This is a genomic window from Acinetobacter sp. TYF_19 (assembly GCF_043105125.1).
In the GTDB taxonomy this organism is placed as follows: domain Bacteria; phylum Pseudomonadota; class Gammaproteobacteria; order Pseudomonadales; family Moraxellaceae; genus Acinetobacter; species Acinetobacter johnsonii.
In genome coordinates, this window is record NZ_JBICLH010000013.1 from 1 (window position 1) to 55,894 (window position 55,894).

Genomic DNA, 55,894 nt, shown 5'->3' on the forward strand with positions numbered 1-55,894 from the left:
ACACAACCCCCTTTATTCAATTATTTATAAAAAAACTTCCACTTGTTTATTTATTCAGCAAAATGACGCTTTTTTCTTATTTTTTGAGTGAAAAGGGAACAATTTCTCCAATTTCATTTCGATTTTTTTCTTGCGATTTTTTTTCTTGCCACTTTAATGCACGACAATCCACATATTCACAATAACCACTTTCGCCCTGTTCCTCATAATTATCCATTTTGAGTTGATATTTAAAGCTACCTACATAACCCGCAGCCAAACCAAATTTAAAATCACCACGACTTTGAGCGTAAAGATGGATGTGATGTCCCTGCTCATCTTGATAATGCCATTCAAATTCTCGCGGCAAATACATTTTTTGCCCATTGGGGGTTTTCACAGCAGGGTAAACGCGATGAACTTGAAAGTGCACCATCCGATCAAACATATGGGTTTGTTGTTTGTGCAAATCACGTATATAGATACGTGACTGTACAATTCGATTAAACGAATCTCGAATTTGTTCTAACAATAACTGACGCTGATCTACTAGATTAATGACTTGATATGTGAAAAACGCTAAGGGTAAATAACTAAAGTCGATACTGCGCGCGTATTCAAAAGCACCCAACTGATCAATGTCATAGCGCTGTTCTTTATATTTAACTTCTCCCTGACATCGACACAATACAGACCAATGCTCAGCAAGACCAAAACGCAATTTGGTGAAATGTGAGATCAGTGGTGTTGTTGTTATTTCAATTTCAAAACTCAATTCTGTGTCTTTTCTTTGAATTTGAAATTTTGGGAATGCCCCCATGAGCTGTTCTTTATTGGCAAATTTAAATGTTTTTTCTTGAAATGAACATTCCGCAGAAATTGAATAGCGGTTCAGTTGCCCTGCCATATGTGGACTACTACTGGCCAATACGGTCGCGGTATCTAAGGGTGTAGTTCTGATTGCACTGTTATTCCGAAACATGGGCGTATTGGGCTGACCAATCATGCTCAAAAAATTTAAATAATGTAATGGTGCTGGAAGATTGGGAATGGTTAAAGCTTGATGAATAATTTTATATTTTTTATTGGGTGGGTGATAAGCAGGAAGTGACCGTGAAGGAGCCTGATTAAGTTGTTTAGACTGATCGAGAAAATCTTGAAACAACCACATATCATACTCCTTCTACATATCATTAACTCATGATGGGCTGTGCTGACGTCGTGCTAAAAACGTAGTAACAAAGCCAGATAGTGCATAAATCAAAGAAATAACTAAAATACCCACAGGAATATTGTAAGTCATTGCAGCAAAAATAAAGACCGCAATAGGAAGGACAAAAAATGGTACTCGCTTACGATCTACCGTTTTAAATGAATAATATTTAATATTCGAAATCATGAGGAGTCCGACAGACACAATCACTGCTGCGCTGATGACTTGAATCCCCCGCTCACGAATATCAAAAATTTCTGGGAAGTCGAGTCCAACCCAAACCAATGAAATAATAATAATGGCAGCAAGAGGACTAGCTACACCAATAAAGTAACGCTTATCGACCACACCGATTTGCACATTAAAACGTGCTAAACGGAACGCAGCACAGGCGGTGTAGACAAAACAACATGCCAAACCTATGCGCCCGAGCGAATCCAAACTCCAACTATACATCAAAATAGCGGGTGCAACACCGAATGCTAATAGATCCGATAAAGAATCATACTGCTCACCAAAAGCGCTCTGTGCACCAATTGCTCGTGCAACGCGACCGTCCAAGCCATCCAACAACGCTGCCAAGAAAATGGCATAAATCGCTTGCTGGAAGTTGCCATTCATACTGGCAATGATGGAATAAAAGCCTGACAACAACGCTGCAGTTGTAATCAGGTTCGGCCACAAATAAATACCTCGACGTTTTACCTTTTGACCTTCCTGTGTGTGCTCTTCTTCTTCTACCTCAAAAGTAATCCCATCAAAAGTAGGCGTACTGCGGGGTGAAGATTCGCTTTCAGGTTTATTTATATTTGTCATTCTCTGTCGATCCTAATGTAGCCTTTTCTCTTATAGTCTATCTTTATTCGCCAACTAACCAACGAACAGCAGCATGACCACCATTTTCACTCATACGCAAATGCGGGAATAACCATTGTAGCGCTTCATCTGCATCTTCAGAAAACTTCCAAGGTGGGTTAATCACCAACAGACCACAACCATTTAAGCCCACTGGGGTATCATCTGGCCAAACACATACTTCACAGATCAACTGACGGCGAATACCGGTTTTAATCATTTTCTTTTCAAAACGGTCAATCATGGCGCGGTCTTTGATTGGATACCAAATTGCAAACACACCCGTTGGCCATTTTTTATATGCAGTCGCTATGAGATCAACCAATTGAGGGAAATCTTTACGCTCCACTTCGTAAGGTGGATCAATCATCACCAAACCGCGTTTTTCTTTGGGTGGAATAACGCCAAATAGCCCTTCATACGCATCGCGCTCATGTAAGCCCGCGCGTTTGTCACGAACGTTGTAATACAACTGTTGGAATACATCACGTTGCATTTCAAAAATAGTGGCTTTATCGATTTCGCGCATGCCTTCCAATGCAAACCATGGCGAACCTGGATAAGCACCTTTGCCTGAACCTTCACGCATTTTTTCAACAATTTTTAAATACTGCTGAACACCTTCAGGCGCATTACGCTTAATCGAGTCATCAAGTTTTACTAAACGGTGAATACCATTTAAAAACTCACCCGACTTTTGTGCTTCTGAAGTCGATAAATCATATTTACCAGCACCGCCATGCGTATCAATATAACGATACGGTTTATCTTTTTGATTGAGGCGAGTCAAAATCTGAAGCAAAAGGACATGCTTCATGACATCTGCAAAGTTACCTGCATGGAAGTGGTGACGGTAATTCATGTTTCTATCATTCCTAAAATCAATGAGTATTTTAGCATGAAAAATAGTTTCGTTCAGATTGCTTTCATACACTAGAATAACCGTGGCTTTTCTTTGTCTTTTTTAGGTTAATGTAATGGAAGCAGTTCTTCTCCCAAAGTCTTGGAATGTTGATCAAATCCTAGATGATTTAGATCAACATGGTTTTGCCATCATTGATGACGCCTACTCTAATGACTATGTACATCAACTCATTGAAGAATGTACTTCGAACTTAAACCGCTTTCGTGAAGCTGCTATTCAAAACGGTGTCATCAGCAAGATCCGTAGTGATCACATTTTATGGCTCAATCCCGAGCTCGTTATTTCCAATCAACATGTTCAAGCCCTTTTTAGTTTGGGTCAGGAACTAAATCGTGCTTTTTATCTCGGTATTCGAGACGTCGAAGCGCATTTTGCTTGCTATAACGCTGGCGAGTTTTATGCCCTACACCGTGATAATCCTCAAGGTAAAAATGGCCGCATGATTTCTACGGTTTATTATTTACACGAAGACTGGCAAGACGATTGGGGCGGTGAACTTCATCTGCAAGATAAAAATGACATTTGGCATGTACTACAACCCAAACCGAATCGTATTGCATTGTTTCAAAGTGACTTACTGCATGAGGTCTTAGAAGCTAAACATCAGCGTTTATCGATTACTGGATGGTTACGGAGTGACAGTACAATCCTGTGATTCAAGCAAAAAGACTTTAAATTGTAAGAAGTATCCTCATATACTGAACATCAATTGATGAGGATGTAACCGATGCGTGCCAGCAGTCAACAAATTATTCAGCGTATTGGTGAAACAGATCAACTCTACCTACAAGGCAATAGCCCTGAATTAGCCCTTGAGCGTGCTGATTTGCGCTTACAGTTGGTCACACTGAGCCAACTGCGCCAAGAGCAAGTCCACTTTTTACAAGAAGCGGTGGTATTACTTGAGCAAGGTCGAATTGAGTTTGAGGAAATGCCTCTATCTTTGTACCTCAATTTGTCTTTGCACCTTGCAAAGGCTTATATGCTGTACTTTGAAATCACCAAAGAAGATCGCTTTGCACTGATTACACAGCAAATTTTAAAACCGCTGACCAGCTATGGTCAGGGCGATATTTACCTGTTTTTGGCCTATGCCTCGGTCAGTAGAAAAGAGTCGGCATTGGCACGACACTGGCTTGGTAAATATGCGAAAAGCACCGAGTTTGATTTCGTTTTACTGCGTGAACATGCCGCTTTTGTTGACCTTCATCAAGAAGATTGGTTTATCAAGCTGATGCAAAGTAAATTGCACTAAAATGCACAAATAAAAAAACGCCTGAAATCAGGCGTTTTTTTATGGGTCAATCCTACTATTCAAATGACAACAGCATAAAATCAATTTAAGCAGTTTGAAGTTTATAAGCATCAAGATGTAGCTGTTGATTAAGTTCATCAACCATAATCGCCCAATCATCATCTTGAACCAAATGACTGATTAATAGCGCACGTTGAGCGGAATTCCAAAACGGTGCATCGTGTAAAGACTGATGAGCAGGAAGTTGATGCGTACGAATATATAACTCGATGGCAGCCGCACTATTGGCGAGTCCCAGTTGCGAAAATAAAAGCTCTAAGGATGGTTTATGTTGACTGAGCATCTCGGCCTCCTTATCAATACAATTGTCAATTATTATTGAATTAACTTATATGTATTTTCTAAAAAAACCTAGTCATAAAACTAGGTTTGTTGTTTCAATTTGTGATTATAAATGACACGATCCTGAAAGCGTATGTTCTGTATGCAATTGTTCATTTAACAGGTCGACCACCATTGCCCATTCATCATCTTTTTTCCAATTACTGATAATGAAGTCATGCTGTGCTTTTGACCAAAAGGGTGCTTTATGCAATGGAACGTCTGAAGTAAGTTGGTGTGTTTCAATAAACTGATCGATTGCTTCCGCACTCGCATCAAGCCCCAATTGTTCAAATAAAAGTTCTAAAGTCGGTTGTTGGTCAAACATCATTGTTCTCCTCAAGCTCTGATCATGCCCTTTTAGAATAAACCTTTGGCCATCTATGCTCAGTTGTATCTACATCACAGCATGTTATTTTTTGTTCAATAAATACCCCATATAAAAAAGCACCCCAAATGGAGTGCTTTTTCAAAACAGATCTTGAACAGATCAGTTTTTAATTATTTAAGCATGTCAGCAATTGCTGCGCGCTCTTCTTCAAGTTCTTGAAGAGTTTTGTCCATACGCTCACGGCTGAACGCATCGATTTCTAGGCCTTCAACACGTGTGTATTCGCCATTTTCGCAAGTTACAGGAACACCATACATTACGCCTTCAGGAATACCATAAGAACCGTCAGAAGGAATACCCATCGTTACCCATTCGCCATTTGTGCCAAGCGCCCAATCGCGCATATGGTCGATAGCAGCGTTCGCAGCTGAAGCAGCTGAAGACAAACCACGCGCTTCGATAATCGCAGCACCACGTTTACCAACAGTTGGAAGGAATACATTCGCGTTCCAGTCAGCATCGTTGATTTTGTCTTTTAAGCTTTCGCCATTTGCAGTTGCAAAACGGTAGTCAGCATACATCGTTGGAGAGTGGTTACCCCAAACAGTCATGTTTTTGATGTCTGCTACAGCAACACCCGCTTTTTGAGCAATTTGAGTCAACGCACGGTTGTGGTCAAGACGTAGCATTGCTGTGAAGTTTTTCGCTGGAAGATCTGGAGCAGATTTCATTGCGATGTAAGCATTTGTATTTGCAGGGTTACCTACAACAAGTACTTTAACGTCACGGCTAGCAACTTCGTTTAGTGCTTGACCTTGACCGATGAAGATTTCACCGTTCACTTTCAATAAGTCAGCACGTTCCATACCAGGACCACGTGGACGTGAACCAACCAATAACGCGTAGTCAGCATCTTTAAATGCAACTTTTGGATCATCAGTACCGATCATGCCAGCCAATAATGGGAAAGCACAGTCGTCTAATTCCATCATTACGCCTTTAAGCGCAGCTTGAGCTTTCTCAAAAGGAACTTCTAACAATTGCAGAATAACTGGTTGGTCTTTACCTAACATTTCGCCACTAGCGATACGGAATAATAGGCTATAACCGATTTGACCAGCAGCGCCAGTAACGGCAACGCGAACAGGTTGCTTCATGTACTTATCTCCATTTGAGGAACGTTATATGATTAAATAGCTGTTCTATCTAATCTTAATAATCATAAACGGCAAAGATTGTACTCCAATACTTTGGCAGATGCATGTAAAAGAGAATGAATTCCAACAAAAGTATGATAGGAAATATAAATTAATTTAGGGAAAGAGATTAGTAAGAACCCTTGATCGCAAAAGAATTTGGGCAGTTTTCTTGTATATTCTCTGCACAGCCTTTGTACTGACCATTGGGTTTATAACAAACTTTGACTTCGGTCAAAATATTGGTTTGACGGTGAGTACGACAGCTAAAACGGAGCCCGCTGGCAGGCAGTCCGGGATTTAAACGCTGGAACTGTCCACGTAAACTGTGCAGTTGTGCGGTTTTATTTTCAGATGAAGTCAAATCTGCTGGAATTTTTAAACGTTCTGCATAATTAATCACGTTACGGAAATATTGACTGGCACTCATCGGCACACACCCCCCAATCTCAGCCCATAACTGGCGACGTGCATGCTCATCGGGCATCACCCTAGCCACCACTTTAGTTTGAAGCGGAGACAATACAGCTGAAGATTTGGTCTGACACTCTCGTGTTGTAGTTTCAGGATACAAGCCAGTGATATTGAGTGAATAGCCTTCCAAACATTTCCGTTTCTTTGAGCCTTGGCTATCAAACAAACACACGGCAGGTGTCATTTGAACTTCCATCACATAACCAAACACGGTCGGTGTTGCATGAGCTGATGTCGCAAAAAATCCCATAGCTATGCCGCTGCTGATCAACAGCAGAAGCTTTTGCGTTAAGACAGATTGGGATGACATCAAAACCATAAAATACCTAGGCCTTTATCATTGACTTCTAAAAGGGATATTTTGCATGCGCTGGGTGATCGACTGTGGTCCCTGTCCAAGCAGAACACCATAATGGGTCGCATTACTCATGACATGCTTGACGTAATCACGAGTTTCTGTCAGAGGAATACTTTCTGTATATTGATCCGCCGCAATCGGCTGATTTTCAGGCTGCCAACGGCGCGCACGATTTGGCCCTGCGTTATAACCTGCGGTGGCAAGTACAGGACTGTTACTTAATTGGCTTTGAATCATGGACAAGTAAAATGTGCCATAACGTACATTGGTATTCATATCACTCAGTGCAGCAGGATTATAGGTTTCACCCATTTGTCTAGCGACCAGTTTTGCCGTATCTGGCATGATTTGCATCAAACCACCTGCCCCGACATGCGAACGTGCATGGGTAACAAATCGGCTTTCTTGACGCATTAACCCATACGCCCATGCAGGATCTATGCCTGCATTGCGACTATGGCTGACCACATAGCTTTGATGCGGCATGGCATAACGATAACTGTAGTTATGCTGCTTGACGGTTCGATCGGCTGCATAGATCGCGCGGTCATACCATCCCATTTCTGTGGCACGTTTGGCAGCAGCCAAAATTAAGCCATCATCTTGTTTTAAATAAGCTTGTCGAACAGCCCAATTCCATTCACGGTTGACATAATTGTCTGGCGCATTGACGTTGCGCAGTGCAAAAGCGCGGCTAAAGTGAATATCTTGACTCAAACGCTGCGCATCCGCATTGCTCGGTTGGGTATTGGCTGGAATTGTTTGATAACGCTGACCAATACGATCTTTTGCCAATAAGTTATGATAATCGTCACCTACTGACAATTTTTTGAAGATCTCGCGTGCCAGTGTTTTTGACTTTGCATCACCACGTTGTTCTGAAGCACGGGCTAACCAATATTGCCAGCGATCTTCTTGTTTTTGCGTCACACTCATGCCATCAATGGCACGAATGACACTCTCCCATGCGCCGAAGCGAATGGCTTGGCGTGCATAGATTTCAGCTTCTTCTTCACTCAGTGCTAAACCGTAGCTTCGATCGAAGGCTTGCAACACTTCCACATTAAAATTATTTTTCATAACAGTTGTGCCACCGATATACCCCACAGCACGGTACAACGCTTTTTGCACCGACTCAGGTGTACCCTCTGCAGCACGCTTGACCGACGCCAGTGCAGTATTTAGATCACTGTCGGCTAAACGGCCAATGGCATAAATTAAATACGCTTGATCTGCCGCCGACGCTTTCGGTGCGGACCAGAGATAGTTCAGTGGATCGGCTTGAATGCTATTCAGCTGGGCCAAAGACAGATTCATGCCAATGGTTTGTGCGGTTGCAATCGCTTGACCTGACTGCCCTGCACGTAGCTGTGACCATAGACGTTGTTGTTTGTCTTGTTCCGTCATCAGTGGACTAGACAACATCATGCGCCCCAGCCCTGCACAAGACTCAGGCTGTGAATTGGTCGTGAGCCAAACATCTTTATATTCGGCAAAAACCAAAGGATCGCCTGACTTGGCCCGGACTTGCGCCATAGCACAGCTTTCTGCGCGATCTGCATTGGACACATAGGCCAATACTGGCTGCGCAGAAGTAAAGTCAGCCATTTTGACTTTTTCTTCAATGTAATCTGCTGCTAACTTCTCAGCCATAGCAGATTGCGGATAACGCTGTGCAAAATTGACAATATTCGCCGCAGGTTGCAACGCCAAATTACTGTTAAGTACCCAGTATTCAGGATAATAGCCCAGTACATCACCCTGCATACTGCTTTGATATTGTTGTAATAAACCAACATTGCCTGCATTTGCTGCACGCAAAGCATCATTAAACTGTTCATCTGCGGCATGTGTCGCTGCCGATAGACCCAAGGCAGCCACACCCAACGCAAACACTTGATAATATTTATTCTGTAATCGTTTTAACATGGGTTTGCCTTCAGTCATCTTTGGATTGCCTAGTCTCGTATCATCATTTTCATTAGTTTAATAACTCATAACAGACTCTATTGTTCTCTTATGTAACCTTATGATTAGACAATATTAATTTTCCTGCATTTTCACTTCACAAATCAATCTTTTTAGCTTCAGATTTAAAGCTATAAGTTTATTCAGATTTCCTGCTAAAATATGCGCCTTTCGTAGATTTCACATGGTGTTTGATCGACCTTTTTTGTCGCCAGCCAAGCTCTGCTTTCGCCGCCACAGATACCGATCAGACACAAAAACCTAGATTTATCCCCTTAGGAGCCTACATGACGGTTCAAACCTTCATTCCAAATGGTGCCCAAGCTGCCTCAGAAAACACTGTTACCCAGCCACAGCACACCCCAGCCATCGATGGATCAGTTAAAAAACTGTATATCGAAACGCAAGGGTGTCAGATGAATGAGTATGACAGTCACCGTATGGCAGACTTACTTGGCGACTCGCACGGTTATGTGCTGACCCAAGATCCGAAAGAAGCTGATATTCTACTCATGAATACCTGCTCGATTCGTGAAAAAGCCCAAGAAAAAGTGTTCTCTGAATTGGGTCGCTGGCGCAAGCTGAAAGACAAAAATCCAGACCTGATCATTGGTGTCGGTGGTTGTGTAGCTTCGCAAGAAGGCGACAACATTCAAAAACGTGCCAACTATGTCGACATGATTTTTGGCCCACAAACCTTGCACCGTTTGCCACAAATGCTGGATCAGCACTTCGATCAAATCGAAAAACCCAAGAAAGAAAAAATCAAATTGGTCGATATTTCTTTCCCAGACATTGAAAAATTCGACTTTTTACCTGAACCGCGTGTTGAAGGTTACAAGGCTTTTGTTTCAATTATGGAAGGTTGTTCAAAATATTGTTCATTCTGTGTGGTGCCCTACACCCGTGGTGAAGAAGTTTCTCGCCCATTGGATGATGTTTTAGCAGAAATTGCAACCTTAGCCGAAAAAGGTGTCCGTGAGATTTCTTTATTGGGTCAAAACGTCAATGGTTACCGCGGTGAAACATTCGAAGGCAATATCTGTACTTTTGCAGACTTGTTACGTCTGGTTGCAGAAATTCCGGGGATTGGGCGTTTGCGCTACACCACCTCACACCCGCTTGAATTTAATGATGACTTGATTGAATGTTACCGTGACCTCCCGCAAATGGTGTCGCATTTACATTTACCCGTACAAAGTGGTTCAAATGATGTATTGCAAGCCATGAAGCGTAACCACACGATTGATGTGTATATCGACAAAATTGCCAAATTACGCAAAGTCCGTCCAGATATGCATTTATCCAGTGACTTCATCATTGGCTTCCCGGGTGAAACCGATGCGCACTTTGAAGAAACCTATCAATTCATCAAAGATATGGACTTCGACCATTCCTACAGTTTTGTCTATTCAAAACGTCCGGGTACACCTGCGTCCGATCTTGAAGACACCACCTCTGAAGAGGTGAAAAAAGAGCGTCTCAGTAAAGTTCAAAAATGGATCAAACGCTCAAGTATTGACAAGACCGATGCCATGCTCGGCACGATTCAACGCGTTTTGGTCGAAAAGGTTTCTGACAAAGATCCAAACTTACTGATTGGCACGGCAGATAACACTCGTTATGTGAGTTTTATTGGTGATGCAGCATGGGTCGGACGTTTCGCCGAAATCGAAGTGACAGAGATTAAAACTTTGAATTTTGTTTATGGTGAACTCTTGAATCTTGAGCCTGACGTGGCGTAATGTAAGGGAATAGATTCTGACTACTTAAAGGAATTCTCTTGACTGCAGCGATTCGACGTACAGTAACTTTTCCTGGGGTTTCAATAGAACGTTTAAAGAGCATGCTCGGTGCTTATAACGGTCATTTGAAACAAATCGAACAGCGTTTAGATGTCACTATTTCCCATCGAGGTGATGCATTTTATGTCGATGGTGAAATGGATGCAGTTGAGAGAGCCGAAGGTCTGCTCCATCGCCTGCATGAAGAAGCAGAAAATACGGCACAAATCAGTGCCGACACCTTACACCTCATGATTCAAGGCAGTCAGACTGACCGTGAATTGCAAGAAGACCTCGACGGGCAAGAGCACACTGGTTTAGATGAAGTATGGCTCCAAACCCGTAAAGGTCGTATCAATCCACGTGGTGCCAACCAAAAGCGTTATGTGCAGCGTATTCTACAAAGTGATATTTCTTTTGGTATTGGACCCGCGGGTACAGGTAAAACCTATCTCGCAGTTGCAGCCGCAGTCGATATGCTAGAACGTAATGAAATTCAACGGATTTTATTGGTTCGTCCTGCCGTTGAAGCGGGTGAAAAACTTGGTTTCCTACCGGGTGATTTAAGCCAGAAAATTGATCCCTATTTGCGCCCACTCTACGACGCCTTGTATGAAATGCTAGGCTTTGAAAAAGTGGCCAAACTGATTGAACGTCAAGTGATTGAAGTGGCACCACTGGCTTATATGCGTGGTCGAACTTTAAACCACTCTTTCGTGATTTTAGATGAAGCGCAAAACACCACGCCTGAACAAATGAAAATGTTCCTCACACGCTTAGGCTTTGGTTCGCGCGCAGTGATTACAGGCGATATCACACAGGTCGACTTACCGCGTGGTCAGCAATCCGGTCTGGCGCATGCTTTACGCATCATCGACAAAATCAAAGAAATTCACATTACCCGCTTCCACTCTCGTGATGTAGTACGTCACCAATTAGTCCAAAAAATTGTTGAAGCTTATGAGGGATGGGATGCAGAACAACATCGCTTAACTGCTGAAGCGCGTGCTGAACGCAAAGCGCGTCAAGAGGCCTTAGTGGCTGAAAATGATGCCGCTGCCGATGCTCAGCATTAAGTTAAAGTCTGCGGGCATTTTAAAATGCCCGCAGATATCATTATTTAAGGATCTATTTTGAAACTGAGTCTTTCTCTACAACAGGACTTTCAAGCACCTGAGTTGGTCTTGAAACGTGGCTATATCAAAAAAGTTGTAGAAACTGTTTTACGTCATATTGGCACACAAAGTAACTGTGAAATTGGCATTGCTTGTGTCGACCATGACGAAAGTCATAAATTGAATTTGGAATATCGCGGCAAAGACAAATCAACCAATGTGTTGTCTTTCCCTAGTGACTTACCCGATGAAATGGCGCAAATTCTTGACTCATTTCCTATTGGCGATTTGGTCATTTGCATTCCTGTGGTGCTGTTGGAAGCGAAAGAACAAAACAAAACGCCACTGACGCATTTCACTCATATGTTGGTACATGGCACTTTGCACCTCATGGGCTATGACCATGAAACGTCAGAAGCAGATGCTGAAGAAATGGAAGGTATCGAAATTGAAATTTTGGCTAAACTCGGTTTTGAAAACCCTTATTTAGAACAATAATTATTAGATTTGAAACAGCTCACCCGATTCATCTCGATGTGTCGGGTTTATTTATGCTAAAAATAATACAAGATGAAAAATAGATGAAGATATTATAAAAATGCATACATCGATTTCAAAACTACTCTGCATTATCGCCCTATCCTTCACAATGCCACTTTATGCCAATAGCAATACTGAAAATCAAACATCCTGTCAGGAAGTGAAGTTTCAAGACGCAGATCAGGCGTGGGCTGGACATTATTATTTAAACGGCGTTATGGAGGTCGGTTCCGAGCTTTTACTAGAGCCCAACGGTAAATTTAAATGGTACTTAGCTGTCGGCTCTTTAGACCAATATGCCGAAGGAACATGGTGGAAAAACGGCAACTGCATTGGTTTAAAAGCATTACCGAAATATAGCAAGCACTTAGAAATTTTTCCTACCCGCCTAGATGTGGAAGAGTCTCATTTAACTGTGACTTGGATCGGTGGACGTCAAGACGGTGCCTATGTACGCGCAACCCAATAATCCGAAGTAAGCAAAATCATCAAAGTACACTTAAAAGTGCACAGCTCAGTGCACTTCAAACTCTGCCTCTGCTGGGTCAAAACGCCATGTACGCACAATGCGTAACTCAGAAATATCCTTCATTTTGGTATCAAATCCACCGAATGGTGCAGCCTTACGCACCGAGGCTTTTGCAGCCTCATCGAGCATCTCATGGCCTGAACTATCAATCAGGCGAATGGCACGGATACCTCCTGATGCATTTAGAATCACCATTAAACGCACTTCACCCGCCAGCCGCTGCTGTTTAGCTGCTTCTGGGTAGTAACGGTTGCCATAAAACTCCACTTTCTGACGGAACTTTTCAAGATAGGCTGCCGAAACATCTTGCTTGGCTTGAATACCATCGACTGTTTTAATTTTTTGCTGACGGCTAAAGTTTTGTTGGCGTTGCAAATATTGCGCTTCAAGGCTGGCCACCATTGCTGCTTTGGCTTGAAACTGGCTGTTCATCTCTTCCATGGCTTTTTTGCGCTGGTTATCCTCAGCTTGTTTTTGCCAACTCAAAGTCGTCATCAACAGTTTTTCTTCAAAATTCAGCTCACGTTTTTGTTGGATCTGTTCTAAAGTTTCAGGCTGCTCTTCGCCTGTACTTTGCTCAAGCATCGGTGCGGGCATGTCACTCGACATGCGATGTGACTCACGAAAAGTCCCTGAACCCTGTTGATCGGCTTGCGCTAAAAAATCTGCATTTTCAATTTTTTTATCTGAAGGACGCAAAGTCACCGCAATTTCTTTCACTGCCGCATCATTTTCTTGAGGCATCGCAAATTGCAAAGTCAAAATTACGAGATGCAAAAATACCGCCAGCACGACGGTCGCTGTAAAAATTGGGTCTTTCCACCAATCATGAGCCAAAGGCATTACATTTATTTTTCTAAGCATCACACCAAACCGACAATTTGTCTTGTTCCCCAAAGCGCATGCGCGCAGTATAAAATAGACACAGTCTTCATTTTATTGCGTAGAATGAGACCTTGTGCCCTTTAGATTCACTGTTTCGTAAAATCATGAAAATGGTGCAATTAATTTTGCTAAACTGCAAGGTTCATGAGCAGTATTTTTCAAACATTTCGACCAGAGATCTGATCGCTCAAACACGTTGATTAGCTAGGACGCCTCTTATGCAAACGCTTATTTCCAACATTTCAAATCGTTTACGCCAAGTTTATCAAAAGGCGGAAGGATTTATTGAGGATGAGCGCGAGTTTCCAATGTCTCAAGTCTTTTTAAATGCTACTTTTCAACGTTTTGTGACCGACAACGTAAGAATGTTGAAAGACCTACATGCCGACTTACATGATGATTGGTTACGCTTATATGCCACGCTCGACTATAACGGGCTCAAACTCACGCTTTCGGTAGATTTGAAACTGGCACAAATGGAGTTAAATAAAAAAACGCAGTTGATCGTATTTGAGCAAATCAGTGACACCAGTGTGCTGGATGCTGAATACCCAACGGTATTTCATAAAATGGGTGTGCGCTGTGCCCTATTCTTTTATCAAAAAGTCCTGAACCAAGACCCCTTAGGCATGATTTTAGAAAAACTAAATGTGATTAAAGTCAAAGATGATCTGCTGCATTTGGATTTGAATCGCTGGTTAGGGAAAAACCGTTCCATTATCGATACTTTAGGTAAAGTCCATGTCAATCATGCCGTGTTGCGTGAAGCAGAATTGGTAGTGATCGGTAATGTCAACTTAACGGCATTGTTCAATAAGTTTTCGCAAACCTCGATCGATGACTTGATTGAACCTAATCTAGACGAAAGCACGGTCTCGCCAATTCGACAAAAATAACTCGGGATGCTGCTACTAAAATGTGACTTAAGGTGGGTAAAAGAAACATAAAACTACAGTTTGCCCTATGTTTCGAATTTTTTCTTCATAATCAACGTGCATAATATTTCTATGCAAAAAATTTGTGCCTACAACTGAATAGGAAACTTTTTCTTATGGCTAAATCAATGTTGAAAACAGTCGCAATGGCAACAAGTGTCAGCACCTTGCTCTTTGTCGGTTTCTCCAGTCAAACCTTTGCCATGAGTCCATTCCAAGCCAGTTATCAATTTAACTATAATGGCAAAAACATGGGCTCAGCGACACGTACGTTATCGAAATCGGGCAACAACTGGAACTATGTCTTTGCAGCCAAAGCTGGTGGTATCGCCTCTGCAACCGAAAGTAGTCGCTTTAGTTTTAATGGTAAGCAAATTCAGTCCAGCAGTTTTAGTCGTAGTAGTAAAATTTTGGTGCATAACAACACCATGAGTATTAACTTCAATCCAGCGGCAAAAACCATCAATACCAAGAAAGACAAAGAAGCGCGTTCTTTCGCTTGGAAAGCCGGCGTACTGGATGAACTGAATGCTGAATTACAGCTTCGGGAAGACATCAAAAATGGCGGTTTAAAATCGACTTATTATTTGGCCGATGCCAAAGAAGTGGAAGCACGTAAATTTGTGAAACAAGGTTCTGAGTCAATCAAAACTGATTATGGCACCTTTGACACCATTAAAGTGGTCATGAAACATGACAAACCTGGCCGCGAAACCATTTTTTGGTTAGCACCTAAATTGGACTACCTTCCAGTCAAAGTCAGCCATGTGGATAAGAAAACATCCTATGGATTGCTATTAACGGGTTATAAAGGTGCAAGCAATTAGTCATTTTGACGAATTTTACTTGCATTTTTTCAGGTGCTTCCTAAAATACGCTTTTGCTTGAAAAAGCACCTGCCCCTAGAGGATTCTCCCGTGTACGCACTAGAACAGAAAATCTTAAGCGAAGGTATCGTTCTATCTGATGAAGTTCTGAAAGTTGATGCTTTCTTAAACCACCAAATCGATCCGGTTATGATGCAATTAATCGGTAAAGAATTTGCTGCTCGTTTTAAAGATGCAGGCATCACTAAAATCATCACGATTGAAGCATCAGGTATCGCACCTGCAATCATGGCAGGTTTAGAACTGGGCGTGCCCGTTATTTTTGCGCGTAAATACCAATCTTTAACCTTAAAAGATGACCTTTACCGCTCAAAAGTCTTTTCGTTTACCAAACAAACGGAAAGCACGATTGCAATTTCAAATAAGCACATCAGCTCAGCAGACAAAGCCCTCGTGATTGATGACTTCTTGGCTAACGGTCAAGCAGCATTGGGGCTGATTGACCTAATTCACCAAGCGAAAGCAGAAGTTGTTGGTGTGGGTATTGTGATTGAAAAATCATTCCAACCTGGCCGTGACATTTTGCTTGAAAAAGGCTACCGCGTTGAATCTTTGGCACGCGTAAAGTCATTGGCAAATGGCACTGTTGAATTTGTTCGTGACTAATCACGGCGTTTAACTTCAAAAAAAGAGCACTTCAGGTGCTCTTTTTTTTGTCACTCAGATGGCCTGCGGGTCATCCACATGTAAATGCCACATTTGCGCTGTAGGTTATTTTTAATTTAAAGTAAAAATATATCGTTTTTTTTCAATTTAATTACACATTGAAGTTGGAGAAATGCGATTTATATAGCATGATCAAATCTAAAAGGTAATGTCCACTTTCTAAGAGCAAAACAAACAAAGACTAAATTGGATACTATTTTATAGAGATACCGTATTGAATGATAAACAAGAATCAATTAACTGAACGATCATTTACCCCAAGCCAATTATCTGGCTTTGATGGCGCGCACTCCATCCAACTCCCTGTAGACTTCATTCACGACTTGAGTAAAGCAGACTCCTTGCAAGCTGTTTTAGATACCATTGCTTACTGGATTTCTCACGTGTTTGATGCGGATCGGGCCAGTATTACCCTGCAAGATACTGAAGAATATCTCAAGCTGTATTCGATCTCAGGCAATCATGCGATTCCCATGGATTTTAAAATTCCGATTGGGCAGACTTTTGTCGGACGCGTCTTTGCCTGTGCAAAGCTGATCATTTGTGATGATTTAAGTCAGTCTGATGAGCTGGATTGTAGAATGCTTTCTGAGCATGGGATGGAAACCTGTATGGATGCACCCATGATTCACAATGGCGTGTGTATTGGTACCTTAAACGTGGCAGATCAACGTAAACATCACTACACCCTACAACAAGCAATTCTTTTACAGAGTCTCGCCACTTGGTTAGCTTTAAACATTAAATTACATTTACAAGTGCAAGAAATGGCGGTCTTAGCATCTACAGACGAGCTTACGGGAACTTTTAACCGTCGTGAATTTGTGCAAGAAAGCAATCAAACCATGCAGCATTTCAGCCATGCTCGCGTGCCATTTACAATCGGCATCTTAGATATTGATCACTTTAAACAGCTGAATGACTGTTATGGGCATACCGCAGGTGACCATGTGCTGAAAAAGATGACCAAAAAAATCCGCAGTGTACTGCGTGACGAAGACTTTTTAGCCCGTATTGGTGGTGAGGAATTTGCGATTATTTTACCCGCTTGCTTGGGTGATGAAGCCATGCGGGTCTTTAAACGTATCTGTTCAACGATTGAAGCGATGGAAGTGCATTATGAGCAAGAAGTGCTGTGCTTCACGGTCAGTATAGGGGTTGCTGAAATCGGCAAACATGATGCAGATGCAGAAGATGTCTTTAAACGCGCAGATAAAGCATTGTACTGTGCCAAACAAGCTATAAGAAACCCAATTCACTTTGCCAACTAAACCATATTTAAAAACTCAGCATAAAGTACTCAAGAAAATTACAAGTTTAATAAATATTATTGCTGCAAGTTCAACTAAGATTTACTCTAGATTCAGTTGTTTAGATCTGTCAAATTCAAGCGCAAAACTCGGTTGTTCTGCGCAACGTATCATCCACACCGTAAAACGGCTGCCAGCTTCAATCACTGGTCACCCGAATAGGCCAATAAACTATGGAAAATACAATTCTCTGCCCAAAATGTGGCTCTAGTGAGGTTGAAAAACGCAATCACGAGCAACAACTGACTAAAATTGGGGGCGTATTGCTCAGTTCTGCAGGTGCAACCGCTGGTACTGTCGGTGGTGCAGCATCTGGAGCCTCTATTGGCGCAGCGATCGGTGCAGCGGCTGGACCTCTTGGGGTGATTATGGGTGGCACCATTGGCACCTTTGTGGGTGCGGTCAGTATTGGTGTGACAGGTGGTTTTTTAGGACATCGTTTTGGTAAAAAAGCGGGTGTCATTGTCGATAAAAATGTATTTCTTGACTATAAATGTCTTAAGTGTGGTACAAAGTTCAAAGAACAGCATCTGACGCCAGCCCAATAATAAAAAGCCCATCATGGATGGGCTTTTTTCATGTCTCAATGACTAGGCCTGTAATTTCTTCACAACTTCCCCAAGACGCTTACCTTGAGCTTCGCACAGCACTTTTTCATCTTGGCTTAAGCTCTGATCATGTCGAGGCCCGCTGACATGGCTCGCACCATACGGTGTTCCACCTGTCTTCGTATGTGACAATGCGGGACTGGCATTGTTCAACCCTAAAATCATCATGCCATGATGAAACAATGGTGGCAGCATGGTCAATAAAGTACTTTCTTGACCGCCATGCATCGAACCTGACGAGGTAAACACACAAGCCGGCTTGCCATGCAAAGCTCCATTGAGCCAAAGACTGGTGGTTTGATCAAGAAAATATTTCATTTCAGAAGCCATGTTGCCAAAGCGGGTTGGTGAACCTAGCGCCAAACCAGCACAGTTTGCCAAGTCCTCTAAACTACAATAAATATCGCCTTCTGCAGGAATACTCGACTCTGCTTCCTTCACCACAGCCGCAATATTTGGCACCGTTCGAATTTTAACTGCAACACCACTGGCTTCAATTCCATTTGCAATCAGATGCGCCATTTCACGGGTACTGCCGTATTTGCTGTAATATAAAACTAAAACATAGGTTTGCATGAATAGAGTTCGGTGACAGAAAAAATAAAACTATACGGTATTTTTCCTACTTTTTGGTTAAGCTTATGGTGAAAAATGTAGAAAAGATGAAGAAAACAAGAGAGATACTTTGCCTATGTTAGAACAGTACTTAAGAAAACTTCCTTTCTATGAGAAAACTTGGTTTCAGTTCATTTTATTTGTACTGCGCCGCTTTGAGGCCGATCGATGTCGTGAACAAGCCGGTTCACTAACCTATACGACCCTGTTTGCCGTCGTTCCGATGCTGACCGTTTTTTTGGTGATCATTTCCTCAATCAAAGCGCTTGAGCCTGCACGGCAGCAATTACAACAATTGATCTATAGTAATTTTTTACCGAAAACCACGATTGCTTTTGATAAGGCCTTAAATGCGTTTACCGATAAATCCAGTAATTTAACCATTATTGGGATCTTATTTTTATTCGTCACTACCGTCATGATGTTAACCAGCATTGAAAAAGTCTTTAACCGTATTTGGCGAGTCCGCGAAACCCGCGGCGGCATTATTGGCTTTATGCGCTATTGGACCATTATTTCTTTGGGCCCTATTCTACTCGGTAGTGCCTTTGTTATTTCGTCGACGATGGCTTCCCTCAATGTTTTGAGCAATAATTTTGCAGGCTATGAACTCAATGGCGCATTTGTCCTGTGGTTGATTTCTTTCTGTCTAACGGTTTTAGGATTTTTTATCCTGAATTGGACTATTCCAAACCGAAGTGTCCCAATTAAATCCGCTTTTATTGCAGGCTTATTTAGTGCTGTAGTGTTTGAACTCCTGAAAAATTTGTTCGGCTTTATCATGTCAAACTTCACCAGTTATGAAGTCGTTTATGGTGCCTTTGCTGCGATTCCTATTTTCTTATTATGGATTTTTTTGTCGTGGAATATTGTCCTGATTGGCGTTGAAATCAGCTACGCACTCACCGCATTTACTTCCCAGAAAGAGCAAAAACGGCACCCTGTCATTATGCTACTAGATTTGCTGGAGCTGTTTTATAAAAAGCAACAGCAAGGACTCAGTGTCTCTGATGATGAAGCTTTGGATGTTTTAGGAAGAGATGAATTGGGCCGTTGGCCGAGTTACGTGTTTATGCTTGAACAGCAAAACTTAGTCAAACGTACCGATGACAACCAATTTGTACTAGTACGTAATTTATCTCAAGTCGATTTTTGGAGTTTTTACAGCAGACTTCCTTACCCTTTACCAAAACGTAAAGATTTGGGTAATGTGCATCCTGATGATGTCTGGATACAGAAAATTGGCCCAGCGTTAGTTGAGTCGGATGATTACTTGGCGGCCAAACTCGCCATTCCGCTGTCTACAATTTTTGATGATAAATCTTAAAACTTCATTATAAAAAACGTGTCCAAGACACGTTTTTTATATGCTGAATCAAAGCAGTCTGAGCTCAAGCTTACTCTGTATTTATTGCAAAGCCACTTTAAATGCCTGTGCATACTGCTTAATTTTGTGATGCAAACTCACCACCATCACACCCATCAACACAAAGCATGTACCTACCAAAAAGTTGAGTTCCAACTGTTCATTGAGTAACACCACACCAAAACACATCCCAAAGATTGGGGTCAAAAAAGAAAAGACACCCAACTATGAGGCCAAATATTTTTTCAACAGCCAAAACCAAATCAGATAACTGGCAAATGACACGACAACGGTATGGAAAAGTAAACTTGTAAGGGATAATACAGACCAGTGAATCGTCGCTTGTCCCATGAAAAAAGCCACAGGCAATAACACTAAAAATGCGATAAAGAGCTGATAAAACAAAGTTTGGGGGGCAGGTGCTTCTGCTAGTTTCGTCAGCCGCACTGCAATAGTTGTGGCTGCCCATAATACCCCTGCCAAAAGTGCTAAAGCATCGCCCCAAATTGCCGAACTCGCAGCCGCTTGTGAAGCTGCAGGACGAAATAAAAATGCAATCACAATCCCGAAAAATGCACATGCAATGCCCAACCACTGGATAAGCGATAAACGTTCAGAGGGTAATTTCCAGTGCAGACCCAATGCTACAAAAATAGGTGCGGTATACAGCAAAACTACGGTATGCGCCGCGGAGGTAAAACGTAAAGCTTGCGCGACCAGAAAAAATTCAGCTGCAAATAAAAGCCCGACTAAAACTCCTGCGGGTAAGTAGTCTCGCCCCCATAAAGATGTGCCCTTTGCCAGCTTGATCATGGGGTAAACCATCAACGCAGAGAGACCTGAGCGCAGTGCAATTTGCATCACTGCAGAAATATCGGGGGCAGCAAGCTTTAACACCACTTGTTGTAATCCCCACAAAATACACAGCCCAAACATAATCCCTGAAGCTTTACTGTCTAGCGCTTGACGACTACTCACGACCTGCTCCACTGAAAAAGATCAAAGCTCACTATAGATTTGTCTGAAATAGAACATATAATTTAAAACAGACAAGATATCTTCTTATTCAGGCAATTTCAGCCATGCCCCAACGACAACAAAAAAAGAGCGCACCACTCAAACAATTACCGACCAATGATGATATTGATAAATTATTATGGATCAGCTTTCGCGAAGACCCCGCGCAGTCGGTTTATCCCGTGCATGGACATGCATGGGGCGAATTTGTATATGCCTTTAATGGCGTGATGGAGGTGAATATCAACCAGATTGACTACCTTACCCCGCCACCTTATGGCATTTGGCTTCCACCCAATGTAGCCCATAGCAGCTTAAATCACACTGATGTTTCTCACGGTACGCTCTATATCCATGAAAGCTTATGCACTCATCTGCCTCAACAGGCAGGTATTATGCTCAGCTCACCTTTGGTCTCGGCACTCTTTAAGCATTTGAGACAACAAAGCCTGCCCGATGATGCACCTGAACACATGCGCTTACTCTATGTTTTGCTTGATCAGTTACATCATGTAGAATTGGTTAGCAGCTATTTACCGCACTCTGAACACCCGCCCCTGAAAAGCATTTTAGATTTTTTACATCTACATCCTGCGGACAACAGTTCTTTGCAACAACTGGCAATACAGCACAATATGACTGAACGCACACTGGCACGTTATAGTCAAAAAGAACTTGGCATGTCCTTGAATGAATGGCGGCAGCGCTTAAAAGTCATGAAAGCCATGAGCATGCTGACAGAGGGAAAAAAGGTCGAAAGTATCGCGCTGGATTTGGGCTATGCCAATGCATCGGCCTTTATTAATATGTTTAAACGCTGGATGGTATATACCCCCGATCAGTTTCGTAAACTGTACCATAGTCATCAACAGCGCTCAAAAAGATCACCGAAGTGACCTTTTGAATGATGGGGTTTGAAAGCCTGTAAATTAAGCTTGAACAAAGGTATTCCAAGAATAGTCTTGGTTTTTGCCTTTTAGGGTCATTTTCAACTGCTCACCCGCCTGTAATGCAGCCACCCCAGCAGGTGTGCCTGTCATGACCACATCGCCTGCTTCCAAAGTGAAGACTTGGCTAATGTCGGCCAACAAGGTGCCAATATCAAAAATTAAGTGTGCAGTGTTGCCCGCTTGGCGCAGCTCATCATTAACATGAAAACTGTAGTGCACATCATCCCAGTCCTGTACCACATCGGAAACAGCAATCCAGTCTGCCAGTACACACGAACCATCAAAGGCTTTGGCACGTTCCCAAGGCTGACCTTTGGTTTTCAAGTCATCTTGTAAGTCACGCAAGGTTAAGTCCAAACCTAAAGTTACAGCCCCTACCGCTTGAAGGGCTTGAGCTGGATCGGTTGCTTTGCTTAGGCGATGGTCGATGCGTAAAACCAGTTCACATTCATAGTGGCAGCTACCCCATGCAGGATTCCAAGAGATGCCCGCATCTAAACTGAGCAAACTGCTCGGTGGTTTAATAAATAAAACCGGACGATCAGGAATCGCATTGCCTAATTCTTTGGCATGGTCTGCATAACTACGACCAACACAGACAATTTTAGATGGACGTGTACTCATGATCTTCCTCTGATTTTTTGATGGCGTTATGGAGCAAAATGCTTATTTTTTGAAAGTATTTTCAAATTTTGCTTGATCCGCACTATCGGCCAAAGCACGCTTAGGCACAATCACCACAGTACGGTTTTTCAGCTCAAGCATATACGTCAGCTTGCCACTGGTAAACTTTTGCACTTCATTATAATGGACCACTTGCTTACGACCATTGGCATAAATTTCCGCATAATCTTGATATAAATCGATGCCCTGCTCACTTTTACCAAACTGATATTTCACAAACTGACGCTTAAACATCATCGGCAGAAACCAATAACGCATGAGAATTTGTAAAACCAAGAAGAATACACCCAATGCCACATAGTAGCGACCGACGCCTGAAAAGCCGAGCATAAAGCCCCACACAATAATCCCGACACTAATCAACGGCGTGATAAAACGCGTCATTTGCTTTTTACCAAAGGTTGCTAAGGCAAAACCATCTTGGGACTCTTCTAAAGTGAGGAAATAACGTGTCGATAATGCAGGCTTGTTCTCTGACATAGGGTCATATCAAATAGCTAAAAATATTGTGCTCAATACTACAACACAATCGGTTATTTTTTTAGGACTTTAGCAGATCGATATTGATTAGCGGCGATCCATTTAAGCCGAGGCCATATCGATATCAGAGCACATTATAAAACTGAGATGCAATAAACAACTGAATAACTACGGCAAAAAATCCATCCATGCTAAGTATTTCTACTGAACAAAACGTGCAGGCACAAAAAAACCGCAACATGTGCGGTTTTTTCAATATTGATCAAGTTGGTGCGCTCAGAGAGATTCGAACTCCCGACCCCTTAGTTCGTAGCCAAGTGCTCTATCCAGCTGAGCTATGAGCGCGACGTCTTGATGGGGTGAATTATACGTGAATCTTATTTTTTGTTAAGTCTTATTTTCATAAAACCCGATCAACTGCCCAGTTATTAAGCATAGTGGGTATAAAACGCTGCATAAACCAACAGATTGAGCATTCCATACGAACATAGCTGGGGAATCACGCAAGAGTAGCGCTTTATTTATATCGAATCTTTCTTGAGGAATCACTTTCTCAAGCGAAGCACTTCATTTTTTTACAGACACAAAAAAACCGCAACATGTGCGGTTGATTGTTCAAGTTGGTGCGCTCAGAGAGATTCGAACTCCCGACCCCTTAGTTCGTAGCCAAGTGCTCTATCCAGCTGAGCTATGAGCGCATTACTTGTGTGCCAATTCAGGCGATACGTTACATACAGTTTACTTATTGGTGCGCTCAGAGAGATTCGAACTCCCGACCCCTTAGTTCGTAGCCAAGTGCTCTATCCAGCTGAGCTATGAGCGCGACATAAGTAAAGTTGGCGGTGAGAGAGGGATTCGAACCCTCGGTACAGTTACCCGTACGCATCCTTAGCAGGGATGTGGTTTCAGCCACTCACCCATCTCACCGTAACGTGCGGCCATAATACAAACTTCATGCTAGCACTGCAAGCACAGACACTCAATTTTTTGCATATTTTCGTTCAATTAAATACTTTTTAAACAATTTAGGGCGGATTCATCCGAATTTATTCTTTTCTCTACATCTGCATGTTGAATAAAACAGCAGATATTCTAAATTGCCGACATAAAACACAATATTGCAATCATTTGCGTGCAGTCTGTCTTCGCATGACTTATGCTAATCCTATCTACTGACATACAGCCAAAGACATTATGAAAAATTGGGTCGATCCTGAAGCAAAAGCTGAAGCTGAACGTTATGACAACCCTATTCCGAGCCGCACGCTCATTTTAGAAACCATCGAAGAAAAAAAGACGGCTTTATCGCATGCGGACTTGGTCGAAATTTTTGAAATTGCAGATCAAAAAAGCATTGAAGCGCTCAGCCATCGCTTAATTGCGATGGTTCGTGATGGTCAACTGATGAAAGATGGCTTTAAGTTTCAAATTGCCGAAGAGCAACCTGAACATGAAGCAACGGTTTACATCAATAGTAAAGGCTTTGGCACGGCGAATATTGCAGGTCATGAAGACTTACTTTTACCTGAACGCGAACTGCGCCAAGTGTTTAATGGTGACCGTGTTAAAGTGCGTCAAACCTCAGTGGACCGCAAAGGTAAAGCTTGGGGCTTTATTACCGAAGTGGTGCAACACCGTGTGAAGCAAATCATTGGTAAAGTATCGATACATGACGGTGAATACTTTATTCAACCAGCAAATCCGAATGCGCACCAACCGATTACTTTAGAAAAAGAGTTAATCGAGCATGCACAAGTCAAAGTGGGCGATTCGGTTCGTGTCGCAATTGATGACTATCCAACCAAAGATGAGTTGGCGACCGGTCATATTGTGCAATCGATGGCAGACAAGGCCGACACTGAAATTATTATTCCGCAAACCATTTTAGAGTTTGGTTTGCCGTATGAGTTCCCAGAAGAAGTCATTAAAGAAGCAGAGAGCTTTAAAGAGCCTTCAGTGCAGGACCGTGAAGGTCGTATTGACCTACGTGATTTAGCCTTAGTCACTATTGATGGTGAAGATGCACGCGACTTTGATGATGCAGTCTATGCAGAAAAACGTCCAGGCGGCGGTTACCGTGTGGTGGTGGCCATTGCGGATGTGAGTCACTATGTACGTTCTGGTAAACCGCTGGATGATGAAGCCCAAGAACGTGGTACATCGGTATATTTCCCGCACTTTGTTTTACCGATGTTGCCTGAAGCTCTTTCGAATGGCTTATGTTCACTCAATCCGCATGTGGACCGCCTGTGTATGGTTTGTGATTTAAACCTGTCACGTGCTGGTCGGGTCACCAAGTTTGAGTTCTATCCATCAGTCATGCATTCAAAGGCACGTTTAACCTATACCAACGTTGCTCAATACTTTGAAGGTGACAGCAGTGCCATCCCAGAAGTCCGTGATGTGCGCAAATCCTTGAACACCCTGTTCCAACTCTATCAAGTCCTCAAAGGGTTACGTGCTGAACGTCATGCCATGGAATTTGAAACCGTTGAAACTTACATGACCTTTGATGAGCTGGGCGGTATTAAGGAAATTTTACCGCGTACGCGTAATGATGCTCACAAACTGATTGAAGAATGTATGTTGTTGGCAAACGTGGCAGCGGCTGAATATGCGCTACAACATGATGTGCCAATGTTATACCGTATTCACGAACCACCTGAGTTTTCACGTATTCAAAAAGTACGCGACTTTGTCAAACTGTTAGGTCTACCATTCCCAGAGCAGCCGACTCAGAAAGACTACCAAGCCGTGATTGATGCAACCAAAGACCGTATTGATGCACCAAGTATTCATGCCGTGCTGTTACGTTCGATGATGCAAGCCTACTACGGCGCGAATAACGCAGGTCACTTTGGTTTGGCATATGAAGCGTACACGCACTTCACTTCTCCAATTCGTCGCTACCCAGACTTGTTGTTACACCGTGCCATTAAAGCCAAGTTAAAACATAAACCTGCACCTCTTTCAGGGGCCGCTTTGGATGATGCTGGTCAACATTTCTCGGCGACTGAACGTCGTGCAGATGAAGCTTCTCGCTCTGTCACCACATGGTTGAAATGTCATTATATGCAGCAGCATTTGGGTGAAGAGTTTGTCGGCACCATTTCTGCCGTAGCGGAATTCGGTCTATTTGTGACGCTCAAAGACTTATATGTTGACGGCATGATCCATGTCAGCCAATTGGGCGATGACTACTTTGTCTATGACCAACCAAGTCAGAGCTTGATTGGGCAGGCACGTGGTCAAAGCTTTAGCTTGGGCGATGAAGTGAAAATCAAAGTTGCAGCAGTGAATTTAGAAGACCGCAAAATTGATTTTGAATTATTGCAGCAACTCTCACATGGTGGTCGGCCCATACGTAGTCGAGCGCCCCGTGTTGGCAAAGCCAAAACAGCACGAAGCGAAAGTAAAGAAGAAGTCTTTAGCGAGTCGACAAACACCTCTCCCAGTAACAGCGGAGACCAGCCCATACGACGCAAAAAAGATAAATCCCAACCTAGCTCCTACAGCAAAAAGCCTGGTAAAAAATCTTCATCAAAGTCTGAAACAAAGGTTAAAGATAAAGTGAAGAAAAAGTCGAAACCTAAAAAGAAAAAATCAAACGCAAAAGCGAAAACTGAGTAAATGATGTAAAAGGTGCTAGGGCTTAATGTTCTAGCACCTTTTTTCATAGGGCCAACATGAACTTTTTGCATTTATTTTTAAGCAAACCTATCAGCCAATATCATCCCTTGCTTTATTTCATGGCCACGCGTAGCCGACGTATGATGCGCTATTGGCAATGGAAAACAGATGGGAAAGACTATGCGCATTCATTTTCTAACGCCCCTTTGGCTTTTCGCGTCAAAAAGCATCAGTCCGTTCTGATTCGTAAATTAGGCGACAGCGATCAACACTGGCAACACAATAAAGTCATCAATCTCAAAATTGCCAGTCCGTGTATTTCCGGAATTTTAATCCATCCACAACAAACGTTTTCTTTTTGTCAGTTGGTGGGACAACCAACAACTCAAAAAGGCTATGTCGAGGGAATGGAACTCAGCTTTGGTCAAGCACGCGGTGGTATTGGTGGCGGGATTTGCCAAATTGCCAATCTCATTCACTGGCTTGTCTTACATAGCCCGTTACAAGTCGTACAACGTTCACAGCACTCCTTTGACCCTTTTCCAGATCATGGTCGTGTACTTCCATTTGGTAGTGGCGCTGCAATTTTTTATAACTATATTGATTATCAATTTTACAACCCCACCCCACATAGCTTTCAAATTCGGCTGTGGTTTAGTGAGAAATGTTTAGAAGGTGAACTGCGTTGCTCCGCCGATTTAGGCTATGTCTACCATGTATTTGAACAACAGCATGCCTTCCTAAAAATCGGGACGGACTACTACCGACAAAACGAAATTTGGCGACACCGCAAAGAAAAATATAAAAGCGGTGAAATCTTAGCCACTGAATGCATGACCCGTAACTTTGCCAAAGTGCTTTATCAGCCCTCACGCATTGATCAGCACTACCCATCATGGGCTGAATTTCAAGCAGCGCAAAACATCAAAACCAATTAAAACTTGATTTCCCACGGCATCACCCTTACATCTAGTGATAACTGAACATTTAATTTGGCTTAAACGCATGACATTAGAAAAAGCAACCTTGCCTGTTCCACAGTTTGATCAAATCACCTTAGTACAACTCCAACAGCAGATCGAACAGGCAATTCAACAGGGCCAAAGTTTTTTAAAAGACCTGAGCGAAGCCCCTGAATCAATTCAGGGACAGCTTGCGGTCTTAGAACAAGTCGATCATTTAGAAAATAATATGAGTGAAGCATGGGGCGTGCTGTCCCACCTCAATGCGGTCATGAACAATGCTGAAACTCGTGAGGTGTACCAGTCACTATTACCAAGCTTAAGTGAATACTATACCGAGTTAGGTCAACACACAGCGCTGTATCAAACCTATCAACACATTCATGATGCTGCGCAATTTGATCACCTCCCTGAAGCCCAACAAAGTGCGATTAAACTTGCACTGCGCGACTTCAAACTGTCTGGGGTGGCTTTAGAAGGTGAAGCCAAAAAACGTTATGCAGAAATCTCCGCACGTTTATCACAACTATCGTCCGACTTTTCCAACCATGTTCTGGATGCCACCCAAGCCTATTTCAAACCTTTAGCGGAACACGAACTGGCAGGCTTACCACAAAGCAGTATTGAGCTGTTAAAACAATATGGTCAGCAGCGCGAACTTGATCAACCCGTTGCCACTTTAGACTTCCCATCGTATCTGGCAATTATGACCTACGCGGAAAACCGTCCTTTACGCGAAGAACTGTATCGTGCCTATACCACACGTGCATCTGATCAGTCTGAACACGCTGAGTTTGATAACACCGCGGCGATGGAAGAAATCTTAAGCCTGCGTCAGGAAATGGCTGCACTGTTAGGTTTCAACAACTACGCCGAGCTTTCATTGGCCAGCAAAATGGCACCAAATGTAGCAACGGTAGATCAATTCTTACGTGATTTGGCTGAACATTCACGCGCCCCTGCACTCAAAGAAGTGGCGGAGCTGAAAGCTATTGCTGCTGAAGATGGCATTGAGAATTTAAAACCGTGGGACAGCACGTATTATTCGGAAAAATTGAAAGTCCAACAGTTCAATTTATCTCAAGAAGCACTCAAGCCCTACTTCCCTGCACCCAAGATTTTGCAGGGCTTATTTAGCATTGTGAACCGTCTTTATGGGATTCAAATTGTGGAGCGTGAAGCCCCTGTTTGGCACTCAGATGCACGCTATTTTGAACTAGAAGATCAAGGTGCAGTGGTCGGTGGATTCTACTTTGACCTCTATGCGCGTCAGGGCAAACGTGGTGGCGCATGGATGAGTGGTTTCCGCTCTCGCACCAAAACAACGCAAGGCCTACAAAAACCGATTTGCTATATGGTGTGTAACTTTACGCCACCTGTGGGGGATCAAGCAGCGTTGCTGACTCATGATGAAGTGATCACCTTGTTCCATGAATTTGGACATGGTTTACATCATATGTTGACAGAAGTTGATAATATTGCGGTTGCGGGGACACACGGCGTGGCATGGGATGCGGTGGAGTTGCCAAGTCAATTCATGGAATTTTGGGCATGGGATACTGAAAGCTTAGACCTGCTCAGTGCACATATTGACACCCAAGAAACCTTACCAAAAAGTCTACTGAAAGCCTTGCTGGACGCGCGTTTCTTCCAATCCGGCATGCAAAGTTTACGTCAAATCGAGTTTGCCCTGTTCGACCTCAGCATTCATAAAGCAGCTCCTGCTTTGAAAGCGGATCAAATCCAAGCCACCTTAAACCAGATCCGTGCACAATATGCTGTTTTAGAGACCACGCCTTATAACCGCTTCCAGCATAGCTTCAGCCATATTTTCGCAGGCGGCTATGCAGCAGGTTATTATTCTTATAAATGGGCGGAAGTTTTGGCCAGTGATGCCTTCGATCGTTTCGAAAATGAAGGGATTTTTAATACTGCCACTGGAAAAGAATTTCGTCAGTTTATTCTAGCAGTTGGCGGAAAAGATACAGCGCTTGATGCATTTATCAATTTCCGTGGACGCGAGCCAAAAATAGATGCTTTACTTCGTCATCAAGGTTGGACGAACCGCTAAAAAAGTGAGTAAACTAGGCGCCTAAATTGTTCAGAAGGTAAGTCTAATGACTATTAAACGTCGTTTCATTGCAGGTGCAAAATGTCCTAAATGTCAGGCGATGGATCGAGTTGTTATGCTTACCTCGAATGACGATGAATGGATTGAATGTATCGACTGTGGTTATTCTGAGAATCGTCCAACTCATGTAGATGAGCCTCAGATCCCCGCTATCCCCGACGAGGTTGGGGTCATTCAATTTAAACCACGTCAATCCAAAGAATAAAGGTTGAATCGAATGTCGTCCGTACAACACAACAACCCTAAATTACTCTGGGGTATTACAGCAGGTTTGGTCGCAATCATTGCGATTTTCGCACTTTATCAGTGGTTGTTTGCTGCACAAGAGTCTACAACACCAGTGCACCAAGCGGAGTTGATTCAACCGACCGTGAAGGCGCTTCCAGAAGCTGAAAAAGCAGCTTCGACCGCCATGGCTGACAACACCATTAAATTGGTCGAAGAAGATATTTTAAAAGCACCTGTACCTGAAAATGCCTCACTTGCCAAAGAAGAAGTGGCGAAACTGGACGATATTCAAAGCCAGTTGAAGGAACAGGAAAAGAGCTTGCAAGCACAGCACAAAGATGCCGATGAGCTAGTAAAACTCAAAGAAGAACAAATTAAACTGTTAGAAGCCCAATTGGCCGCTCAGTAAAATACGGTTGTTATTTTAAAGACGTTAGCCTATCGACGGATACGCTAACGTCTTTTTTTGCCCTGTTGCTTCATCCACCTTTTCAATCAGCGCAAAGCCATTACACAACTCATCATCTCTTTTGAACCACCTCCACTAATAAAGTCGCTATATATCACAACCCCTAGCTCATGCCAAGGATATCTTTTAGAAGGAGTTTATTTGTCGATTAGCTCTTATCATTGAGCAAGTAAGGGCTGATTTTTTAAGATGGGACGCTTAACAATACCCTTGTACTTTGTTTTGATTTGAGTGGGTAGTTGTTTAGTCGCTACAAAGAAACCATTTTCCTTAAAATCATCATGAATAAAATCCAAAGCATAAAAAAGCATCCGAAGATGCTTTTTTATGGTCTAACTCAAGTTCACAACTTAGTGATACCAGCCAAATAACTTAAAGAAGTATGGAACATAAGCAATGATCAGCATCGCTGGGAACAACACGATCAAAGGTAAAATCCAACGTTCATAACGATAATAGAAAGATAAATGACGCACTTCCTCATCGGCCTCATTCACCTCGGCATCACCAATGGATTGTCTTGCTAAAAGATGATTAAGAGCCACAGGTGGTGTCACATAGCCCAACTCAAAGCCAATCAAGGTGATCATCCAAAAATGGACAGGATGAATACCATATTGATAGGCCACAGGTGCAACCGTCGCAGAAATCAAGATCACGGCGCCAAACGGATCCATAATCATCCCAACAAAGACCATCAACCCCAAAATCAGGGTAATGACCAAGAACGTACTGCTAATATCAGTCGGGAAGAAACTCATTACCTCCGTACGTTCAAGCAATCCGCCCACGCTCACCGACAGTGCCATTAAAATAACCAAAGCACCAATGTGTCCAACGGTTTCACTGGTCGAGATATGCATCGACTTCCAAAAACCGACTTGGCGTAACACGTCCATGGAACTAGATTGAACCACCCCATGATTCACCACTTGTCCATCATCTGCGGCATTACCATGTAGCCCTTCACGGTATTCTGCATGGGCAACTTGAGCCCCAGCCAATGCAGGTTCACCACCCGAGTTATAATTTGCGCTGAGTGTCTCATCCCAATGCCCCACAGCAGGCAAAGGCGCAGGCTGATGACGTAATTTATCAAACAACACGATCATCAATAAAATCACAGGCATCATCACGGGTGCAGTAAATTCATTTAAGTCAGTGTCTAATAAGTATTTATAGAACATCCACGTGAGGACAAAAATCACGATATACGGCACTACCGCTAGGAAAGCACGCCCTGATTTAGGTGCGGCCAAACTCGGTGCCGCGATGCGGAATTTACTCTCTGCAAAGAAGAGCGAAACTACTAAAAACAGTGTTGAGGTCAGTAGGAAAGTATAAACCCCATATTGATAAAGGAGATCCGTCGTGACTTCTTTGTTTAAGGATGCCACCACCACAATCAATAAGCATGGACGCAAAACTACACCCAGCGAACCCGACATTGCCGTTGCAGCCAAAGCAAACTGACGACGTCCACCTGCATTCCAAACTTCTTTATAAATAATCGCCCCTGCTGCAATCACAAAGATCCCCGATGCACCCGTATATGCGGTCGGTAAAGCCGCAGCGATTAAAATCAACCAAGTTAAAGTTTCAGGAGCCAAATTCCATGGACGCAAAATATTTAAGAACAGATCCACGACACGGGTTTGTTTCAACAACATACCCGCCCAAATAAACAGTGCTAAATTCAGGAAAATACTCGAGAACTCAACCAACTGTCCCAAGTAAATCCCTTGCCCCATAGGGTAGTCCATGAAGAAGATAAATGCCACACCCGTAATCACCGCCATGTAGGCATACAGAGGCACACTCAGAAAAGCAAAGCCTAGACGCCCGCCAGCTTTGGCCTCTTTCGGTGGGCTAAACAGCTGCCACACACTTATCAATGTCAGTACGCCAAATAAAACCATCCACAGCCAATAAATCAACTGGGTTTCGCCATTCATCGGTACACCCGAGTCTTTGACTGAGTTAAATTGACTAATGCTTGAGTAGGTTAATAAACCATTACCCAGTGTCATCAGTAGGCTATAAACCCGATAATCCAGCTTGGTTGAAGGGCCACGCAAACCAATATGATGGATTTTTAAGGTGGCACTAATCGCAGCTAAAACCACCATAAAAATCAACAGAATGGCACGATTTTCTGTTCCGAATTTAAAAATACCGAAAAAAGTGGTTTCAAAATTACGATAGGCTCGAATACTTGGATGTGCCTCCATATGTTGCATGGCTTTATCATAAAACTGATACTTTTCTTCACACTGCTGCACACCCGCCAAAATGGATGCACGCACATCAGCTTCCGAAGCCGTACCAAAGAAGTCAGCGAACTCATCGGCAGCGTTGGCTTGCATTTGGGTTTTGACCATAGCATCCACATTCGGCTGACGATTACACTCTGGCTTGGCTGGCTCTGCCCTTAAAAAAGAATACTGCATACTTGTGGCTGGATCGCCATATAAGCGCTCGCCCATACGTAGCAATTGGCCATGAATCATTTCACCTGTACCAATTAATAACGTAAGTAACAGTAAAATCAGAATGACAAAAGTAGAAATCCACTCGGTCCATATATACTTCAGCAGATCGAGTCCTGATCTGCGCTGTCCATGATTCTGCATGTTGTTTCCTATTTTTATTACAGTTCTATTCGGCGCAATACACCGTAGAACCTGTCGTTTTAGTCGGCTCGAGCTTATCCTTTCTCTCTGCCTTTAGATTTTTGTTTTGTTTATCTTTGCATCAAATTTATATTTTTGAATATGACAATCTAGATTTTCTTTTTAGAATTTAGGTCAATCCTCTATTCATCAAATAGATTCACCCCGATTAAATACAAAGCTGCAATCACAATTCCCCAGATCACGCCCAACAAATGTGCTTCGACTAAAACTGGACTACCGATCAGTTCAGCCGTAGCACTCTCGCCAAAGGTATTTTCCCAAATCAATTTGCCTAAAATGAGAAACAACACCAAACTCGCAAACATCCGCTCTTTACGGTATAGCAAATGGACAATGGCTATGGCAGTGAACATTCCATGCAGCACACCAGACAGCCCTGCATAGGCTTCAATATCCCCCAAAAAATAATAAAAACTCAGACTAATCAACGGCGGTAAAATCAGCAATAATGCCACAAAATGCCAGACACGGGCCCGTGGAAAAATAAAAGGCAAACACATAAAAGCCAGCATATTGAGTGCAAAATGAATCCATCCCACATGCACCCAGTGCGCGGTCCACAAGCGCCAAATTTCAGGAAAAATATCCACTCGCCAATAAATAAATTGATCTTTAAAAATCTGTAGGCATGCCGAGATCGACACGACAAACGCAATCAAAATGATTTTTCGATTCAAAAATTGATCATGCATCACATGTCCTTATCGTGTTGCTCATTTATTTATTGTTATTTTTTCTGCGCTTCGGCTCAGTTTAAAATTGGTTAACTTTCACTAAACAACTCATCTAGCTCAGAACGGTCTTCTTTTTCATCCCAGAAATGTGCCATACCACCATCCCCAGTTCGTGTCCCCGTGTGTTCAGTCCAATAACGATCTGAAATCCCCTGAACCATACTCGAGGCCATACTATCAATCAGTTTAAATTGTGGATTACTCTGTTTTTCATCGCTATAAGAGGCCGCATAACTTTTCAATGCATCACGAATCTTGGCATCGTCCCCACTGGCTTGAGCCGCTATTGCATACATTGCATGAGATAAACGAACCCCTTTTTGCTCCCCAATTTGCATCGATTGTTTCAAGGTCTGATACGGATCAGGTTTGCCTTCACCCGCACCTGGCAATAAGGTCCAAATCACCGCACGTGTTGCATTCGGCGCACCCCAAAACTTTTCATTGTCTAGACATACCATCCCACGTTCAACAATAGCCGCAATGTCTTTAGGAACATTGACTACACCACCAGAGTTAATATCATTGGTCATGGCTTGTAACCCACTCAACATCCCCAGCATATATACAGTTTGATCCAAATCACTGTTCATTTTTGGGCAGCCTTCACCCAATGGTTTCTTATATTTCTTTTCCCATCGGTTTTGAAAAAGTTGATAGCCAGTATATTGACGTTGTGCTGCAGTCGCCGCCCAACGCTTTTGTTCAATTCGAGCATCCTGTGCTTCAGAAACATTGCCTGCTTTCGAGGCACGCAAATAACGTAACTCTGCCTCAAGCGCCTGATTCTCCGCACAAATACCTGATGCTGAATACAGTAAAACTGCCACACGCGTTGGATCTGCTCCCATATCTTTGGTCGACATAATCGCTGGAGTCAAAGCATTGCCTGAGTTACACACCATCTCAGCATCTTCCATGGCTAAAATAGGCGGTACTATATGTTTTTCACTAAACCCGAGCGCAACATTGGCACCTGTTTTAACCACTTGTGAACAACCCGAAAATAATAAACTTGTAAGCGCTACAACAGCCACACCTTGGCCTATTTTTTGGACTTGCGACATTTTCCTGTCCTCTATTTGTATAATTGTATGTGTCCATGCTGACAAACATAGCAGAAGCATTTTCCGAAGAAAAGAGTATTTACTCTAAATCAGACCACTACTCTGCCATGAAATAAAAAGCGGAAAATTGACTAAAATGACGCCTCAACTTTTTTTTAGGCAAAAAAAAGTAGCATAGCGACGGTTCGGCACATGCTACTTATCAACTGGGAAGCCTAGCTAGGCTTTGTTTGGTGCAAATCGTTCCTTCAGCACAGTTCCTAATCGTCCTATAACAATCGCTAACACAATTGCTACCACTAGAAACATCCAAGTTGGGATCATCATACGATTTTCCTTGTTTGCTGTTGGTGATTTGAATGTACATTTTAAGATCAAAAAACTGTAGGAAAGTTGTCTGACAATCCAAAAAAGCACATCAGTTTCTTCAGATATGTCAGACAACGCAAAATACGATATGGTTATATTTATTATTTTTCAATATTTTAGGTTGATATTACGAATTAAAATTGTCCAACAATTATTGCATTTTAGTAAGTATTTTCAGGGCTTTCCATTGCGTGATGGGTAACTGATCACACCAAACCAACATCGGTTTTGCTCTAAAATGTTGAAAATAAATCACAATATAAGCACGATGATCCACAATATGGCTGATTTGAACGCGTTGCGCATTGCTTTGTTTCTGAAGTGACAAAGACCAATCACGGCCATCTAAATGCTGAAGCTGAAAATGTTGCGGCCCACGTAGAAAAAACAAATACAGCACAAAGCCAGCAACCAAAGCGATCAGCCACAGTCCAAAAGGAAGTAGCTGATACAGGACCAGCATCAGAACGGCATAAATCGACAACTGAAACACATAAGCCAGTCGGCTGGGTTTAAGTTGAAAATGACGATGTTCCATTGCACTTATCCGTGTACATAATGCTTTAATTTTTGAATCAATGTTTTCATTTCAGGGTGCGGCGGCTCAGAGACTTCCATAAACCAATCCAGCAAATCAGGATCTTCTTGTTCAACCAAGGCCGCAAACATGGCCTTTTCTGCAGAATCCGCCTGAAGATAATAATTTTTCACATAAGGGTCAAAGTACACATCAATTTCTTTTAAACCACGACGTGCACGGTAGATTACTTTACGTTCTTCCAAGCTCATTTCTTCAGTCATTACATTCCCCAAATTAATTGAAACGGCTTAGTTTAACCGATCACACCGCCCTCGCCACTAGTTAAATGTCGCAATTTTAACAACTGGCAAAACTCATCAAAAAATCAAATAGATTTGAGCATTCAGTCCATTGTCGCATGTCCTGCTTTTCACTACTCTCTTAGCAAAATAACAACATCAGGATGAGTTTCCATGCAATCAGGCGCAATTCGCCCGTTAAACAATATGCTGCCGCGCAACTTATTTAATGCTGAACATGAGGCATTTCGAGAAACTGTGCGAAAGTTTTATGCCAAAGAAGTTGTTCCAAATATTGAAAAATATGAACAACAGCAGCATGTCGATCGTGAGCTATGGAATAAAGCAGGTGCCATGGGGCTACTGTGCGCCACCATGCCTGAAGCTTATGGTGGCTCAGGTGTAGACCGCTTGTACAGTATGATTTTGATTGAGGAGCAAGCCTATGCCATGGATTCCTCAACTGGGTTTTCACTACACTCGGACATTGTCGCGAACTATATCAATAACTTTGGCAGTGAAGCACAAAAACACTATTGGTTAACGCGAATGGCTTCAGGTGAAACCGTCACAGCCATTGCTATGACTGAACCTGGCACAGGCTCAGACTTGCAAGCGGTACGAACGACGGCTGTTTTAGACGGTGATGACTATATTATCAATGGCTCCAAAATCTTCATTACCAATGGTTATTTGTGCGATATGGCGATTGTAGTCTGCAAAACAGGCGACAGCGAAAAAGGTTCAGCCAATCTCTCATTAATCATCGTTGAAGCTAATCGTGCAGGGTTCAGTAAAGGTAAACCCCTCAATAAAATTGGAATGAAAGGACAAGACACCTGCGAATTGTTTTTTGATCATGTGCGCGTGCCTAAAGAAAACTTGCTCGGGATGGAGGGCATGGGCTTTATGATGCTGATGAAAGAACTGGCTTGGGAGCGCATGTTGGTGGCCATTATCTGCCAAGCGGGGGCAGAAGCAGCACTGGCGCATACCGTTCAGTACACCAAAGAGCGTAAAGCTTTTGGAAAAGCGATTTCAAGCTTTCAAAATACCCGCTTTAAACTGGCGGAGTTACGTACAGAAATCGATTTTTGCCGCGCTTACCTCGACCGTTGTATGCAATTGCAACTGGAAGAGAGTCTCGGCATTGATGCCGCAGCGGCTGCCAAATATAAAATTTCCGAGATGTTTTCTAAAGTTGTCGATGAATGTCTACAACTGCATGGCGGCTATGGCTATATGCTGGAATACCCGATTGCACGGGCTTATCTAGATAATCGTGCCAATCGCATTTATGCAGGAACCAATGAAATTATGAAAGAGTTAATTTCCCGTTCACTCTAAGATCAAAAAGCCCATCTTTCGATGGGCTTTTACTTTTAACAATGTACTTGATGAAACTCCGCAATCAAGGCAACCACCAACTCTGGTTGCTCTTTATGTGGCATATGATGTAAACCTTCTAATATGTGCAGTTCAGCCTGCCCAGATACCCCTTCAAAAATCTGCTGGGGTTGTGCCGTACTGCCGTATTCATCCAGTTCACCATGAATAACCATGGTTGGACAACGCACATCTTTAATCACACTGGCCAAATTCCAATCTTGGAAAATGGGCGATAGCCATGTTTCAGTCCATGCATCAAGTACCCACTGCGCCTTTTCAGGGTGATATTTCTCTAAACGTTCCATTTGTCCCGCTTGTTGAAAGCCAATTTTTGCTTCGCCTATCCCCTTCAATGTCAGTGCTTCAACCGCATACTGTGCCGAGATTGAAATTAATCCTTGGCAACGCTCTGGATAAGCCGCAGCAATCGCAACAGACATGCCCCCACCCACGCTATGTCCTAAGATGACAAAGTCCTGAATCGAAAAATAATCCAATACAGCTTTAAAGGTCTGTTCTGCTTCAGTGATGACGAAACTATGTGCCAGTGGCTGCGTACTCGGATCAGATAAACCAAAACCCAATCGATCATAGGCACAGACCACGCGCGCGGTCGCTTGTGCCAGTTGGGCAGGAAAATCCCGCCACAAAGCCACACAACCTAATGAGTCGTGCATTAAAATAATCGGAGCTAAAGTATGATCAGCTGCATCAGTGTGCCATTTTTTGGCATGAATCATGTTTGACGCAAATGGGACATGGTAACTTTGTTCTATGATATTCAAAATATTCCCTATTCATTATCTTTTAAGTTTTTAAAATCATCTAACAGTCCTACAGCTTAAGAAAGTAAAAACAGAACACCCTAAAGTCATTTCCATAAAAAAAGGAGCGTTACGCTCCTTTTAAAATCAACCACTCAGCCTAAGACACCAATTTAGGTTTCTGGTCCAATGTTGTATTACGTTTAGCAAATTTCAGTACTCCATCCTCAAAAGAAGCACTTTTCAATGTCTTCCGATCCGCAAGATAATTATTGCTAACTTTCCATGGCGCATGTTTACCCTGTTTTGGCATCACATTGGCAGCACGTGCAATATAACCCGAGCTTAAACTGCCCATGACCGTATCATCCATCAGCTCTGTCGCATCCCCTTGCGGGATCACTTCAGCCCACTGCTTTTGATCCATATAGTTGAGTAAGCGGCAAATATATTCAGCTGCAATATCCACTTTCAAGGTCCATGACGCATTAATATAGCCAATAATCATCGCCATATTCGGTACATCACTCACCATCACGCCCTGATACAACATATGTTTAGAGGTATCTAACGGTTTGCCATCAATGGTTGCTTGAATACCACCCAAGATTTGAATTTCTAGACCAGTGGCTAAGACGACAATATCGGCCTCTAAATGCTGACCAGACTTTAATTGGAGACCCGTTTCAGTAAAGCGCTCAATCTGATCTGTCTCAACACTGGCTTGGCCTGAACGAAGAATTTTAAATAAATCACCGTCTGGCACCACACATAAACGTTGATCCCAAGGATTATATTCTGGGGTGAAGTGTTTCATGTCCACTTTACCTTTGAGCTGCATCTTAATCGACTGGAGCAGCAGTCGGCGTAGCAATTTCGGTTGCTTCTGCGCGAGTGCATAAATCCCGCGTTGCATCCCAATATTACGTGCACGAGTCAGTTTATAAGCCACATCTTCCGGCAACACTTTACGCATTTTGTCATACATAAAATCAATCGATGGCACCGAAGCAATATAAGTTGGAGAGCGTTGTAGCATAGTGACATGCGACGCCCCACCTTTGGCCATCGCAGGCACCAGTGTAATCGCTGTCGCTCCACTCCCAATAATGACGACTTTTTTACCTGTATAATCTAATTTTTCAGGCCAAAACTGTGGATTTACAAACTCGCCTTTAAATACTTCCTTATTTGGAAAATCAGGTTGGTAGCCTTGGTCGTAGTTATAATAGCCTGTACAGCCAAACACAAAATTTGCAATCCAGTTTTCTTTTTTGCCTTTTGCATTCTCAATCACCACCTGCCACTTTTTCTGAGCAGAATCATAATTGGCGCTGAGTACGCGATGCTTAAAATGAATTTTTTCTTTGAATTTCTGTTCATCAATGACTTCCGCCAAATAGCCCTTAATCGAAGAACCATCTGCCAAAACACTGGCTTGTTGCCACGGTTTAAAATTAAAACCAAAGGTCGACATATCTGAATCAGAACGAATACCTGGGTATTTAAACAAATCCCATGTTCCACCAAAGCTGTCACGACGTTCAATAATTTCAAACAAACGTTGTGGACAATGCTTGGTTAAATGTGCCGCAAGGCCGATACCTGAAATACCAGCACCTACAATGAGCAGATCGACGTGCTTATCCATGTTGTTTTTATCCTGTCTTATATTCTGTTATTATTAAACCATAAAACTGACAATACACAATGTCAAGTTTAAGCAGATCTTTCGTAAAATATGTCACTACAGGCCAAAATACAAAGATTGTCGAACAAAAACCCATAAAAAAAGACCAGTGAAACACTGGTCTTTTTCTAAGAACAACTGAACAGTTCTACGAAATTATTTAACTTCGCGATCTACTAGTTCAACGTAAGCCATCGGCGCAGCATCACCTGCACGGAAGCCCGCTTTAAGAACACGTAGATAACCGCCGTTACGTTCTTTGTAACGAGGGCCAAGAACGGTAAATAATTTACCAACAGTTGCTGCTGAACGAGTACGAGCAAACGCTAAGCGACGGTTTGCAACAGTATCGTTTTTAGCTAAAGTGATTAAAGGCTCAGCTACACGACGTAACTCTTTTGCTTTAGGCACAGTTGTTTTGATCAACTCGTGCTCAAACAAAGAGTTAGCCATGTTTTGAAACATCGCTTTACGATGGCTGCTTGTACGGCCTAATTTCACACCACTATTACGATGACGCATGGTGATAGTCCTACTTAATTAACGGCTACGATAGGCGAAACGATCGTCCATACGGAGACTAGCTGGTGGCCAGTTCTCTAAACGCATGCCGAGTTGTAAGCCTTTTGAAGCCAGAACATCTTTGATCTCAGTAAGCGATTTTTTACCAAGGTTAGGAGTTTTGAGTAACTCAACCTCAGTGCGCTGTACAAGATCACCAATGTAGTAAATGTTTTCTGCTTTCAAACAGTTAGCAGAACGAACAGTAAGCTCTAGATCATCTACTGGACGAAGCAAAATCGGATCAACTTCTTCACGAGGTTCTTGAGCAACAGGAGCTTGATCTTTCTGAAGGTCAACAAAAATTGCAATTTGTTGTTGCAAGATTGTTGCCGCTTTGCGGATCGCTTCTTCAGGATCAACTGTACCGTTGGTCTCAAGATCAATGACCAATTTATCAAGGTCTGTACGTTGTTCTACACGAGCGTTTTCCACTGTGTAAGACACACGTTTGATTGGGCTATAAGAAGCATCTAACTGTAAGCGACCTACAGGGCGAGTTTCGCCTTCTGGGAAACGCGAGTCAGAAGTTTCATAACCACGACCTTGAGAAACTTTCAAGCGCATTTTTAATGAGCCTGAAGCACTTAAAGTACCGATCAAATGTTCAGGGTTAACCACTTCAACATTATGAGGCAAACGAAGGTCAGCGGCAGTTACGTCGCCAGGACCTTGTTTCTCTAATGTCAAATAAGCTTCATTTTGATCGAACAGCTTAATAGACAATCCTTTTAGGTTCAGCAAGAGCTCGACGATGTCCTGCTGCAAGCCTTCCAAAGTACTGTACTCGTGCTCGACACCTTCAATCTCAACTTCAACCACAGCAGCGCCAGGTAAAGAAGAAAGAAGGATGCGACGTAAAGCATTGCCCAGAGTATGACCAAAGCCACGCTCTAAGGGTTCTAGAATAACTTTTGCCGAGGTCCCGCTAACCGCTTCGACCTTGATCGCTTGCGGAGTTAGAAACTCATTTGCAGTACGCGTCATATTGCTACCTCAAGGATTATTTAGAATACAATTCTACAATCAAGCTTTCGTTGATTTCAGCAGGTAAATCTGAACGATCTGGTGCAGCTTTAAACGTACCTTCCAACTTAGAATGGTCAATTTCCATCCAAGAAGGAATACCACGTTGTGCAGCTAATTCAACTGCGTTTTTGATACGCAATTGTTGTTTAGCACCTTCATGCACAGCAATTACATCACCAGCTTTAACTTGAATAGACGCGATGTTAACACGACGGCCATTCAAAGTGATCGAGCGGTGAGATACAAGCTGACGAGCTTCTGCACGTGTAGAACCAAAACCCATGCGATAAACGACGTTATCAAGACGGCTTTCAAGCAGTTTCAACAAGTTTTCACCAGTTGCGCCTTTCACACGAGCAGCTTCTTTATAGTAATTACTAAATTGACGCTCTAAAACACCGTACATACGACGTACTTTTTGTTTTTCACGTAATTGTAGTGAGTACTCAGATTGTTTGCCACCACGCGCTCCGCCATGTTGGCCAGGAGCTTTAGCAGCTTTTTTAGTTTTGACGTCAAATGGTTTAACGCCAGATTTTAATTGCAGGTCTGTCCCTTCGCGGCGAGAGAGTTTGCATTTTGGACCAATATAACGAGCCATGAATGTTTCTCCTTACACGCGACGTTTTTTAGGTGGACGGCAACCGTTGTGCGGGATTGGCGTCACATCGGTAATGCTGTTAATTTTATAACCCACTGCACCTAAAGCACGAACCGCAGATTCACGACCAGGACCAGGACCTTTTACAAGGACGTCCAAGTTTTTCAAACCGTAGTCTAAAGCAGCTTTACCAGCAACTTCAGCAGCTACCTGAGCAGCAAACGGAGTTGATTTACGTGATCCACGGAAGCCTTGTCCACCAGAGGTAGCCCAAGCCAGTGCATTACCTTGACGATCGGTAATAGTCACAATGGTGTTATTAAAAGAAGCGTGAATGTGTGCAACACCTTCAGAAACGGTACGAGTGACCTTCTTGCGTGTGCGAGTATCTTTAGCCATCTTTTAGCTTCCAGAAATCTTATTTCTTAATAGGTTTGCGCGGACCTTTACGGGTACGTGCGTTAGTTTTGGTGCGTTGTCCACGGACAGGCAAGCTGCGACGATGACGAAGACCGCGGTAGCAGCCTAAATCCATTAAACGTTTAATGTTCATGGAAATTTCGCGACGTAAATCACCTTCGGTCGGAACCTTAGCAACTTCTGCACGAATCGCATCAAGCTGAGCGTCATCTAATTCACGGATCTTTGTAGTCGGCGCGATACCAACAGCAGCCAAGATATTCTTAGCAGTGTGGCGACCTACACCAAAGATGTACGTTAGAGAGATAACAGCATGCTTGTTATCCGGAATGTTTACACCGGCAATACGAGCCATTCAATTTTCTCCAAAAAGGCAGTTAAGACAATCAACCGCCCCACAAAAATCTTGAGGGGCGGATAATAACCTAATTAGCCTACTGAAATCAACAGGTCTTGATCAGATTAACCTTGACGCTGCTTATGACGAGGTTCTGCGCTACAAATTACGCGAATAACCCCATTACGACGGATAACTTTACAGCTACCACAAATTTTCTTTACAGAAGCTTGTACTTTCATGATGAAACCTCAAGTGCGCTTATCCCTTAGGATGAGCAGTCGTTTTTCTCATTAACGTTTGATTATCGTACTGATGCGAGGTGAGATGTGCTTGCAGCTGAGCCATAAAGTCCATCACTACCACCACAACAATAAGCAAAGAGGTACCACCTAAAGAGAATGGAATACCAAATGAGCTTTGTAAAATCATCGGCATTAAGCAAATGATGGTGATATAAATCGCGCCAATAAATGTCAAACGGTTAAGAATATGATCTAAGTAACGAGCAGTTTGCTCACCTGGACGAATACCAGGTACATAAGCCCCGCTGCGTTTCAAGTTTTCCGATACTTCTTTCGGGCTAAATACAAGCGCTGTATAAAAGTAACAGAAAAAGATAATTAACGCACCAAAGAGCACCAAATACAACGGCTGACCAGGCGAAAGCACCAATGCCAAATCTTGCAAACTACGTTTGATAATACCCGCATTCGGATCTGCACTACCCACCCATTGCCCTAAGCTCGCAGGGAACAAAAGCAATGAACTTGCGAAAATCGCAGGGATCACACCGGCCATATTAATTTTCAATGGCAAATGTGACTGTTGTGCAGTAAATACACGACGTCCTTGTTGTTTTTGAGCATAGTTTACTGGAATACGACGTTGCGCCTTCTCAATAAACACAATTGCAGCTAATACAGCCAGAGACAACACGCCAAAAATAACCAAGCCGATTAGACTGGTTTGACCATTATCTACTGATGATATTGATTGCAGAATTAAATTCGGCAAACCTGCAACAATACCGGCGAAGATGATCATGGAAATACCATTGCCCACCCCACGTTCGGTAATTTGCTCACCTAACCACATCAAGAACATTGTACCTGCAACCAAAGAGGTTACAGCTGGTACGTAGAAAGCCAGACCTGCAGTTAAGGTAATACCTTGACTGATCAGACCAGCACACATCCCAATTGCCTGCACGAGTGCAAGGAACAATGTACCCTGTCGCGTATATTGATTAATCTTACGCTTGCCTTGTTCGCCTTCTTTCTTTAAAGCTTCCAGCGAAGGAATAACTGTAGACATTAACTGCACGATAATCGATGCAGAAATGTACGGCATAATCCCAAGAGCAAGAATGGACATACGCTCTAATGCACCACCTGAAAACATGTTAAACAAACCAAGGATCGTGCCTTGGTTTGCATTAAAAAGATTTTCAAGTGCGGCATTATTAATGCCTGGTACTGGAATATGTGCTCCTAGTCGAAAAACCAATAATGCACCGATGAGAAACATCATGCGGTGAATAATTTCACGGTATTTCACATGAAATGGCTGGCCTTTCATCATATTGACATGACCTGAAGAACTAGGAGACATAGACACTAGCGATTACTCCTCGACTTTACCGCCAGCAGCTTCAACAGCAGCTTTAGCGCCTTTAGTCACAGCAACACCTTGAACAGTGAATGCACGAGTAATTTCACCAGAAAGTACGATACGAGCACGTAACATATCTTTACGTACAACGTTTGCAGCTTTTAAAGTTTCTAGGCTAACGATGTCGCCTTCCACTTTAGTAAGCTCAGATAAACGTACTTCAGCAGTTTTCAAAGCGATTTGGCTAGTGAAACCGAATTTAGGTAAACGACGATATAACGCAGTTTGACCACCTTCAAAGCCTGGACGAGTACCACCGCTCTTACGTGAATTCTGACCTTTGACACCACGGCCACCAGTCTTACCAACGCCAGAACCGATACCACGGCCTAGACGACGATTTTCACGTTTTGCACCTTCAGCAGGTGCAAGCTCATTTAAACGCAGAGTCATGGCTTATTCCTCTACACTAACCATATAGTAGACTTGGTTGATCATACCACGGTTAGAAGGCGTATCTTGCACTTCTACAGTATGACCAATACGACGCAGACCTAAACCTTGTAGGCTAAGCTTGTGATTTTTCAAGCGATGCGCAGAAGATTTAGTCTGGGTAACTTTAATCGTTTTCATGATTGATTACCCTTGAATTTGTTCTACTGTAAGACCACGTTTCGCAGCAACCTTCTCAGGAGAAGTCATATCACGCAGACCGTTAAAAGTCGCGTTTACTACGTTTGCAGCGTTAGTAGAACCATAACATTTTGTTAATACGTTACGTACGCCTACAGCTTCTAGAACTGCACGCATAGCACCACCAGCGATTACACCAGTACCTTCAGAAGCAGGCTGCATGTAAACACGGCTTGCACCGTGACGCGCGTTAATAGGGTGCTGTACAGTACCGTTAACAAGGTCAACAGTAATCATGTTGCGACGAGCAGCTTCAAGTGCTTTAGAAATAGCAGCTGGAACTTCACGTGCTTTACCACGACCAAAACCTACACGACCATTACCATCACCAACCACAGTCAATGCTGTGAAAGAGAAGATACGACCACCCTTAACAACTTTGGCTACACGATCAACGGCAACCAGCTTTTCAACAAGACCTTCGTTTTGTTCAACTTTAGCCATGATTAGAACTCCAAGCCGTTTTCACGAGCAGCATCAGCCAAGGCTTTGATACGACCATGATATTTGAAACCAGAACGGTCAAATGCAACTTTAGTAACACCAGCTGCTTTAGCGCGTTCTGCGATTAAAGCACCTACTTTAGTAGCTGCTTCAACGTTACCAGTTGTGCCAGCACGTAAAGTAGCATCTAAAGTTGAAGCTTGCGCTAAAACTTTGCCACCATCTGCTGAAATAACTTGAGCGTAGATGTGACGCGGAGTGCGGTTTACACACAAACGAGTCGCACCCAACGCACGGATGTGCAAGCGTGTGCTTTTCGCACGACGCAAACGGGATTGTTTCTTTTCGTTCATAAGAACCTCGCGCCTTATTTCTTCTTAGCTTCTTTACGAAGTACAACTTCGTCAGAATAACGAACACCTTTACCTTTATAAGGCTCTGGTGGACGGTAACCACGGATATCTGCAGCAACCTGACCTAAACGTGCTTTATCAGCAGATTTAAGAACAATTTCAGTTGCTGTAGGAGTTTCAGCAGTTACACCTTCAGGAAGCGTATAGTCGATCGGGTGAGAGAAACCAAGGTTAAGGTTAACAATGTTACCTTTAACCGCAGCTTTATAACCAACACCGATAAGTTGTAACTTACGTTCGAAGCCTTCGCTCACACCTTTTACAAGATTGTTAAGCACAGCGCGAGCAGTACCAGCTTGCATCCAAGCGTCTTTCGACTCAGCTTTTGGAGCAATCGCTAAAATACCGTCTTCCTGTTTAAGCTCGACCAGCGCATGCAGGGTGAAAGACAAAGTACCTTTGCTACCTTTCACTTCGACCTGCCGGCCGTTCTGAGTAACTGTTACACCGTTAGGTACAGTTACTGGGGCTTTAGCCACACGAGACATGAGGAATCACCTATTAAGAAACAAAAGCAATAACTTCACCACCGATACCTGCAGCACGTGCAGCGCGATCAGTCATGATGCCTTTGCTTGTAGAAACAATTGCAATACCTAAACCTTGCTTAACGCTCGGAAGTGCATCTTTACCGCGATACTGACGTAGACCTGGACGGCTTACGCGTTTCACAGTTTCGATAACTGGTTTGCCTTCGAAATACTTTAAAGTCAAAGTAAGAGTTGCTTTGCCTTCAGCATCCGCAACTTCTACGTTTGAAATGTAACCTTCTTGTTGAAGAACGTTTGCAATAGCAACCTTCAACTTAGAGTTAGGCATAGAAACGGTTTGTTTCTTTGCCATTTGCGCGTTACGAACACGAGTTAACATGTCGGCAACGGTATCTTGCATACTCATCTATAGCGCTCCTTACCAGCTTGCCTTAACAACGCCCGGTACATCACCTTGCATTACTGTATCGCGTAATTTGTTACGGCTTAAACCGAACTTACGGAAGTAACCATGAGGACGACCAGTTAAACCACAACGGTTACGTAAACGTACTGGAGACGCATTACGTGGTAATGCTTGGAATTTCATCATCGCTTCGAAACGCTCTTCGTCGCTAGCATTTACGTTTGCAATAACAGCTTTTAATTCAGCACGTTTTGCAGCGTATTTAGCAACAGTAGCTTCGCGTTTCAATTCGCGATTAATCATACTTTTCTTAGCCATATCGACCTCTTATTTGAACGGGAAGCCGAATGCACGCATAAGCGCACGGCCTTCGTCATCGGTGCGAGCAGTCGTAGTGATGGTAATATCCATACCACGAATACGATCAATCTTATCAAAATCGATTTCAGGGAACATGATTTGTTCCTTAAGACCCATTGAGTAGTTGCCACGACCGTCAAATGATTTCGCAGAGAAACCACGGAAGTCACGGATACGAGGGATCGCAATCGAGATTAGACGGTCTAAGAATTCGTACATACGTTCGCCGCGTAAAGTAACTTTACAACCAATCGGCCAACCATCACGGATTTTGAAACCAGCGATTGATTTGCGAGCTAACGTAAGAACTGGTTTTTGACCAGCGATAGCTTGCATATCAGCAAGAGCACCATCAAGGAGTTTTTTGTCAGCAGCAGCTGCGCCAACACCCATGTTGATCGTGATTTTAGTAATGCGAGGAATATCCATCACATTTTTAACGGCTAAAGTCTCTTGTAATTGAGCCTTAAGTTCGTCGTTGTAACGCGTTTTAAGTCTGGCCATTGCCTTTTCAACCTATTACTTCGCTACCGCCACTGATTCACCATTTGACTTGTAAACGCGAGTTTTCACGCCTTCAGTCACTTGGTAACCAACACGGTCAGCCTTTTGGGTTGTAGCATTAAAAATTGCCACGTTAGAGATATGAAGCGAAGCTTCTTGTGTAACTACAGCGCCTTCAGCACCTGTTGCACGGTTCGGCTTTTGATGCTTCTTAACCAAGTTAAGGCCTTCAACCATAACACGGTCATTTGAAACAGACAGAACAGTACCCTGTTTGCCTTTTTCTTTACCTGCGATCACAATAACTTGATCGCCTTTTTTAATCTTAGCCATGATTGCCTCTTATAGAACTTCAGGAGCCAGTGAAATAATTTTCATGAACTGTTCAGTACGAAGTTCACGAGTCACTGGTCCGAAAATACGAGTTGCAATCGGCGCTTTGTTGTTGTTCAAAATAACAGCAGCGTTATCGTCGAAACGAATCACTGAACCGTCTGGACGACGGATACCGAATTTTGTACGAACTACAACAGCATTCATCACGTCACCTTTTTTAACACGTGCGCGTGGAATAGCTTCTTTTACAGTAACTTTAATAATGTCGCCAACAGAAGCATAACGACGGTGTGAACCACCAAGTACTTTAATACATTGTACGCGGCGAGCACCACTATTGTCTGCTACGTCTAGCATACTTTCGGTTTGAATCATTGCCCTACTCCAAAACCGAGCATCACCGGTCACAATTTCGAAAGGCTCAAAGAGTACTCGAAATTAACCGATGATGCAACAGATACGTCTAATTACTCAGCAGCAGCTTCAACAACTTCAACTAGAGTCCAAGACTTAGTTTTAGAAATTGGGCGGCTTTCTTTGATAGTCACAACGTCGCCAGTTTTAGCTGTGTTGTTCTCATCGTGAGCATGTAATTTAGTTGAACGGCGGATTGATTTGCCATACAACGGGTGTTGAACGCGGCGTTCGATAAGTACAACAATAGACTTGTCCATTTTGTCGCTTACTACTTTGCCGGTTAACGTGCGAACTGTTTGTTCACTCATTGTCCGTTCCCCTGTTTTTCGGTAAGGAGTGTCTTAATACGAGCAATTGTCTTACGAGTAAGTGCAACTTCGTGCGATTTACCCAATTGACCAGTTGCTTTTGCCATACGAAGACGGAATTGGTTAAGCTGTTGCTCATCAAGCAAAGCTGTCAACTCTTCTACCGACTTTTCACGTAGATCTTTAGTTTTCATTACATTACCGTCCGAGTCACGATAGTGGTTTTAAACGGAAGTTTAGCAGCTGCAAGCGTAAACGCTTCGCGAGCCAATTCTTCGTTAACACCATCAATTTCGTACAAGACTTTACCTGGTTTGATTTGACAAACCCAGTATTCCACAGAACCTTTACCTTTACCCATACGCACTTCAAGAGGCTTAGAAGTAATCGGCTTGTCTGGGAAAACACGGATAAAGATCTTACCACCACGTTTAATACGACGGCTGATTGTACGACGCGCTGCTTCAATTTGACGAGCAGTCATTTGACCACGCTCAACAGATTTAAGTGCGATTGTACCAAAAGATACCGAGCTACCGCGGTGAGCTAGACCAGTGTTACGGCCTTTCTGCACTTTACGGAATTTAGTACGTTTAGGTTGTAACATGGATTATTCTCCTTTTTCAGCAGAACGATCATTGCGACGACCACGACGCTCTTGACCTTCACCACGACCACGACCGCGTTTAGCTGGACGTTCTTCAGCTGGAGCTGGGTTCATGACTTGTTTCATGCCACCCAAGATCTCACCACGGAAGATCCAAACTTTAACACCAATCGTACCGTAAGTCGTTTCAGCACGCATAGTTGAATAATCGATGTCTGCACGAAGTGTATGCAAAGGTACGCGACCTTCACGATACCACTCAGTACGTGCAATCTCAGCACCACCTAAACGGCCCGATACTTCAACTTTGATACCTTTAGCACCAGCACGCATTGTGTTTTGAACCGCACGCTTCATAGCACGACGGAACATTACACGTTTTTCTAATTGAGAAGCGATAGCTTCAGCAACTAAACGAGCGTCTAAGTCTGGGCGATCGATTTCATTGATGCTTACTTGCGCTGGAATACCCATAATTTGAGTAAGTTCACGCTGTAATTTCTCAATGTCTTCGCCTTTTTTACCGATAACGATACCAGGACGTGCAGTGCTAATCGTTACTTTAGCAGCGCCCGTAGGACGTTCGATAAGAATATTGCTGATCATTGCATTCTTAAGTTTTTTAGTTAAAAACTCACGAACTTGAAGATCTTTAAGCAAGTATTCAGCGTATTGTTTCGGACTCGCATACCAGTTGGCGTTATGACGTTTTACAACACCAAGGCGGATACCGATTGGATGAACCTTCTGACCCATATCAAACCCCTACCTTAACGGTAATGTGACAAGTACGCTTAGTAATACGATCTGCACGGCCTTTAGCACGTGGCATAATACGCTTAAGGCTAGTGCCTTCATCAACGTAAATCGTAGTAACCTTAAGGTCGTCTACATCTAAACTGTTATTGTGTTCAGCGTTTGCAATTGCAGATTCCAATGCTTTTTTAACCAAAACTGCAGCTTTTTTGTTGCTGAAGTTGAGAATATTAAGCGCGTGAGCAACAGATTTGCCACGGATTAGGTCTGCAACCAAACGAGTTTTTTGTGCCGAGATAGCGGCACCGCGTAATTTAGCAGTAACTTCCATCATAGCACCTTAACGTTTAGATTTCTTGTCAACACCGTGACCACGATAGGTACGAGTTGGCGCGAATTCACCAAGTTTGTGACCAACCATATGTTCAGATACGATCACTGGAACATGGTTACGGCCATTATGTACAGAAATTGTTAAACCAACAAAATCTGGGAGGATCATCGAACGACGCGACCAAGTTTTGATCGGCTTACGGTTATTAGCCGCGATAGCCGCTTCAACCTTAGCGAACAAGTGCGCATCGACGAATGGGCCTTTTTTCAGAGAACGAGGCATTGTCAGATTCCTTTACTTGTTACTTAACGCGACGGTCGCGAATAATCATCTTAGTCGTACGCTTATTGGTACGTGTCTTGTACCCTTTAGCTTTTTGACCCCATGGGCTTACAGGTTGAATACCTTTGCTACGACCTTCACCACCACCGTGCGGGTGATCTACTGGGTTCATCGCCATACCACGAACGGTAGGACGAACGCCACGCCAGCGTGCTGCACCTGCTTTACCAAGTGAACGAAGGTTGCTTTCTTGGTTAGAAACTTCACCAAGAACTGCACGGCACTCAACGTGAATTTTACGCATTTCACCAGAACGTAAACGAACGATAGCGTAAGAACCGTCACGACCCAACAACTGAACTGAAGTACCAGCAGAACGAGCTAATTGCGCGCCTTTACCGATTTTAAGTTCGATGTTGTGAAGAGTAGAACCGATAGGCATGTTGCGAAGCGGTAAACAGTTACCTGGACGAATTGGAGCATCGTTACCAGATTGAACTTTATCGCCAGCGCGAAGGCCTTTAGGCGCGATGATGTAGCGACGCTCACCATCAGCATACAATACTAGTGCAATGTGTGCTGTACGGTTAGGATCGTATTCAATACGCTCTACAGTTGCAGGAATACCATCTTTGTTACGTTTAAAGTCAACTAGACGGTAGTGCTGCTTGTGACCGCCACCAACGTGACGAGTCGTTATGTGACCGTTATTATTACGACCACCAGTACGTTTTTTAGCTTCAACCAACGGAGCATAAGGCGCACCTTTGTGAAGATGGTCGTGAACGACTTTCTCTACAAAGCGACGCCCAGGAGACGTTGGCTTACATTTTTGAATTGGCATAATTCTCGTCCTTATTCCGCTGCGCTTTCAGCGGTATCGCCCAAGTCAGCCATTTCAACATCTTGGCCAGCTTTCAGGGTGACGTATGCTTTTTTAACATCAGAACGACGTCCTAATGTTTTACCAAAGCGTTTAGTCTTACCTTTAGTGATCGTTGTGTTAACTTTAACAACTTGAACACCAAACAATTGCTCAACAGCTTTTTTGATTTCAAGTTTGTTTGCATCAAGTGCAACTTTGAAAACTTGAACACCAGCAGTTTCGCCTAAAACTTGTGCTTTTTCTGAGAATACAGGTCCTTGTAGGACTTGATAGATACGTTCGTTGTTCATCCGAGTTCTACCTCAATTTTCTTAGCAGCAGCTACAGACATAACAACTTTATCGAACGCAATCAAGCTAACAGGATCGATAGCAGCAGCATCAACCACATCAACGTGTGGAATGTTGCGCGCTGCAAGGTATAGATTCTCATCTACAGATTCTGTAACGATCAATGCACGAGTAGCATTCAAGTCGTTAAGTTTTGCAAGCAACTCTTTAGTTTTTGGAGCAGCAACAGCAAACTCTTCAACCAATACAAGACGATCTTGGCGAACAAGTTCAGCTAAGATACATTGCATTGCACCGCGATACATTTTGCGGTTAACTTTTTGAGACCAATCTTGTGGGCGAGCAGCAAAAGTTTTACCACCACCTACCCAGATTGGGCTACGAATAGAACCAGCACGAGCGCGACCAGTACCTTTTTGACGGAATGGCTTTTTGCCACCGCCAGAAACGTCTGCACGTGATTTCTGAGCTTTTGAACCTTGACGGCCACCAGCTAAATAAGCTGTAACAACCTGGTGTACAAGAGCTTCATTGAATTCACGACCGAACGCAACTTCTGATAATTCAACAGCAGAGCCGGAAACAGTATTTAAATTCACGTTATTTCCCCTCAGGCCTTGATCGTAGGACGAACAGTTACGTCACCACCAGTAGCGCCAGGAATTGCACCTTTCACTACTAAAACTGAACGTTCTGCGTCGATAGATACAATTTCTAGACCCTGTACAGTTACGCGCTCAGCACCTAAATGGCCAGCCATTTTTTTGCCTTTGAACACGCGACCAGGAGTCTGGTTTTGACCTGTAGAACCCAGAACACGGTGAGAAAGTGAGTTACCGTGAGTCGCATCTTGCGTACGGAAGTTCCAACGCTTAACACCACCTTGGAAACCTTTACCTTTCGACTGACCAGTTACGTCAACTACTTGACCAACTGTGAACATGTCTACACCGATAGTTCCACCAACTTCACGACCTTCAAGATCAGCTTCTGTTGCACGGAATTCTTGAACTAGACGACCAGCAGCAACACCCGCTTTCGCGAAGTGACCTTTCTGAGCGTTAGTTACGCGAGATTCGCGACGTTCACCAGTAGTGATTTGAATCGCTTGATAACCATCAGTTTCAAGCGTTTTGATTTGAGTGATGCGGTTAGGATCAACCTCAATCACTGTAACAGGCACAGAAACACCAGCATCTGTAAAGATACGTGTCATACCGCACTTGCGACCGACTAAACCAATAGCCATGTGCATAAACCTCTAAAAAAGCGGCCTAATTAACTTAGAGCGTTAATTAACCCGAAAGCCTTAACCCAATGCGATCTGAACATCAACACCAGCTGCAAGATCTAACTTCATCAATGCATCTACAGTTTTGTCTGTAGGCTGAACGATGTCGATCAAACGTTTATAAGTGCGGATCTCGTATTGGTCACGCGCATCTTTGTTAACGTGTGGTGATGTTAAAACGTTAAAACGTTCAATGCGTGTAGGCATTGGAATTGGACCACAAACTTGTGCGCCAGTACGTTTTGCTGTTTCTACGATTTCTTGAGCTGATTGATCAATTAAACGGTGATCAAAAGACTTCAAACGGATACGAATTCTCTGGTTAGACATACCAGTAAACTCCAAGCCAAATATATAAAGAATCACTCCTGACGCATCTCACCCCACTAAAAGGTAAGTGTCAAGAGCAGTGAAATATCACTAAGGTCATGATCGATGCCACGACTGTCACGATGTTAACTACTTTATTCGCAGTTAACCCCCTTTCATTAAAGGGTCGCTCATTATAGCCATTGTTTAATGCATAAGCAAATCCATTTTTGATTTTTTACAATATATTCAATTTGTTTGGATTATCAGTAGCTTAAAAAAGCATCAATAGACTGTTTGCCGCAACACATAATCAATTGCGCTATTAAGAATTTGATTTCCCTCAATAAAATTTAATTTTGGCGATTTTTTCAATTCAGTCTCAGTTGCCACGTATTGCCCCGAAAACTTATTCAGCTCGTCATCATTTTCTAAAAAGAGTGCCAAGGTTTCTGGCACGATCTCTGGGTGAAATTGAAAACCCAATACATTCTTTCCAATTTGGTACATTTGATTGCGACAGACTGTATTTTCAGCCAAATGTACAGCACCTTTTGGAATTTCAAAGGTCTCGCTATGCCATTGCATCACATTAAACTGTTCAGGTAACTCAAAGCATTCTGTTGGGACATGCTGGATTTTGCGTACTGTCGCCCAACCCAACTCCTGTTGTTCATTGCGACTGACCGCAGCTCCAAGTGCATTGGCAATCAGTTGCCCACCCAAGCATAAACCAATCGCAGGTTTTCCTGCGGCCAAGTAACGCCTTAACCAACGCTTCTCAATCTTTAACCATGGAAAATTCACTTCATCATTCACACTCATGGTGCCCCCCATAATGATGAGTAAGTCAACATCCTCAATACTCGGTAAGGCCTCTATCTCTAAGGCTTGATCTATAGGTAAAGCAAAAAACTCGGTTGCACTGATTACTGCACCTTGTTGTTTTAAATATGTATAGCAACTGCCGAACCCTTCACCAGCAATATGCTGAAAATAATGTACTTTTAAATGCGACGTCATGCGCTTATGCCTTCTTTTTACTATCCTTATCGATGATTTAGCAAAATTGAAGCCAACTTTTTATTTTGTTTACCTTTATTCACATTTGTTCAATTTTCTCGCCTATTTAGAAACTTTCTCTTAAGCTAAAAACAATTTATCGCTTTATGATGAGTCGATTCGTGAAAAAAAACCCGCAAACCGCATTGGTTCATGCACCAAGACAAGCGCCTCAGTACATCTCAACGGTCCAACCTCCCCTGTATCGTGCATCGACGATTATTTTTAAAGATACCGATGCACTGTTTAATCGCCATTGGACCGATGACTATGATTATAGTTATGGCACCCACGGCACCCCCAGCACATTTACATTGGGCGATAACATTGCACAAATTGAAGGTGGAAAGTACTGCCTACTCGCACCAAGTGGATTGTCTGCAATTAATTTGGTGAACTCATGTTTTTTAAGTCATGGTGATGAAGTTTGGGTGGCGGATAATATTTACGGGCCAAACATGGAGCATCTTCGTAATCTAGAAAAACGCTATGGTATTGGTGTTCGTATTTATAACCCTATTGATGTGTCCTCTTTCCAACCGACGGAAAAAGCAAAACTGATTTGGCTAGAAGCCGCAGGGTCGGTCACACTGGAGTTTCCAGATTTGGTCGGACTGGTGAAAAAGGCACAAACGCATCATGTGCGCACTGCTTTAGACAACACATGGGGCGCAGGCCTTGCCTTTAATGCTTTTGATTTTAGTGATGCGCACTTAAGTGTAGATATGACGGTACATGCTTTGACCAAGTACCCAAGTGGCGGCGGAGATATTTTAATGGGCTCAGTCGTGACACGTGAGCGAGCTTTACATCATCAACTCTTTCGCACGCATGCCATTCAAGGCATTAGCGTCTCTGGGGATGATGTTGCTCAAGTCCAACGCAGTCT

66 protein-coding genes, 4 tRNA genes and 4 pseudogenes (1 of these 74 cut by a window edge) are annotated in these 55,894 nt (G+C 43.0%); 20 read left to right on the forward strand and 54 right to left on the reverse strand.

The features are described 5' to 3' along the window. Positions 1-76: 76 nt before the first annotated feature. Genes ACF8FD_RS00460 through ACF8FD_RS00470 form a run of 3 tightly spaced genes read right to left on the reverse strand, consistent with a single transcriptional unit; the run spans position 77 to position 2,909 of the window. A complete protein-coding gene (locus ACF8FD_RS00460) occupies positions 77-1,150 on the reverse strand; it encodes a DUF6670 family protein (RefSeq protein WP_234304473.1) in 1,074 nt (357 codons plus the stop codon). A gap of 27 nt (positions 1,151-1,177) precedes the next feature. Then, positions 1,178-2,008 (reverse strand): CDP-diacylglycerol--serine O-phosphatidyltransferase, encoded by an 831-nt coding sequence (gene pssA / locus ACF8FD_RS00465; RefSeq protein ID WP_279678746.1) that lies wholly within the window; start codon positions 2,006-2,008, stop codon positions 1,178-1,180. A gap of 43 nt (positions 2,009-2,051) precedes the next feature. Then, positions 2,052-2,909 (reverse strand): 23S rRNA (adenine(2030)-N(6))-methyltransferase RlmJ, encoded by an 858-nt coding sequence (locus ACF8FD_RS00470; RefSeq protein ID WP_004691214.1) that lies wholly within the window; start codon positions 2,907-2,909, stop codon positions 2,052-2,054. A gap of 115 nt (positions 2,910-3,024) precedes the next feature. On the opposite strand from ACF8FD_RS00470, the gene ACF8FD_RS00475 reads away from it, so the two are divergent. Together ACF8FD_RS00475 and ACF8FD_RS00480 are read left to right on the forward strand one after the other, a co-directional pair. After that, positions 3,025-3,627 (forward strand): 2OG-Fe(II) oxygenase, encoded by a 603-nt coding sequence (locus tag ACF8FD_RS00475; protein ID WP_010327563.1) that lies wholly within the window; start codon positions 3,025-3,027, stop codon positions 3,625-3,627. A 72-nt stretch (positions 3,628-3,699) separates the two neighbouring features. Continuing rightward, the gene (locus ACF8FD_RS00480; RefSeq protein WP_004691217.1) at positions 3,700-4,227 is read left to right on the forward strand and encodes a hypothetical protein; all 528 of its coding nucleotides are present in this window, start codon (positions 3,700-3,702) and stop codon (positions 4,225-4,227) included. 85 nt (positions 4,228-4,312) lie between these two features. On the opposite strand, the gene ACF8FD_RS00485 is transcribed toward ACF8FD_RS00480, so the two are convergent. From ACF8FD_RS00485 to ACF8FD_RS00505, 5 genes are all read right to left on the reverse strand, one after another. Beyond that, positions 4,313-4,570 (reverse strand): DUF2789 family protein, encoded by a 258-nt coding sequence (locus ACF8FD_RS00485; RefSeq protein ID WP_004691219.1) that lies wholly within the window; start codon positions 4,568-4,570, stop codon positions 4,313-4,315. A gap of 105 nt (positions 4,571-4,675) precedes the next feature. Next, the gene (locus tag ACF8FD_RS00490; protein ID WP_004691222.1) at positions 4,676-4,936 is read right to left on the reverse strand and encodes a DUF2789 family protein; all 261 of its coding nucleotides are present in this window, start codon (positions 4,934-4,936) and stop codon (positions 4,676-4,678) included. Positions 4,937-5,109: 173 nt separating this feature from the next. After that, complete coding sequence (locus ACF8FD_RS00495; RefSeq protein ID WP_010327565.1) at positions 5,110-6,096, reverse strand: malate dehydrogenase; 987 nt, start codon at positions 6,094-6,096, stop codon at positions 5,110-5,112. A 169-nt stretch (positions 6,097-6,265) separates the two neighbouring features. Then, positions 6,266-6,859, reverse strand: coding sequence for a ribonuclease I (locus ACF8FD_RS00500; RefSeq protein WP_372239180.1), 594 nt, complete (start codon positions 6,857-6,859; stop codon positions 6,266-6,268). Between the two features lie 87 nt (positions 6,860-6,946). Next, complete coding sequence (locus ACF8FD_RS00505) at positions 6,947-8,914, reverse strand: lytic transglycosylase domain-containing protein (RefSeq protein ID WP_234304471.1); 1,968 nt, start codon at positions 8,912-8,914, stop codon at positions 6,947-6,949. A gap of 308 nt (positions 8,915-9,222) precedes the next feature. Between ACF8FD_RS00505 and miaB the strand changes: the two genes are divergently transcribed. From miaB to ACF8FD_RS00525, 4 genes are all read left to right on the forward strand, one after another. After that, positions 9,223-10,680: a tRNA (N6-isopentenyl adenosine(37)-C2)-methylthiotransferase MiaB gene (gene miaB / locus ACF8FD_RS00510; RefSeq protein WP_010327568.1), complete on the forward strand. Its 1,458-nt coding sequence runs from the start codon at positions 9,223-9,225 to the stop codon at positions 10,678-10,680. A 38-nt stretch (positions 10,681-10,718) separates the two neighbouring features. Next, entirely contained in the window at positions 10,719-11,795 is a 1,077-nt protein-coding gene (locus ACF8FD_RS00515) for a PhoH family protein (RefSeq protein WP_004977846.1), read from the forward strand. A gap of 57 nt (positions 11,796-11,852) precedes the next feature. After that, positions 11,853-12,332 carry an rRNA maturation RNase YbeY gene (gene ybeY, locus ACF8FD_RS00520; RefSeq protein WP_234304470.1) on the forward strand — a complete coding sequence of 160 codons (480 nt, stop codon included), beginning with the start codon at positions 11,853-11,855 and terminating at the stop codon, positions 12,330-12,332. Positions 12,333-12,432: 100 nt separating this feature from the next. Next, complete coding sequence (locus ACF8FD_RS00525; protein ID WP_373430674.1) at positions 12,433-12,843, forward strand: hypothetical protein; 411 nt, start codon at positions 12,433-12,435, stop codon at positions 12,841-12,843. Positions 12,844-12,888: 45 nt separating this feature from the next. Here ACF8FD_RS00525 and ACF8FD_RS00530 read toward each other — a convergent pair whose 3' ends face one another. Continuing rightward, complete coding sequence (locus ACF8FD_RS00530; protein ID WP_010327571.1) at positions 12,889-13,746, reverse strand: energy transducer TonB; 858 nt, start codon at positions 13,744-13,746, stop codon at positions 12,889-12,891. Positions 13,747-14,006: 260 nt separating this feature from the next. Between ACF8FD_RS00530 and ACF8FD_RS00535 the strand changes: the two genes are divergently transcribed. The 5 genes from ACF8FD_RS00535 (at position 14,007) to ACF8FD_RS00555 (ending at position 18,134) form a co-directional block, all read left to right on the forward strand. After that, positions 14,007-14,684, forward strand: coding sequence for a hypothetical protein (locus tag ACF8FD_RS00535; protein ID WP_004977854.1), 678 nt, complete (start codon positions 14,007-14,009; stop codon positions 14,682-14,684). A gap of 155 nt (positions 14,685-14,839) precedes the next feature. Beyond that, entirely contained in the window at positions 14,840-15,550 is a 711-nt protein-coding gene (locus ACF8FD_RS00540; protein WP_010327572.1) for a DUF3108 domain-containing protein, read from the forward strand. 90 nt (positions 15,551-15,640) lie between these two features. Continuing rightward, entirely contained in the window at positions 15,641-16,216 is a 576-nt protein-coding gene (locus ACF8FD_RS00545; RefSeq protein ID WP_004691243.1) for a xanthine phosphoribosyltransferase, read from the forward strand. Between the two features lie 278 nt (positions 16,217-16,494). Continuing rightward, positions 16,495-17,547, forward strand: a complete 1,053-nt coding sequence (locus tag ACF8FD_RS00550; protein WP_228140122.1) for a sensor domain-containing diguanylate cyclase — start codon at positions 16,495-16,497, stop codon at positions 17,545-17,547. Positions 17,548-17,759: 212 nt separating this feature from the next. Next, positions 17,760-18,134, forward strand: coding sequence for a hypothetical protein (locus ACF8FD_RS00555; protein WP_029575121.1), 375 nt, complete (start codon positions 17,760-17,762; stop codon positions 18,132-18,134). Between the two features lie 42 nt (positions 18,135-18,176). Here ACF8FD_RS00555 and wrbA read toward each other — a convergent pair whose 3' ends face one another. Beyond that, entirely contained in the window at positions 18,177-18,770 is a 594-nt protein-coding gene (gene wrbA / locus ACF8FD_RS00560) for an NAD(P)H:quinone oxidoreductase (protein WP_125280240.1), read from the reverse strand. A 115-nt stretch (positions 18,771-18,885) separates the two neighbouring features. Between wrbA and ACF8FD_RS00565 the strand changes: the two genes are divergently transcribed. Then, positions 18,886-20,136 carry a YihY family inner membrane protein gene (locus tag ACF8FD_RS00565; RefSeq protein ID WP_010327576.1) on the forward strand — a complete coding sequence of 417 codons (1,251 nt, stop codon included), beginning with the start codon at positions 18,886-18,888 and terminating at the stop codon, positions 20,134-20,136. A gap of 81 nt (positions 20,137-20,217) precedes the next feature. On the opposite strand, the pseudogene ACF8FD_RS00570 reads toward ACF8FD_RS00565, so the two are convergent. Continuing rightward, positions 20,218-21,153, reverse strand: a pseudogene (locus ACF8FD_RS00570) (DMT family transporter). 104 nt (positions 21,154-21,257) lie between these two features. Here ACF8FD_RS00570 and ACF8FD_RS00575 point away from each other — a divergent pair. Beyond that, positions 21,258-22,088 (forward strand): helix-turn-helix domain-containing protein, encoded by an 831-nt coding sequence (locus tag ACF8FD_RS00575; protein WP_010327578.1) that lies wholly within the window; start codon positions 21,258-21,260, stop codon positions 22,086-22,088. A gap of 33 nt (positions 22,089-22,121) precedes the next feature. Here the strand turns inward: ACF8FD_RS00575 and ACF8FD_RS00580 are convergent, their stop codons facing one another. The 6 genes from ACF8FD_RS00580 to ACF8FD_RS00605 form a co-directional block, all read right to left on the reverse strand. Next, the gene (locus ACF8FD_RS00580) at positions 22,122-22,766 is read right to left on the reverse strand and encodes a fumarylacetoacetate hydrolase family protein (RefSeq protein ID WP_010327579.1); all 645 of its coding nucleotides are present in this window, start codon (positions 22,764-22,766) and stop codon (positions 22,122-22,124) included. Positions 22,767-22,808: 42 nt separating this feature from the next. Continuing rightward, positions 22,809-23,306, reverse strand: coding sequence for a YcxB family protein (locus ACF8FD_RS00585; protein WP_234304468.1), 498 nt, complete (start codon positions 23,304-23,306; stop codon positions 22,809-22,811). 268 nt (positions 23,307-23,574) lie between these two features. Continuing rightward, a tRNA-Arg gene (locus ACF8FD_RS00590) sits at positions 23,575-23,651 on the reverse strand. A 276-nt stretch (positions 23,652-23,927) separates the two neighbouring features. Further along, a tRNA-Arg gene (locus ACF8FD_RS00595) sits at positions 23,928-24,004 on the reverse strand. 48 nt (positions 24,005-24,052) lie between these two features. Beyond that, a tRNA-Arg gene (locus tag ACF8FD_RS00600) sits at positions 24,053-24,129 on the reverse strand. Positions 24,130-24,143: 14 nt separating this feature from the next. Beyond that, a tRNA-Ser gene (locus ACF8FD_RS00605) sits at positions 24,144-24,233 on the reverse strand. A 264-nt stretch (positions 24,234-24,497) separates the two neighbouring features. Between ACF8FD_RS00605 and rnr the strand changes: the two genes are divergently transcribed. Genes rnr through ACF8FD_RS00630 form a run of 5 tightly spaced genes read left to right on the forward strand, consistent with a single transcriptional unit; the run spans position 24,498 to position 30,666 of the window. Beyond that, positions 24,498-26,936 (forward strand): ribonuclease R, encoded by a 2,439-nt coding sequence (rnr, locus tag ACF8FD_RS00610; RefSeq protein WP_205668083.1) that lies wholly within the window; start codon positions 24,498-24,500, stop codon positions 26,934-26,936. Positions 26,937-26,992: 56 nt separating this feature from the next. After that, the gene (locus tag ACF8FD_RS00615; protein WP_234304467.1) at positions 26,993-27,874 is read left to right on the forward strand and encodes a VanW family protein; all 882 of its coding nucleotides are present in this window, start codon (positions 26,993-26,995) and stop codon (positions 27,872-27,874) included. 52 nt (positions 27,875-27,926) lie between these two features. Beyond that, positions 27,927-29,969 (forward strand): M3 family metallopeptidase, encoded by a 2,043-nt coding sequence (locus tag ACF8FD_RS00620; protein ID WP_234305134.1) that lies wholly within the window; start codon positions 27,927-27,929, stop codon positions 29,967-29,969. A gap of 52 nt (positions 29,970-30,021) precedes the next feature. Continuing rightward, entirely contained in the window at positions 30,022-30,234 is a 213-nt protein-coding gene (locus ACF8FD_RS00625) for a YheV family putative zinc ribbon protein (RefSeq protein WP_171054267.1), read from the forward strand. 12 nt (positions 30,235-30,246) lie between these two features. Further along, a complete protein-coding gene (locus tag ACF8FD_RS00630) occupies positions 30,247-30,666 on the forward strand; it encodes a hypothetical protein (protein ID WP_010327584.1) in 420 nt (139 codons plus the stop codon). 410 nt (positions 30,667-31,076) lie between these two features. On the opposite strand, the pseudogene ACF8FD_RS00635 reads toward ACF8FD_RS00630, so the two are convergent. From ACF8FD_RS00635 to ACF8FD_RS00660, 6 genes and pseudogenes are all read right to left on the reverse strand, one after another. Continuing rightward, positions 31,077-31,616 (reverse strand): annotated as a pseudogene (locus ACF8FD_RS00635) (TRAP transporter large permease subunit); the annotation flags it as partial. Between the two features lie 140 nt (positions 31,617-31,756). Further along, positions 31,757-33,359, reverse strand: a pseudogene (locus ACF8FD_RS00640) (hypothetical protein); the annotation flags it as partial. Between the two features lie 182 nt (positions 33,360-33,541). Continuing rightward, positions 33,542-34,114, reverse strand: a complete 573-nt coding sequence (rrtA, locus tag ACF8FD_RS00645) for a rhombosortase (protein ID WP_004691274.1) — start codon at positions 34,112-34,114, stop codon at positions 33,542-33,544. Between the two features lie 71 nt (positions 34,115-34,185). Further along, positions 34,186-35,223, reverse strand: coding sequence for a hypothetical protein (locus ACF8FD_RS00650; protein WP_125280250.1), 1,038 nt, complete (start codon positions 35,221-35,223; stop codon positions 34,186-34,188). 520 nt (positions 35,224-35,743) lie between these two features. After that, on the reverse strand, positions 35,744-36,130 hold the full coding sequence (locus ACF8FD_RS00655; RefSeq protein ID WP_279678744.1) for a protein YgfX: 387 nt from the start codon (positions 36,128-36,130) through the stop codon (positions 35,744-35,746). Positions 36,131-36,135: 5 nt separating this feature from the next. Then, positions 36,136-36,393, reverse strand: coding sequence for a succinate dehydrogenase assembly factor 2 (locus ACF8FD_RS00660; RefSeq protein WP_004691282.1), 258 nt, complete (start codon positions 36,391-36,393; stop codon positions 36,136-36,138). 192 nt (positions 36,394-36,585) lie between these two features. Here ACF8FD_RS00660 and ACF8FD_RS00665 point away from each other — a divergent pair, with 192 nt between their 5' ends. Then, entirely contained in the window at positions 36,586-37,758 is a 1,173-nt protein-coding gene (locus ACF8FD_RS00665; RefSeq protein ID WP_234304464.1) for an acyl-CoA dehydrogenase family protein, read from the forward strand. A gap of 35 nt (positions 37,759-37,793) precedes the next feature. Here ACF8FD_RS00665 and ACF8FD_RS00670 read toward each other — a convergent pair whose 3' ends face one another. The 31 genes and pseudogenes from ACF8FD_RS00670 to ACF8FD_RS00820 form a co-directional block, all read right to left on the reverse strand. Then, positions 37,794-38,585, reverse strand: a complete 792-nt coding sequence (locus ACF8FD_RS00670) for an alpha/beta fold hydrolase (protein ID WP_392452852.1) — start codon at positions 38,583-38,585, stop codon at positions 37,794-37,796. Between the two features lie 139 nt (positions 38,586-38,724). After that, positions 38,725-40,215, reverse strand: a complete 1,491-nt coding sequence (locus ACF8FD_RS00675) for an NAD(P)/FAD-dependent oxidoreductase (protein WP_234304463.1) — start codon at positions 40,213-40,215, stop codon at positions 38,725-38,727. Positions 40,216-40,410: 195 nt separating this feature from the next. Next, the gene (gene rplQ / locus ACF8FD_RS00680) at positions 40,411-40,776 is read right to left on the reverse strand and encodes a 50S ribosomal protein L17 (protein WP_004691290.1); all 366 of its coding nucleotides are present in this window, start codon (positions 40,774-40,776) and stop codon (positions 40,411-40,413) included. A gap of 18 nt (positions 40,777-40,794) precedes the next feature. Beyond that, positions 40,795-41,802 carry a DNA-directed RNA polymerase subunit alpha gene (locus ACF8FD_RS00685; protein WP_004691292.1) on the reverse strand — a complete coding sequence of 336 codons (1,008 nt, stop codon included), beginning with the start codon at positions 41,800-41,802 and terminating at the stop codon, positions 40,795-40,797. 16 nt (positions 41,803-41,818) lie between these two features. Beyond that, positions 41,819-42,445, reverse strand: coding sequence for a 30S ribosomal protein S4 (gene rpsD, locus ACF8FD_RS00690; protein ID WP_004691294.1), 627 nt, complete (start codon positions 42,443-42,445; stop codon positions 41,819-41,821). A gap of 12 nt (positions 42,446-42,457) precedes the next feature. Continuing rightward, positions 42,458-42,844, reverse strand: a complete 387-nt coding sequence (gene rpsK / locus ACF8FD_RS00695) for a 30S ribosomal protein S11 (RefSeq protein WP_001040166.1) — start codon at positions 42,842-42,844, stop codon at positions 42,458-42,460. 19 nt (positions 42,845-42,863) lie between these two features. Then, positions 42,864-43,220, reverse strand: a complete 357-nt coding sequence (gene rpsM, locus ACF8FD_RS00700) for a 30S ribosomal protein S13 (protein WP_004691296.1) — start codon at positions 43,218-43,220, stop codon at positions 42,864-42,866. 107 nt (positions 43,221-43,327) lie between these two features. After that, positions 43,328-43,444, reverse strand: coding sequence for a 50S ribosomal protein L36 (gene rpmJ / locus ACF8FD_RS00705; protein WP_000867907.1), 117 nt, complete (start codon positions 43,442-43,444; stop codon positions 43,328-43,330). A gap of 19 nt (positions 43,445-43,463) precedes the next feature. Next, a complete protein-coding gene (gene secY, locus ACF8FD_RS00710) occupies positions 43,464-44,783 on the reverse strand; it encodes a preprotein translocase subunit SecY (RefSeq protein WP_234305133.1) in 1,320 nt (439 codons plus the stop codon). 45 nt (positions 44,784-44,828) lie between these two features. Next, a complete protein-coding gene (rplO, locus tag ACF8FD_RS00715; protein ID WP_004691300.1) occupies positions 44,829-45,269 on the reverse strand; it encodes a 50S ribosomal protein L15 in 441 nt (146 codons plus the stop codon). Positions 45,270-45,272: 3 nt separating this feature from the next. After that, positions 45,273-45,449 carry a 50S ribosomal protein L30 gene (gene rpmD, locus ACF8FD_RS00720; RefSeq protein ID WP_004691302.1) on the reverse strand — a complete coding sequence of 59 codons (177 nt, stop codon included), beginning with the start codon at positions 45,447-45,449 and terminating at the stop codon, positions 45,273-45,275. Positions 45,450-45,455: 6 nt separating this feature from the next. Then, positions 45,456-45,953 carry a 30S ribosomal protein S5 gene (gene rpsE / locus ACF8FD_RS00725; protein ID WP_004691304.1) on the reverse strand — a complete coding sequence of 166 codons (498 nt, stop codon included), beginning with the start codon at positions 45,951-45,953 and terminating at the stop codon, positions 45,456-45,458. 2 nt (positions 45,954-45,955) lie between these two features. Further along, positions 45,956-46,306: a 50S ribosomal protein L18 gene (gene rplR, locus ACF8FD_RS00730; RefSeq protein ID WP_004650473.1), complete on the reverse strand. Its 351-nt coding sequence runs from the start codon at positions 46,304-46,306 to the stop codon at positions 45,956-45,958. A gap of 14 nt (positions 46,307-46,320) precedes the next feature. After that, positions 46,321-46,854 (reverse strand): 50S ribosomal protein L6, encoded by a 534-nt coding sequence (gene rplF / locus ACF8FD_RS00735; RefSeq protein WP_004691306.1) that lies wholly within the window; start codon positions 46,852-46,854, stop codon positions 46,321-46,323. A 13-nt stretch (positions 46,855-46,867) separates the two neighbouring features. Next, entirely contained in the window at positions 46,868-47,263 is a 396-nt protein-coding gene (gene rpsH / locus ACF8FD_RS00740) for a 30S ribosomal protein S8 (RefSeq protein WP_004691308.1), read from the reverse strand. A 12-nt stretch (positions 47,264-47,275) separates the two neighbouring features. After that, the gene (gene rpsN / locus ACF8FD_RS00745) at positions 47,276-47,581 is read right to left on the reverse strand and encodes a 30S ribosomal protein S14 (RefSeq protein ID WP_004691309.1); all 306 of its coding nucleotides are present in this window, start codon (positions 47,579-47,581) and stop codon (positions 47,276-47,278) included. Positions 47,582-47,590: 9 nt separating this feature from the next. Next, on the reverse strand, positions 47,591-48,127 hold the full coding sequence (gene rplE, locus ACF8FD_RS00750; RefSeq protein WP_004691311.1) for a 50S ribosomal protein L5: 537 nt from the start codon (positions 48,125-48,127) through the stop codon (positions 47,591-47,593). A 15-nt stretch (positions 48,128-48,142) separates the two neighbouring features. Next, positions 48,143-48,460 (reverse strand): 50S ribosomal protein L24, encoded by a 318-nt coding sequence (gene rplX, locus ACF8FD_RS00755; RefSeq protein WP_004691313.1) that lies wholly within the window; start codon positions 48,458-48,460, stop codon positions 48,143-48,145. 9 nt (positions 48,461-48,469) lie between these two features. Beyond that, the gene (gene rplN, locus ACF8FD_RS00760) at positions 48,470-48,838 is read right to left on the reverse strand and encodes a 50S ribosomal protein L14 (RefSeq protein WP_004657680.1); all 369 of its coding nucleotides are present in this window, start codon (positions 48,836-48,838) and stop codon (positions 48,470-48,472) included. Positions 48,839-48,930: 92 nt separating this feature from the next. Continuing rightward, positions 48,931-49,188, reverse strand: coding sequence for a 30S ribosomal protein S17 (gene rpsQ, locus ACF8FD_RS00765; protein ID WP_004691314.1), 258 nt, complete (start codon positions 49,186-49,188; stop codon positions 48,931-48,933). Then, entirely contained in the window at positions 49,185-49,382 is a 198-nt protein-coding gene (gene rpmC / locus ACF8FD_RS00770) for a 50S ribosomal protein L29 (RefSeq protein WP_004650482.1), read from the reverse strand. Before rpmC ends, rpsQ begins: the two co-directional genes overlap by 4 nt. After that, positions 49,382-49,795 (reverse strand): 50S ribosomal protein L16, encoded by a 414-nt coding sequence (gene rplP, locus ACF8FD_RS00775; RefSeq protein WP_004691317.1) that lies wholly within the window; start codon positions 49,793-49,795, stop codon positions 49,382-49,384. The genes rpmC and rplP overlap by 1 nt, the downstream gene beginning before the upstream one ends. After that, a pseudogene (rpsC, locus tag ACF8FD_RS00780) lies at positions 49,735-50,551 on the reverse strand (30S ribosomal protein S3). The gene rplP and the pseudogene rpsC overlap by 61 nt, the downstream one beginning before the upstream one ends. 1 nt (position 50,552) lies before the next feature. Next, positions 50,553-50,882, reverse strand: a complete 330-nt coding sequence (gene rplV, locus ACF8FD_RS00785) for a 50S ribosomal protein L22 (RefSeq protein WP_004691320.1) — start codon at positions 50,880-50,882, stop codon at positions 50,553-50,555. A gap of 9 nt (positions 50,883-50,891) precedes the next feature. Further along, a complete protein-coding gene (gene rpsS, locus ACF8FD_RS00790; RefSeq protein WP_004281508.1) occupies positions 50,892-51,167 on the reverse strand; it encodes a 30S ribosomal protein S19 in 276 nt (91 codons plus the stop codon). A gap of 19 nt (positions 51,168-51,186) precedes the next feature. Further along, complete coding sequence (rplB, locus tag ACF8FD_RS00795; protein ID WP_004691322.1) at positions 51,187-52,011, reverse strand: 50S ribosomal protein L2; 825 nt, start codon at positions 52,009-52,011, stop codon at positions 51,187-51,189. An 11-nt stretch (positions 52,012-52,022) separates the two neighbouring features. After that, positions 52,023-52,343, reverse strand: a complete 321-nt coding sequence (gene rplW / locus ACF8FD_RS00800; protein ID WP_004691323.1) for a 50S ribosomal protein L23 — start codon at positions 52,341-52,343, stop codon at positions 52,023-52,025. After that, positions 52,340-52,942 carry a 50S ribosomal protein L4 gene (gene rplD / locus ACF8FD_RS00805; protein ID WP_004691326.1) on the reverse strand — a complete coding sequence of 201 codons (603 nt, stop codon included), beginning with the start codon at positions 52,940-52,942 and terminating at the stop codon, positions 52,340-52,342. Before rplD ends, rplW begins: the two co-directional genes overlap by 4 nt. An 11-nt stretch (positions 52,943-52,953) precedes the next feature. Beyond that, a complete protein-coding gene (gene rplC / locus ACF8FD_RS00810) occupies positions 52,954-53,592 on the reverse strand; it encodes a 50S ribosomal protein L3 (RefSeq protein WP_004691328.1) in 639 nt (212 codons plus the stop codon). Positions 53,593-53,652: 60 nt separating this feature from the next. Continuing rightward, positions 53,653-53,964, reverse strand: a complete 312-nt coding sequence (gene rpsJ / locus ACF8FD_RS00815) for a 30S ribosomal protein S10 (protein ID WP_000070912.1) — start codon at positions 53,962-53,964, stop codon at positions 53,653-53,655. A 264-nt stretch (positions 53,965-54,228) separates the two neighbouring features. Then, a complete protein-coding gene (locus ACF8FD_RS00820) occupies positions 54,229-54,966 on the reverse strand; it encodes a type 1 glutamine amidotransferase (protein ID WP_058870351.1) in 738 nt (245 codons plus the stop codon). Between the two features lie 149 nt (positions 54,967-55,115). Between ACF8FD_RS00820 and ACF8FD_RS00825 the strand changes: the two genes are divergently transcribed. After that, positions 55,116-55,894 carry the 5' portion of a PLP-dependent transferase gene (locus ACF8FD_RS00825; RefSeq protein WP_392452955.1) on the forward strand. Its footprint extends 442 nt past the window's final position, so only the first 779 of its 1,221 coding nucleotides appear in the window; it begins with the start codon at positions 55,116-55,118; its stop codon lies beyond the right edge, outside the window.

Bases quoted from the DNA above. Each gene is read 5' to 3' on its own strand.
- ACF8FD_RS00460 (WP_234304473.1), bottom strand. From the start codon at position 1,150: ATGTGGTTGTTTCAAGATTTTCTCGATCAGTCTAAACAACTTAATCAG.
- pssA (WP_279678746.1), bottom strand. From the start codon at position 2,008: ATGACAAATATAAATAAACCTGAAAGCGAATCTTCACCCCGCAGTACG.
- ACF8FD_RS00470 (WP_004691214.1), bottom strand. From the start codon at position 2,909: ATGAATTACCGTCACCACTTCCATGCAGGTAACTTTGCAGATGTCATG.
- ACF8FD_RS00475 (WP_010327563.1), top strand. From the start codon at position 3,025: ATGGAAGCAGTTCTTCTCCCAAAGTCTTGGAATGTTGATCAAATCCTA.
- ACF8FD_RS00480 (WP_004691217.1), top strand. From the start codon at position 3,700: ATGCGTGCCAGCAGTCAACAAATTATTCAGCGTATTGGTGAAACAGAT.
- ACF8FD_RS00485 (WP_004691219.1), bottom strand. From the start codon at position 4,570: ATGCTCAGTCAACATAAACCATCCTTAGAGCTTTTATTTTCGCAACTG.
- ACF8FD_RS00490 (WP_004691222.1), bottom strand. From the start codon at position 4,936: ATGTTTGACCAACAACCGACTTTAGAACTTTTATTTGAACAATTGGGG.
- ACF8FD_RS00495 (WP_010327565.1), bottom strand. From the start codon at position 6,096: ATGAAGCAACCTGTTCGCGTTGCCGTTACTGGCGCTGCTGGTCAAATC.
- ACF8FD_RS00500 (WP_372239180.1), bottom strand. From the start codon at position 6,859: ATGGGATTTTTTGCGACATCAGCTCATGCAACACCGACCGTGTTTGGT.
- ACF8FD_RS00505 (WP_234304471.1), bottom strand. From the start codon at position 8,914: ATGACTGAAGGCAAACCCATGTTAAAACGATTACAGAATAAATATTAT.
- miaB (WP_010327568.1), top strand. From the start codon at position 9,223: ATGACGGTTCAAACCTTCATTCCAAATGGTGCCCAAGCTGCCTCAGAA.
- ACF8FD_RS00525 (WP_373430674.1), top strand. From the start codon at position 12,433: ATGCATACATCGATTTCAAAACTACTCTGCATTATCGCCCTATCCTTC.
- ACF8FD_RS00530 (WP_010327571.1), bottom strand. From the start codon at position 13,746: ATGCCTTTGGCTCATGATTGGTGGAAAGACCCAATTTTTACAGCGACC.
- ACF8FD_RS00535 (WP_004977854.1), top strand. From the start codon at position 14,007: ATGCAAACGCTTATTTCCAACATTTCAAATCGTTTACGCCAAGTTTAT.
- ACF8FD_RS00540 (WP_010327572.1), top strand. From the start codon at position 14,840: ATGGCTAAATCAATGTTGAAAACAGTCGCAATGGCAACAAGTGTCAGC.
- ACF8FD_RS00550 (WP_228140122.1), top strand. From the start codon at position 16,495: ATGATAAACAAGAATCAATTAACTGAACGATCATTTACCCCAAGCCAA.
- ACF8FD_RS00555 (WP_029575121.1), top strand. From the start codon at position 17,760: ATGGAAAATACAATTCTCTGCCCAAAATGTGGCTCTAGTGAGGTTGAA.
- wrbA (WP_125280240.1), bottom strand. From the start codon at position 18,770: ATGCAAACCTATGTTTTAGTTTTATATTACAGCAAATACGGCAGTACC.
- ACF8FD_RS00565 (WP_010327576.1), top strand. From the start codon at position 18,886: ATGTTAGAACAGTACTTAAGAAAACTTCCTTTCTATGAGAAAACTTGG.
- ACF8FD_RS00575 (WP_010327578.1), top strand. From the start codon at position 21,258: ATGCCCCAACGACAACAAAAAAAGAGCGCACCACTCAAACAATTACCG.
- ACF8FD_RS00580 (WP_010327579.1), bottom strand. From the start codon at position 22,766: ATGAGTACACGTCCATCTAAAATTGTCTGTGTTGGTCGTAGTTATGCA.
- ACF8FD_RS00585 (WP_234304468.1), bottom strand. From the start codon at position 23,306: ATGTCAGAGAACAAGCCTGCATTATCGACACGTTATTTCCTCACTTTA.
- ACF8FD_RS00615 (WP_234304467.1), top strand. From the start codon at position 26,993: ATGAACTTTTTGCATTTATTTTTAAGCAAACCTATCAGCCAATATCAT.
- ACF8FD_RS00630 (WP_010327584.1), top strand. From the start codon at position 30,247: ATGTCGTCCGTACAACACAACAACCCTAAATTACTCTGGGGTATTACA.
- rrtA (WP_004691274.1), bottom strand. From the start codon at position 34,114: ATGCATGATCAATTTTTGAATCGAAAAATCATTTTGATTGCGTTTGTC.
- ACF8FD_RS00650 (WP_125280250.1), bottom strand. From the start codon at position 35,223: ATGTCGCAAGTCCAAAAAATAGGCCAAGGTGTGGCTGTTGTAGCGCTT.
- ACF8FD_RS00655 (WP_279678744.1), bottom strand. From the start codon at position 36,130: ATGGAACATCGTCATTTTCAACTTAAACCCAGCCGACTGGCTTATGTG.
- ACF8FD_RS00660 (WP_004691282.1), bottom strand. From the start codon at position 36,393: ATGACTGAAGAAATGAGCTTGGAAGAACGTAAAGTAATCTACCGTGCA.
- ACF8FD_RS00665 (WP_234304464.1), top strand. From the start codon at position 36,586: ATGCAATCAGGCGCAATTCGCCCGTTAAACAATATGCTGCCGCGCAAC.
- ACF8FD_RS00675 (WP_234304463.1), bottom strand. From the start codon at position 40,215: ATGGATAAGCACGTCGATCTGCTCATTGTAGGTGCTGGTATTTCAGGT.
- rplQ (WP_004691290.1), bottom strand. From the start codon at position 40,776: ATGCGTCATCGTAATAGTGGTGTGAAATTAGGCCGTACAAGCAGCCAT.
- ACF8FD_RS00685 (WP_004691292.1), bottom strand. From the start codon at position 41,802: ATGACGCGTACTGCAAATGAGTTTCTAACTCCGCAAGCGATCAAGGTC.
- rpsD (WP_004691294.1), bottom strand. From the start codon at position 42,445: ATGGCTCGTTATATTGGTCCAAAATGCAAACTCTCTCGCCGCGAAGGG.
- rpsK (WP_001040166.1), bottom strand. From the start codon at position 42,844: ATGGCTAAAGATACTCGCACACGCAAGAAGGTCACTCGTACCGTTTCT.
- rpsM (WP_004691296.1), bottom strand. From the start codon at position 43,220: ATGGCTCGTATTGCCGGTGTAAACATTCCGGATAACAAGCATGCTGTT.
- rpmJ (WP_000867907.1), bottom strand. From the start codon at position 43,444: ATGAAAGTACAAGCTTCTGTAAAGAAAATTTGTGGTAGCTGTAAAGTT.
- secY (WP_234305133.1), bottom strand. From the start codon at position 44,783: ATGAAAGGCCAGCCATTTCATGTGAAATACCGTGAAATTATTCACCGC.
- rplO (WP_004691300.1), bottom strand. From the start codon at position 45,269: ATGACTCTGCGTTTAAATGAGCTTGCACCTGCTGAAGGTGCAAAACGT.
- rpmD (WP_004691302.1), bottom strand. From the start codon at position 45,449: ATGAAAACGATTAAAGTTACCCAGACTAAATCTTCTGCGCATCGCTTG.
- rpsE (WP_004691304.1), bottom strand. From the start codon at position 45,953: ATGGCTAAAGTTGAACAAAACGAAGGTCTTGTTGAAAAGCTGGTTGCC.
- rplR (WP_004650473.1), bottom strand. From the start codon at position 46,306: ATGAACGAAAAGAAACAATCCCGTTTGCGTCGTGCGAAAAGCACACGC.
- rplF (WP_004691306.1), bottom strand. From the start codon at position 46,854: ATGTCTCGTGTGGCTAAAGCCCCAGTAACTGTACCTAACGGTGTAACA.
- rpsH (WP_004691308.1), bottom strand. From the start codon at position 47,263: ATGAGTATGCAAGATACCGTTGCCGACATGTTAACTCGTGTTCGTAAC.
- rpsN (WP_004691309.1), bottom strand. From the start codon at position 47,581: ATGGCTAAGAAAAGTATGATTAATCGCGAATTGAAACGCGAAGCTACT.
- rplE (WP_004691311.1), bottom strand. From the start codon at position 48,127: ATGGCCAGACTTAAAACGCGTTACAACGACGAACTTAAGGCTCAATTA.
- rplX (WP_004691313.1), bottom strand. From the start codon at position 48,460: ATGGCTAAGATTAAAAAAGGCGATCAAGTTATTGTGATCGCAGGTAAA.
- rplN (WP_004657680.1), bottom strand. From the start codon at position 48,838: ATGATTCAAACCGAAAGTATGCTAGACGTAGCAGACAATAGTGGTGCT.
- rpsQ (WP_004691314.1), bottom strand. From the start codon at position 49,188: ATGAGTGAACAAACAGTTCGCACGTTAACCGGCAAAGTAGTAAGCGAC.
- rpmC (WP_004650482.1), bottom strand. From the start codon at position 49,382: ATGAAAACTAAAGATCTACGTGAAAAGTCGGTAGAAGAGTTGACAGCT.
- rplP (WP_004691317.1), bottom strand. From the start codon at position 49,795: ATGTTACAACCTAAACGTACTAAATTCCGTAAAGTGCAGAAAGGCCGT.
- rplV (WP_004691320.1), bottom strand. From the start codon at position 50,882: ATGGAAGTTACTGCTAAATTACGCGGTGCCGCTATCTCGGCACAAAAA.
- rpsS (WP_004281508.1), bottom strand. From the start codon at position 51,167: ATGCCTCGTTCTCTGAAAAAAGGCCCATTCGTCGATGCGCACTTGTTC.
- rplB (WP_004691322.1), bottom strand. From the start codon at position 52,011: ATGCCAATTCAAAAATGTAAGCCAACGTCTCCTGGGCGTCGCTTTGTA.
- rplW (WP_004691323.1), bottom strand. From the start codon at position 52,343: ATGAACAACGAACGTATCTATCAAGTCCTACAAGGACCTGTATTCTCA.
- rplC (WP_004691328.1), bottom strand. From the start codon at position 53,592: ATGGCTATTGGTTTAGTCGGTCGCAAGTGCGGTATGACACGTATCTTT.
- rpsJ (WP_000070912.1), bottom strand. From the start codon at position 53,964: ATGTCTAACCAGAGAATTCGTATCCGTTTGAAGTCTTTTGATCACCGT.
- ACF8FD_RS00820 (WP_058870351.1), bottom strand. From the start codon at position 54,966: ATGACGTCGCATTTAAAAGTACATTATTTTCAGCATATTGCTGGTGAA.